General features: G+C 66.8%; 43 protein-coding genes and 2 tRNA genes (2 of these 45 only partly in view). 32 read left to right on the top strand and 13 right to left on the bottom strand.

Annotated features, from left to right (window positions below):
• From HII28_RS13790 to HII28_RS13830, 9 genes are all read left to right on the top strand, one after another.
• Positions 1–1,495: the 3' portion of an intein-containing Rv2578c family radical SAM protein gene (locus HII28_RS13790; RefSeq protein ID WP_205864938.1), read on the top strand. Its footprint begins 653 nt before the window's first position; only the last 1,495 of its 2,148 coding nucleotides appear in the window; its start codon lies beyond the left edge, outside the window; the stop codon is at positions 1,493–1,495.
• A gap of 315 nt (positions 1,496–1,810) precedes the next feature.
• A complete protein-coding gene (locus HII28_RS13795) occupies positions 1,811–3,016 on the top strand; it encodes an ATP-binding protein (RefSeq protein WP_170026195.1) in 1,206 nt (401 codons plus the stop codon).
• The gene (locus tag HII28_RS13800) at positions 3,013–4,173 is read left to right on the top strand and encodes a hypothetical protein (RefSeq protein WP_170026196.1); all 1,161 of its coding nucleotides are present in this window, start codon (positions 3,013–3,015) and stop codon (positions 4,171–4,173) included. Before HII28_RS13795 ends, HII28_RS13800 begins: the two co-directional genes overlap by 4 nt.
• Positions 4,160–4,810: a response regulator gene (locus tag HII28_RS13805; protein WP_170026197.1), complete on the top strand. Its 651-nt coding sequence runs from the start codon at positions 4,160–4,162 to the stop codon at positions 4,808–4,810. Before HII28_RS13800 ends, HII28_RS13805 begins: the two co-directional genes overlap by 14 nt.
• Before the next feature lie 54 nt (positions 4,811–4,864).
• Positions 4,865–5,542, top strand: coding sequence for a thymidine kinase (locus tag HII28_RS13810; RefSeq protein ID WP_170026198.1), 678 nt, complete (start codon positions 4,865–4,867; stop codon positions 5,540–5,542).
• 161 nt (positions 5,543–5,703) lie between these two features.
• Positions 5,704–7,155: a polysaccharide biosynthesis tyrosine autokinase gene (locus HII28_RS13815; RefSeq protein WP_170026199.1), complete on the top strand. Its 1,452-nt coding sequence runs from the start codon at positions 5,704–5,706 to the stop codon at positions 7,153–7,155.
• A complete protein-coding gene (locus HII28_RS13820) occupies positions 7,152–7,763 on the top strand; it encodes a low molecular weight phosphatase family protein (RefSeq protein WP_170026200.1) in 612 nt (203 codons plus the stop codon). Before HII28_RS13815 ends, HII28_RS13820 begins: the two co-directional genes overlap by 4 nt.
• A gap of 94 nt (positions 7,764–7,857) precedes the next feature.
• The gene (locus HII28_RS13825) at positions 7,858–9,348 is read left to right on the top strand and encodes a sugar transferase (RefSeq protein ID WP_346769336.1); all 1,491 of its coding nucleotides are present in this window, start codon (positions 7,858–7,860) and stop codon (positions 9,346–9,348) included.
• The gene (locus HII28_RS13830) at positions 9,348–11,105 is read left to right on the top strand and encodes an ABC transporter ATP-binding protein (RefSeq protein ID WP_170026202.1); all 1,758 of its coding nucleotides are present in this window, start codon (positions 9,348–9,350) and stop codon (positions 11,103–11,105) included. The genes HII28_RS13825 and HII28_RS13830 overlap by 1 nt, the downstream gene beginning before the upstream one ends.
• Positions 11,106–11,121: 16 nt before the next feature.
• Here HII28_RS13830 and HII28_RS13835 read toward each other — a convergent pair whose 3' ends face one another.
• The 5 genes from HII28_RS13835 to galE are packed head-to-tail and all read right to left on the bottom strand — an operon-like array spanning position 11,122 to position 17,624.
• Complete coding sequence (locus HII28_RS13835; RefSeq protein WP_170026203.1) at positions 11,122–13,089, bottom strand: glycosyltransferase family 4 protein; 1,968 nt, start codon at positions 13,087–13,089, stop codon at positions 11,122–11,124.
• Between the two features lie 4 nt (positions 13,090–13,093).
• Positions 13,094–14,158 carry a glycosyltransferase gene (locus HII28_RS13840; protein WP_170026204.1) on the bottom strand — a complete coding sequence of 355 codons (1,065 nt, stop codon included), beginning with the start codon at positions 14,156–14,158 and terminating at the stop codon, positions 13,094–13,096.
• A 9-nt stretch (positions 14,159–14,167) separates the two neighbouring features.
• A complete protein-coding gene (locus tag HII28_RS13845) occupies positions 14,168–15,343 on the bottom strand; it encodes a hypothetical protein (protein ID WP_170026205.1) in 1,176 nt (391 codons plus the stop codon).
• Complete coding sequence (locus HII28_RS13850; protein ID WP_170026206.1) at positions 15,340–16,611, bottom strand: glycosyltransferase; 1,272 nt, start codon at positions 16,609–16,611, stop codon at positions 15,340–15,342. Before HII28_RS13850 ends, HII28_RS13845 begins: the two co-directional genes overlap by 4 nt.
• Positions 16,611–17,624, bottom strand: a complete 1,014-nt coding sequence (gene galE, locus HII28_RS13855; RefSeq protein ID WP_170026207.1) for a UDP-glucose 4-epimerase GalE — start codon at positions 17,622–17,624, stop codon at positions 16,611–16,613. Before galE ends, HII28_RS13850 begins: the two co-directional genes overlap by 1 nt.
• 316 nt (positions 17,625–17,940) lie before the next feature.
• Between galE and HII28_RS13860 the strand changes: the two genes are divergently transcribed.
• From HII28_RS13860 to HII28_RS13875, 4 genes are all read left to right on the top strand, one after another.
• Positions 17,941–18,771 carry a class I SAM-dependent methyltransferase gene (locus HII28_RS13860; RefSeq protein ID WP_205864939.1) on the top strand — a complete coding sequence of 277 codons (831 nt, stop codon included), beginning with the start codon at positions 17,941–17,943 and terminating at the stop codon, positions 18,769–18,771.
• Between the two features lie 73 nt (positions 18,772–18,844).
• Positions 18,845–20,794 carry a DUF4012 domain-containing protein gene (locus HII28_RS13865; RefSeq protein WP_170026208.1) on the top strand — a complete coding sequence of 650 codons (1,950 nt, stop codon included), beginning with the start codon at positions 18,845–18,847 and terminating at the stop codon, positions 20,792–20,794.
• Positions 20,795–20,852: 58 nt separating this feature from the next.
• Complete coding sequence (locus HII28_RS13870; protein WP_170026209.1) at positions 20,853–21,407, top strand: hypothetical protein; 555 nt, start codon at positions 20,853–20,855, stop codon at positions 21,405–21,407.
• Between the two features lie 167 nt (positions 21,408–21,574).
• Positions 21,575–22,579 carry an LLM class flavin-dependent oxidoreductase gene (locus HII28_RS13875; protein WP_170026840.1) on the top strand — a complete coding sequence of 335 codons (1,005 nt, stop codon included), beginning with the start codon at positions 21,575–21,577 and terminating at the stop codon, positions 22,577–22,579.
• A gap of 299 nt (positions 22,580–22,878) precedes the next feature.
• On the opposite strand, the gene HII28_RS13880 is transcribed toward HII28_RS13875, so the two are convergent.
• From HII28_RS13880 to HII28_RS13900, 5 genes are all read right to left on the bottom strand, one after another.
• Positions 22,879–22,952: transfer RNA gene (locus HII28_RS13880), tRNA-Pro, on the bottom strand.
• 153 nt (positions 22,953–23,105) lie between these two features.
• Entirely contained in the window at positions 23,106–25,436 is a 2,331-nt protein-coding gene (locus HII28_RS13885) for a transglycosylase domain-containing protein (RefSeq protein ID WP_170026210.1), read from the bottom strand.
• An 89-nt stretch (positions 25,437–25,525) separates the two neighbouring features.
• Positions 25,526–27,919, bottom strand: coding sequence for a transglycosylase domain-containing protein (locus tag HII28_RS13890; protein WP_170026211.1), 2,394 nt, complete (start codon positions 27,917–27,919; stop codon positions 25,526–25,528).
• Positions 27,920–28,179: 260 nt separating this feature from the next.
• A complete protein-coding gene (locus HII28_RS13895; RefSeq protein WP_170026212.1) occupies positions 28,180–29,172 on the bottom strand; it encodes a metallophosphoesterase in 993 nt (330 codons plus the stop codon).
• Positions 29,172–31,838, bottom strand: coding sequence for a transglycosylase domain-containing protein (locus HII28_RS13900; protein ID WP_170026213.1), 2,667 nt, complete (start codon positions 31,836–31,838; stop codon positions 29,172–29,174). The genes HII28_RS13895 and HII28_RS13900 overlap by 1 nt, the downstream gene beginning before the upstream one ends.
• Before the next feature lie 277 nt (positions 31,839–32,115).
• Between HII28_RS13900 and HII28_RS13905 the strand changes: the two genes are divergently transcribed.
• Positions 32,116–32,274 carry a hypothetical protein gene (locus HII28_RS13905; protein WP_170026214.1) on the top strand — a complete coding sequence of 53 codons (159 nt, stop codon included), beginning with the start codon at positions 32,116–32,118 and terminating at the stop codon, positions 32,272–32,274.
• Positions 32,274–32,744 carry a RidA family protein gene (locus tag HII28_RS13910; protein WP_170026215.1) on the top strand — a complete coding sequence of 157 codons (471 nt, stop codon included), beginning with the start codon at positions 32,274–32,276 and terminating at the stop codon, positions 32,742–32,744. The genes HII28_RS13905 and HII28_RS13910 overlap by 1 nt, the downstream gene beginning before the upstream one ends.
• A 117-nt stretch (positions 32,745–32,861) precedes the next feature.
• On the opposite strand, the gene acs is transcribed toward HII28_RS13910, so the two are convergent.
• The gene (gene acs / locus HII28_RS13915) at positions 32,862–34,838 is read right to left on the bottom strand and encodes an acetate--CoA ligase (protein WP_170026216.1); all 1,977 of its coding nucleotides are present in this window, start codon (positions 34,836–34,838) and stop codon (positions 32,862–32,864) included.
• A gap of 613 nt (positions 34,839–35,451) precedes the next feature.
• Between acs and HII28_RS13920 the strand changes: the two genes are divergently transcribed.
• The 5 genes from HII28_RS13920 to HII28_RS13940 all read left to right on the top strand — a co-directional run bounded on the left by HII28_RS13920 (position 35,452) and on the right by HII28_RS13940 (position 39,356).
• Positions 35,452–36,759 (top strand): TadA family conjugal transfer-associated ATPase, encoded by a 1,308-nt coding sequence (locus HII28_RS13920; RefSeq protein ID WP_170026217.1) that lies wholly within the window; start codon positions 35,452–35,454, stop codon positions 36,757–36,759.
• Complete coding sequence (locus HII28_RS13925; protein WP_240977976.1) at positions 36,756–37,832, top strand: type II secretion system F family protein; 1,077 nt, start codon at positions 36,756–36,758, stop codon at positions 37,830–37,832. The genes HII28_RS13920 and HII28_RS13925 overlap by 4 nt, the downstream gene beginning before the upstream one ends.
• A gap of 402 nt (positions 37,833–38,234) precedes the next feature.
• Complete coding sequence (locus HII28_RS13930) at positions 38,235–38,435, top strand: DUF4244 domain-containing protein (protein WP_170026842.1); 201 nt, start codon at positions 38,235–38,237, stop codon at positions 38,433–38,435.
• A 67-nt stretch (positions 38,436–38,502) separates the two neighbouring features.
• A complete protein-coding gene (locus HII28_RS13935; RefSeq protein ID WP_170026218.1) occupies positions 38,503–38,952 on the top strand; it encodes a TadE family type IV pilus minor pilin in 450 nt (149 codons plus the stop codon).
• Positions 38,949–39,356 carry an Rv3654c family TadE-like protein gene (locus HII28_RS13940; protein ID WP_170026219.1) on the top strand — a complete coding sequence of 136 codons (408 nt, stop codon included), beginning with the start codon at positions 38,949–38,951 and terminating at the stop codon, positions 39,354–39,356. The genes HII28_RS13935 and HII28_RS13940 overlap by 4 nt, the downstream gene beginning before the upstream one ends.
• Positions 39,357–39,603: 247 nt before the next feature.
• Here the strand turns inward: HII28_RS13940 and HII28_RS13945 are convergent, their stop codons facing one another.
• A complete protein-coding gene (locus tag HII28_RS13945; RefSeq protein WP_170026220.1) occupies positions 39,604–39,849 on the bottom strand; it encodes a hypothetical protein in 246 nt (81 codons plus the stop codon).
• A 528-nt stretch (positions 39,850–40,377) separates the two neighbouring features.
• Here HII28_RS13945 and topA point away from each other — a divergent pair.
• The 6 genes from topA (at position 40,378) to HII28_RS13975 (ending at position 47,706) form a co-directional block, all read left to right on the top strand.
• Positions 40,378–43,413 carry a type I DNA topoisomerase gene (gene topA, locus HII28_RS13950; protein WP_170026221.1) on the top strand — a complete coding sequence of 1,012 codons (3,036 nt, stop codon included), beginning with the start codon at positions 40,378–40,380 and terminating at the stop codon, positions 43,411–43,413.
• Positions 43,414–43,487: 74 nt separating this feature from the next.
• On the top strand, positions 43,488–44,147 hold the full coding sequence (gene tmk, locus HII28_RS13955) for a dTMP kinase (RefSeq protein WP_346769363.1): 660 nt from the start codon (positions 43,488–43,490) through the stop codon (positions 44,145–44,147).
• Between the two features lie 24 nt (positions 44,148–44,171).
• Positions 44,172–45,341, top strand: a complete 1,170-nt coding sequence (locus HII28_RS13960) for a DNA polymerase III subunit delta' (protein ID WP_170026843.1) — start codon at positions 44,172–44,174, stop codon at positions 45,339–45,341.
• Complete coding sequence (locus HII28_RS13965; protein WP_170026223.1) at positions 45,338–46,867, top strand: alpha/beta hydrolase; 1,530 nt, start codon at positions 45,338–45,340, stop codon at positions 46,865–46,867. The genes HII28_RS13960 and HII28_RS13965 overlap by 4 nt, the downstream gene beginning before the upstream one ends.
• Positions 46,868–46,895: 28 nt before the next feature.
• Positions 46,896–47,552, top strand: coding sequence for a TetR family transcriptional regulator (locus HII28_RS13970; RefSeq protein ID WP_346769337.1), 657 nt, complete (start codon positions 46,896–46,898; stop codon positions 47,550–47,552).
• Positions 47,553–47,630: 78 nt separating this feature from the next.
• A tRNA-Thr gene (locus HII28_RS13975) sits at positions 47,631–47,706 on the top strand.
• Between the two features lie 157 nt (positions 47,707–47,863).
• Here the strand turns inward: HII28_RS13975 and HII28_RS13980 are convergent.
• Positions 47,864–48,427 (bottom strand): TetR/AcrR family transcriptional regulator, encoded by a 564-nt coding sequence (locus HII28_RS13980; RefSeq protein ID WP_170026224.1) that lies wholly within the window; start codon positions 48,425–48,427, stop codon positions 47,864–47,866.
• Positions 48,428–48,534: 107 nt separating this feature from the next.
• On the opposite strand from HII28_RS13980, the gene HII28_RS13985 reads away from it, so the two are divergent.
• The 6 genes from HII28_RS13985 to HII28_RS14010 form a co-directional block, all read left to right on the top strand.
• Entirely contained in the window at positions 48,535–48,822 is a 288-nt protein-coding gene (locus HII28_RS13985; protein WP_170026225.1) for a hypothetical protein, read from the top strand.
• 97 nt (positions 48,823–48,919) lie between these two features.
• Complete coding sequence (locus HII28_RS13990; protein ID WP_170026226.1) at positions 48,920–50,599, top strand: alkaline phosphatase family protein; 1,680 nt, start codon at positions 48,920–48,922, stop codon at positions 50,597–50,599.
• 63 nt (positions 50,600–50,662) lie between these two features.
• A complete protein-coding gene (locus tag HII28_RS13995) occupies positions 50,663–51,646 on the top strand; it encodes a Gfo/Idh/MocA family oxidoreductase (RefSeq protein ID WP_170026227.1) in 984 nt (327 codons plus the stop codon).
• Positions 51,647–51,728: 82 nt separating this feature from the next.
• The gene (locus HII28_RS20320; RefSeq protein ID WP_240977979.1) at positions 51,729–56,282 is read left to right on the top strand and encodes a D-alanyl-D-alanine carboxypeptidase; all 4,554 of its coding nucleotides are present in this window, start codon (positions 51,729–51,731) and stop codon (positions 56,280–56,282) included.
• A 258-nt stretch (positions 56,283–56,540) separates the two neighbouring features.
• The gene (locus HII28_RS14005; protein WP_170026228.1) at positions 56,541–56,918 is read left to right on the top strand and encodes a YciI family protein; all 378 of its coding nucleotides are present in this window, start codon (positions 56,541–56,543) and stop codon (positions 56,916–56,918) included.
• Positions 56,900–57,671: the 5' portion of a DUF6596 domain-containing protein gene (locus HII28_RS14010; protein ID WP_205864940.1), read on the top strand. It continues 512 nt past the right edge of the window; only the first 772 of its 1,284 coding nucleotides appear in the window; its start codon is at positions 56,900–56,902; the stop codon falls past the right edge of the window. Before HII28_RS14005 ends, HII28_RS14010 begins: the two co-directional genes overlap by 19 nt.

Here is a 57,671-nt window from a genome sequence, read left to right on the forward strand (position 1 = left end):
GAACGGCGGTGCGATCAATCGGGTGTGCTATTTTCGCCTCGCCCTGGCGGATGCCGAGGCCTTGGACCGATCGCGTGAGTACCTCCAGCTTGAAGGCATCGGGACCACAACGAGGCCGTTCGCGGTCGGTGCCGGCCGTCGTCCGATGAACGCGATCCACTGCAACAGGCAAAAGGCATTCAACGACATTCGCCAACTCATCAACTGGCCGGACGCGCCGGGCGATGAATGGCGACGGGGGTTCTTGGCAGGAATATTCGACGCGGAGGGCAGCTGTTCACAAGGCGTTCTGCGCATCAGCAACAAGGCCGAAGACATCTTGGTCCAGATCAGTGAATCACTCGGGTGGTTCGGTATTCCCCACACTCGCGAATCGAGTCGGCCGAACGGGGTGACCGCCGTGCGGGTCACTGGGGGTCTCGCCGTGCGGTCGCGCTTCTTCCATCTCGTTGGACCGGCGATCACACGAAAGCTGGGACTCGCCGGTGCCGCAGTGAAGAGCACAGCCGACCTGCGCGTCAGCACCATCGAAGACCTCGGCGTCGAGCTCGACATGGTGGACATCACCACCGAGACCGGCGACTTCGTGGCGAACGGCGTGATCAGCCATAACTGTTTCGCCCGCCCCACCCACCGCTACCTCGAGCTCAACATGGGCACGGACTTCGACCACGAGATCATCGTCAAGGTGAACGTCGCCGAGGTGCTGCGCAAGGAGGTGGCACGGCCGAGCTGGGGGCGGCATCCGGTGGCGCTGGGCACGAACACCGATCCCTATCAGCGCGCAGAGGGCCGGTACGCGCTGATGCCGGGCATCATCGGGGCACTCGCCGACTCGGGGACGCCGTTCAGCATCCTCACGAAAGGGTCGCTGATGCGCCGTGACCTCGACCTCATCGCGGATGCCGCGACCCGGGTGCCCGTCGACCTCGCGCTGTCCATCGCGGTATACGACGAGGAGCTGCAGAAGTCCGTCGAACCGGGCACCCCGAGCACGAAGGCGCGGCTGGAGACGGTGCGGGCCGTTCGCGAGCACGGCCTCGAGTGCTCGGTGTTCATGATGCCGATCCTTCCTTTCCTGACCGACTCCAGGGAACATCTGGATGCCGCGCTGGCAGCTGCGAAAGCCGCAGGCGCGAGCTCCGTGCTCTACACGGCTCTGCACCTGCGGCCCGGGGTGAAGGAGTGGTTCATGCTGTGGCTGGAGCGGGAGCATCCGGAGCTCGTCGAGAAGTACAGGGCGATGTACGGCACGCAGGCGTATGCGCCCGTCGACTACCGCAAATGGCTCGCTGCACGCATGAAGCCGTTGATCTTCAAGCATGGCCTGCTCCGCGGAGAGGAAGATCCGGTGACGGGCGGCGTGCGGTCAGTGGCGTTGAACGCGATGCGGGACGGCGACGGCAACAGGGTGCGATTCGGTGCGGCGGCGTCGACGGACGCTCCGGGCGCACCCGCCCGTGTCGCTCCCGAGGAGCGGCTCACGCTGTTCTGAGCGGCCGCCCGCGCTGCCCGTGCCGTGCACGGCGCCGCCCTTGCTGTGCACCGAGCTACCCCGCCGCGCCGGCTTCCGCTGTCGCAGTCATGCGGCGTGCAGCGTGCACGGCTTCAGCTCCGCGGCCCGCTGTCGAGGCGGATCGCACCGAGCGTGAGTGCCCGCGATCCATCGAGATTGTCGAAGGTCGGCTGAGTGCGTGACCGCAAGGGCCGGGGCAGAAGGACCATGCTGTCGTGCCGAACTATCCAGCGACGTGTTCGGGGGACAGTGCAGGGGTACAGGTGAGGGCCGGAGCGTGCCATAATCCGAAGCGTGTCCCTGGGGGTCCCGGCACAGGTAGCGCGTGAAGCCGGAAATCGCGCGGTCGCGCTGTCGACGCAGGTCGCCGCGCTCAGCTGTCTGATCGCGGCGGTCGTGGTGGTCCTCGTGCCAGGGCTTTTCGGACCCGGCGAGGTGCGCTGGTGGGCGGCCTGTTGCCTGCTCCCGATGGCCGCATTGCTCGTGGTGCTGATGCGTCGCGCCACGTCGGCGCTGTGCGTGGCCTACGTGGTCGTAGGCAGCGCCGCCACTTTCGTCTACACCATTGCGCTGCTCGAGCAGACGACGGACTACTCCAACACGAATCTGTTCGTCGTTGCGCTTCCGCTCGTCGCGCTGATGCTCGTCGGAGGTTCAGCGCCCGATGCCAGGATCGGGGTGCTCTGGGCAACCCTCGCCTACGCGGTGGGCGACCTGGCCGTGTTCGCGGCGGCGCTGGGGACCGGCAGGGAGTTCCGCTTCGACTCCATCTCACTCGGCGCGTACGTGCTGTTCATGGCCCTGCTGCTGTTCCACGGGATGACGCGGGGCGCGTACAGGGGAGCGCACACGCTCATCATGCGCACCCTCCGCGAGCAGAGGGCCGACGAACTGCGACGGTCGATCGCTGCCGAACTGCGGGCCGAGCTGCACGACACCACGCTTAGCGAGCTCGCGGCGATCGCTGCGGCCAGCCCCGGTCCCGTCTCTCCGGCGTTGCGAGAACGACTCGAGGACGACATCCGCTTCTGGACCACGGATGCCGCCACCTCCCATCGCGCCAAGCCGGCCGAGCAGAACGAGTGGCGCACGAGCGAGCTCGCCGAGGCGATCGCCCACGCCAGGGATTCCGGCCTCGTCGTCGACGTCTCCGGGGACCACTCGCGCTACGCCCGGTTGCCGTCCGGCACGAGACGGGCGCTCGGCCTGGCGGCCAGGCAGTGTCTCATCAACGTGCTCAAGCACTCAGGGCAGTCGAAGGCAGAGGTCATGCTGTCGGCCTCCGATGACGCCGTCTCCCTCGTGGTGGTCGACGGCGGCAGGGGCTTCGACGTCGCCAGCCTCACGGCCGAGGGCAACAACCGTATGGGCCTTCGGCACTCGGTGATCGTTCGGATCGAACGCGTCGGCGGGTCCGTCTCCGTGTTCTCCCGGCCCGGCGAAGGCACGTCCGTGCTCATGATCGTGCCGACGGCCGTCGAGAGCGGGGGGATGCGATGACCACGATCCCGCTCTTCACGAGGCCGATCCGGCTGGATCCCATCGGTGCGACGGCGGCCTGGACGTTCGCCCCGTTCCTCGGCGCCCTCGCCGTCGGATACGCGGTGACGCAGACGTTCATGCACGACAGCGAGATCGTGCACCCCGACCTCGCGATCGTGGCCGTCTGCATCCTCGCGGGGGCGGCGATCGTGCTGTCGGTTGCCGCGCATCCCAACGTGGCGAGGCTCGACGGCCTGCCGGCCGTGTTCGTGGTCGGGGCTGCAGTGCTGGCGGCGGGTCTCGCGGCGTTCGCCAGCTGGGGCCACAACAAGATGATCCAGGACGACTGGGGCCAGATCGGCGTCGGCCTGATGGTGCTGGGGCTGCTGTGGCTGCGTCCGCCGCGGGACATCATCCTGCTCGGAGGGGCCGGCGCCCTCATCGTGGGCGTTCTGGCCTTCGAGGAGGGCCGTTTCCTCCGCATCGCCAACGCACCCTTCGTCTATGCCGTGGTCGCGGCTACGCCGGTCGCCGTGCTGACCGCAGTCGCGGCAGCGAGCGGGCATGTCCTCAATCGCTTCAGCTCGGAGTGGATGCTCGCGGCCCGCAGCGGTCTCAGGGCGCTCGAACCCGAATTGCGCGTGCTGGAGCAGGATGTGCTGCATCGCGCCCAGCTCGACGAACTGAGGCAGGTGACCTTGCCGCTGCTGTCCTCCATCGCGCAGCGCGGCGAGATCACCCGATTCGACATCGAGGCGGCGATCGCCGTCTCAGCCCAGCTGCGCGAACGGGCGCTCGAGCAGGTGCACGTCACCTGGGTGGACGGCCTGGTCAGCGAGACCGGGATGCACCCGGGAGCCGTGTACGACCCCGAGCAGTTGCTCGCACGCGTTCCGCTCCGGGAACGTGCGACGGTCACCGCGTGCCTGGTCGAGTTGGCCCGTCTCGGAGCTCTGGATCCGGCGGGCACCCGGCTCGTGGTGCAGCGTGCGCCCACTGCGGATTCCTCGGAGCGAGTGGGATTCGAAGTGTTCGCTCCGATTGCGGCAGACTGGCGATTTCTGCGTCGTTCGGCGCGGCCGTTCGTCAGCGTGCTGCGGTCGCTGACCGGCGACGCCACCATCACGAGAAACGGCACCACGATGATCCTGAGGTTCGGCTTTGCCGCCGCGTGACGGGCGCACTCCGGTGCGCGTCGGCATCCTGGACGACCACGAGCTGCTGCTCGACTCGCTGTCCAATTGGATCCGCGATCATGAGCCACTCTTCGACCTCGTCGTGGCAGCCCCGACGTGGGTCGAGCTCGTGCACTCGGCGGCGTTCCCCACGGACCTCGTGTTGATGGACCTCAACCTTTCCGAGAAGGTCTCGATCGAGGCGCGGGTGCGCACCTGCCGGGCGGCCGGGGCATCCGTCATCGTGCTTACAGCACTGGACACGCCGGAGGAGCGCGAGCGGTGCCTCGGGGCTGGCGCGCTCGCCTTTCTGAGCAAGGCGCAGCCGGTGCGCGAGGTGATGACGGTCGCCAAATCCGTGATGGGACTGACGGATGCCGGTCCCAGCGCCTCAGGCAGCGCTGCTGCCGGTCGCGCCGCGGCCAAGCCCAAGCTGAGCGACGGCGAGCGGATCGCGTTCCTGCTCTATGTCGACGGCAACTCGACCCTTCAGGTCGCTGACGAGATGCACGTGCAGTTCGAGACGGCGAAGACGTACCTGCGACGCGTGCGCGAGAAGTACGGACGCGCCGGACGTCCGACGAGCACGCGCGCGGACCTCATTCGCCGTGCCGCCGAGGACGGTTACCTCACCTGAAACCGCGTGGCCACTGCGCTGCTTGCGGTACATCGTCCGCTCTACGATTGCGGGGTGGCGAAACTGTATTTCCGGTTCGGGGCGATGAACAGCGGCAAGAGCACGGCGCTCCTGCAGGCTGCCTACAACTACGAGGAGCGCGGGCACCGGGTGCTTCTGGCTAAGCCGGCCATCGACACGAAGGGCGACGCCGACATCGTGTCCCGACTGGGCGTGACTCGGGCGGTGGACTTCACGATCGCGCCGGATGCGGATCTGTACCACAGGTTCCAGATACACCGCGAGCGCACGCTATCGCGCTACGGTCGCGACGTGAGCTGCCTCCTCGTCGACGAGGCGCAGTTCCTCACCGAGGCGCAGGTCGACGACCTGTTGCGAATCGCCATTCTGGAAGATATTCCCGTACTGGCATACGGCATCCGCACCGACTTCCAGACGGTCGCCTTCCCCGGCAGCCGGCGCCTGCTCGAGGTCTCGCACAGCCTCGAGGAGCTGAAGACCATCTGCCGGTGCGGCCGCAAGGCCATCTTCAACGCCCGAACCATCAACGGCGTCTTCGTGTTCGACGGCGACCAGGTCGCCATCGAGGATGACACGGAGGTCGTCTACCAATCCCTGTGCGGCGCCTGCTACCTGCAGGAGAGCGGCGGCGTGCTCAACAACGGACGCCGGCACTGGCCGGTGAACGGAAGCTCGGCCTACGAATCCGAGCCGGATCCGGACTTCACGTAGACGGCGGGCGTGCGTGACGGCTCTCGCGGTCAGGGCCGGCCGGTCTGTGCCGCGTCGAGAAATCGCTGATCCGGCCCGCCGTTCGCCCCTCTTCGACCTGCCAGCCTCTGTCGTCCCGCACACCGCTGTGGCACCATGATTCCGGGGGAAGGGCGGCTTCCATGGAGTTGCGGGACTATCTACGCGTGCTGCGCAAGCAGTGGATTCTCATCGTCGCGCTCGTGCTGGTCGGTATCGTGGCGGCCGCCGGGTACTCGCTGCTGGTGACTCCGCAGTATCAGGCGTCGGCCAAGGTCTTCGTGTCGACGCAGGCGAGCGACAACGTCGCGGATCTCGTGCAGGGCAACTCGTTCACCCAGCAGCGGGTGCAGACCTACGCGGATCTGGTCAATACCCCGGTCGTCCTCGCGCCGGTCGCCGCACGCCTCGGCCTGAAGATGACGCCGGACGAACTCTCGACGCACATCTCGGCGTCCTCGCCCGTCAACACCACGATCATCGAGATCACGGCCACATCCACGAAGGCGAACCAGTCGGCCTGGATCGCGAACCAGACCGCGGCGAGTTTGGCCAAGACCGTGCAGACACTCGAGACCCCGAACAGCAAGGGTGCCGTCTCGCCGGTGAAGCTCACCAGGGTGCAGGTGGCGGACATCCCGGAATCCCCCGCGAGTCCCAAGGTCTGGCTCAACGTGCTGCTCGGCGCGCTCATCGGTCTGGCGGTCGGCGTGGCGATCGCGCTCATGCGCGAGACCCTTGACACCCGGGTGCGCAACGAACGCGACGTGCAGCAGATCACCGAAGCCCCGATCGTTGGCGGCATCGTCTACGACGGCAAGGCGGCATCGCGCCCGCTCATCGTGCAGGTCGACCCGCGCGGCGCCCGCGCCGAATCCTTCCGCACGCTGCGCACGAACCTCCAGTTCTTGGACGTCGGAGCGGATGCGCGCACCTTCGTCATCTCCTCATCCGTCGAGAACGAGGGCAAGACGACGACCGGCCTCAACCTGGCGATCGCGCTGTCCGATGCCGGCAACCGCGTCCTCGTCATCGACGCGGATCTGCGTCAGCCGCGCATCGCCCACTACCTCGGCATCGAGGGAGCGGTGGGCCTGACCGACGTGCTCATCGGCCGCGCAGAGCTCACGGATGTCGTGCAGCCGTGGGGAAAGACATCCCTCTCCGCGCTTCCCGCCGGCTCTGTACCGCCGAACCCCAGCGAGCTGCTCGGCTCGCAGGCGATGGCGAGCCTCATCCAGCGGGTGGAGGGCATGTACGACTACGTTCTGTTCGACTCCCCACCGCTTCTGCCGGTGACGGATGCCGCCGTGCTGGGCAAGACCGTCGGCAACACCCTTCTCGTGGTCGCCGCGAGCCGCACGCGCAAGGCGCAGCTGAAGGGATCCGTCTCCGCGCTGGCGAACGTGGGCGCTCGCCTTGCCGGCATCATCATCACGATGCTGCCCACCAAGGGTCCTGATGCCTACGGCTACGGCCTCTACGGATACAGCGGCTACGGCTACGGCTATTCGACCGAGGCGGCCGAGACTCCGGTCACGCCGGCGGCGAAGCAGCCTGGCGGCGATCGCTACGCCGGACGCCGCGAGCGATGACGGATCCGATCCGGCCGTTCCGCGTGCTCTTCGTGTGCGCGGGCAACACCTGTCGTTCGCCGATGGCGGCGCAACTGCTGCGCGCCCGCCTCGGAGTCGCGGCGGGTTTCGCGGTCGAGAGTGCCGGCATCCTCGCGGAGGTGGGTTCGCCGATGACCTCGGATGCGCGTGCCGCCATCGTCGGACGCGTCGCGGTTGTCGCGCCTCACCGTGCCCGGCAGCTGACCGTTCCGATGGTGGAAGCTGCCGACCTGGTGCTCGCCGCGACCCGGCAGATCCGCGCGGATACCGTCCGCAGCGTGCCGGCCGCCGTGCGGCGCACGTTCACGATCCTGGAGTTCGCACGGTTGGCCCAGCGGATGCCGGCAGATGCCGCTATCGCGCTCGACGAGGTGGTGGCATCCGTCGCCGCAGAGCGCACCGGGGCTGCAGACGCGGACGACGACATCGACGACCCGATGGGGCACGCCGCGAGCGAGTACAAGCGCGTCGCCGGAGTGCTGGATGACGCAGCGACCGTGATCGCAAGGCTGCTGGTGAGCGCCGCCCGACCGCGCTTGGCGGCGGCTCCCGATGTCGTCGCGCCGCCGGTTCCAGCGGGCGACTGATCGGCGAGACCCTAGAGGTCTACTGCCACTCGGGCTACTCTCGAACTCGGGCGTCGGTGCATTCGGGGAGTGCCGCGTCCATGGGGGATTCGTGGTGGATCACGCCGAAAGCGCGGCCGGCTGGCACAACGCACGTCCGCACAGAGAGGCCGGAGCCTGGCGGCCGTGGCCCGTTCGGTATGCGACGCGTCTCGCGGTGATCGACGTGATCGTGCTCGTCTGGGTCGTCTTCGGCGTGCAGATCGTCTGGTTCGGCTTCGCGACGAGCGACGTCGAACTCCGCGACTTCGGCCGCAGCGGACTGGTCATCAGCTACACGGTGATCTCGGTGCTCGTCATCGGCATCTGGATGCTCGCCCTGACCATCTACGGCACTCGCGGCTATCGGGAGATCGGCACGGGAAGCGGGGAGTACCGCCTGGTTGCGGATTCCACGGTGCGCGTCTTCGGATTGGTCGCGATCGTCGCCTTCCTGTTCCGCATCGACATCGCCCGCGGATACGTGCTGCTGGCCTTCCCGCTCGGACTCGTCTTCCTGCTGCTCGGACGCTGGCTGGCGCGGCAGTGGCTGACGGCGAAACGCGTTGCGGGTCACTACATGTCGCGAGTGGTCGTCGCCGGATCGCCGGCGAACGTGACCCACGTCGTGAACGAGCTCAGCCGATCCCCGCAGTCCGGATACCGCGTTGTCGGGGCCTGCATTCCGGGCGGCCTCAAGGATGCGGTCCAAGGCGCACCCGTACTCGGCGGCCTCGACGACGTCTCGCGATCCATGCGTCTCAGCGGTGCTGACACCGTCGTCATCGCCGGAGCCGACGACCTTTCGCCCGAGCAGGTGCGCGAGCTGAGCTGGAGCCTCGAACCGGGCCGCGAGCACCTCATCGTGGCGCCGAGTCTCATCGACGTCGGCGGCCCGCGCATCCACACGCGTCCCGTCGCGGGCCTCCCGCTGATGCACGTCGAGATGCCGCGCTACACGGGCGCCAAGCTCGTCGCCAAGCGCGCATTCGATATCGTCGGGTCGTTTTTGGCGATCTGCGTGCTGTCTCCTGTGATGATCGCGGTGGCGATCGCCGTGGCTTCCACCAGCAAAGGCGGGATCTTCTACGTTCAGCGGCGAGTGGGCTCGGGCGGCCGCGAGTTCCCCATGTTCAAGTTCCGCTCGATGGTCGACGGGGCGGATGCTTCTCTGCCGGCCCTTCTCAACGCGCAGGGCACGAGCGACAAGCCGCTGTTCAAAGTACAGAACGATCCGCGACTGACCCCGATCGGCGACTTCCTTCGCAAGTATTCGTTGGACGAGCTTCCTCAACTCTTCAACGTCTTCCTCGGACACATGAGTCTCGTGGGACCGCGCCCGCAACGCTCGACGGAAATGGCTCTGTATCACGGGCGCGACTACCGACGTCTGTTGCTCAAGCCCGGAATCAGCGGACTCTGGCAGGTGAGCGGACGCTCGGATGTCGCGTGGGAGGAGGCCATCCGAATGGACCTCTACTACGTCGAGAACTGGTCGCTGACCGGGGACGTCGTGATCCTGTGGCGGACGGCCCGCGCGGTCGTCGCGCGGTCTGGGGCGTATTGATGGCGGCCGACGCTGCCCAGGAGCACGGAGTCGTGCGCCGGTCACGGACTTTCGGTTCGCTGTCGTTCATTCAGTTGCTGCGCGGGACCCGGCCCTGGGTGCTCGCCGCGATCTTCGCCCTCAGCGCCGTCGGCGGCGTTTCCGAGGCCATCCTTCTGATCCTCATCGTGCAGGTCGGGACGGCGGCCGTCGGCGGTCAGACCAACGCCGTCCTGCAGAAGTTGAGCATCCTGCCTCCCGGGGTAGGACCGATGATCCTGACCGGGATCGTGATCGGCGTGATCACCATGGCGACGCAGCTGGGAGCTGTAGCGCTCAGCGTGCAAGAGGCCACGCGGCGCTCCATCAGGATGCGGAAGATGCTACTGCACAAGTACCTGCGGTCATCGGTCAGCGGGCAGGAGAGCCTCGAGCCTGGTGAGCTTCAGGAGCTCGCCTCCCAGGGAGTCACGCGGGCGGCGGACGGATTCGTCGTCGCGGCGACGGCGGGAGCGAATGCGACGAACCTGCTCATGCTCATCGTCGCAGCAGTGTTCGTCTCTCCGATCGCAGCGATCGCGCTCGTCGGCGTGGGAGTCATCCTGGCCGGACTGTTCATCCCGCTGTCCAAGGCGAGCGTGAAGCTCAACCGCGGTTGGGTGGGCGCCACAGCCACGTTCGCGAGCCGGGTGTCAGTGATCGCCCGACTCGGCGTCGAATCGAGGGTGTTCGGCGTGGACGACAGCGTCGAGCGATCCGTCGACGGTCAGCTGCACAGCATCACCTCGTCGTGGATCCGCGGAAAGCTCGTCAACAAGGGGTCTCCCGCCGTCTTCCGCATCACGATCCTGCTGGTCGCGTTCGCGGTGCTGGGCATCGTTCTCATCACGGCGCCTGCAGCCGTCGGAGCCGTCGCGGTCATCGCCCTCTTGCTCGTGCGGGCGCTGTCGTACGTGCAGGGACTGCAGCAGGACGCGCAGAGCATGCACGAACTGGCCGCGCATGCGGAACGCGTTCAAGCGCGCATCGCCGCGTTGCCGGATGACGACGTGCGGTGGGGCAGCGGGCACCTGACCGAGATCCGCGACATCGAACTCCAGTCCGTCTCGTTCGGATACGCGGGTCGCGTGCACCTGCACGGCGTCGAGTTCGTCGCCCATCGCGGTGAACTGATCGCCATCTCCGGATCGTCGGGGGGCGGCAAGTCCACCCTCTTGAAGGTGCTACTGCGCCTCGTCCAGCCGGTGCGGGGCAGCTATCACGTGAATGCCGAACAGGCCGAATCGTTGTCAGAGGACGACTGGTTCAGCCGTGTGGCGTACTTGCCTCAGGAGGTCAGGCTCGTTCCCGGAACCATCGCGGACAACGTCAGGTTCTTCAGGGAGGCGAGCGACGCCGAGGTCTCCACGGCGATCGAACGGGCAGCACTCGTCTTGGATCCGCTCGTCTTCGGAAACGGACCGGACAGCTGGGTGTCTGACGACGGACGCAATCTGTCCGGCGGTCAGCGACAGCGGATCGGGCTCGCACGGGCCCTTCTGAAGAGCCCTCAGTTGCTCGTGCTCGACGAGCCGACGAGTGCACTCGACCCGAGCACGGAGCTGTCCGTCGTGGAGACGATCCGATCCTTGAAACGCGACATGATCACCGTGCTGGTGACACACCAGCCATTGGTCGTCGACGCGGCGGACCGGGCGTACGAGATGCGGTCCGGAATCCTCACACTCAGCGAAGGCGCCGTACCCAGCGGCGGCGACGCGGGCAGGCTGGCTTCCTGAACGCTTCATGCACGGGCTAATCGTGCCCCGACGCGTCCCGCGCCGCCGAGTCGGTCAGGATGCGAACCATATCCGGTCCGTATGCTCTGGCAACGGCGTTGTCGTTCTCGCCCCCGAGCACGTTGTCGTTGAGCAGAGCGCCCTCACCGGTTCCGGGGATGCCGTGCAACGGAAGCGGCGTTCCCGTCAGCTGTCGGGCGTACAAGCCCGCCCCGACGAGGGTCGAGTGCAGCCAGATGTCGTCCTGGCGGGGGCAGGTCGTCAGGAACGGCTGAGCCGTGGAGGCCTTCGCCAGCGCGCGGAGGGCGGCCGGCGGGAAAAGGCATCCTGCCCCACCCGTTGGGAAGTTGAGCGGATCGAGGGTCGTGTCGAATCCGGGAGCCCACGAACGATACGGCTGGATCGCGCCGTCCCGCATCGCCACGCGATGAGTTCGGTGAGCGACGATCTCGTCCGTGCTGCGCTTTCGCTCGCGCTCGAGCGAGCTCAGCCAGGTGGACGGATAGAACAGGTCGTCGTCCGCCGTCACGAGGCATGACCATCCATCCCAGCCCTGCGTGTAGGGGAACCATTTCGCGTGCGGCCCGAGCGCCGACGGCACGGATGCCACTTCGAGTCCGCGGCGCATCAGGCGACGGAGCCCGGGTGTGATGCGGAAATCGGAGTCCGCGATCCACAGGATCATGCGTCGTGGTCGCACTTTGCCGGCTGCGATCGACTCCAACGCGAGATGCACGGTCCGGATTCGCGGGCCGTACGTCGCCATGGACACGTCCACACCGGAGTCCGGATCCGTGACAACTCGGCGTGAGAGCCGGTTGCGCATTCCGTAGTACGCGGAGCGACCGAGTGCCGGTACTGCAAGGCGGATCCGTCGAGGAAGGCCGCGCAGACGGCTCGCGGTTCCGGGTGCCGGCTGCGAGAACAACCCACCACGTCGCCTGACCTCGCGTGCCGACCGTCGATCGCGCTCGGCACGGTCGACCTCCTCACGCAGCACCGCGAGATAGCCGTCGCCCATCCCCTCGGCCGACAACGAGCTCACGTGTTCCTCGCGATGCTCGAGCAGTCGGTCGATCTCGTCAGGGTGTCCGACGACGGATTTCATCGCGGTGTGGAGTGCATCGATGCTCGCCTCATCCACCACCCGACCGCAGGGCCCGACGGCCTCAGGCAGTCCTCCACCGTTTGTGGTGATGACCGCACATCCGCTCGCGATCGCCTCCAGCGCCACGTTGCCGAAGGTCTCGTCCCAGCGCGAGGGGACCACCGCGACGGCGTGGGCGTTGAACGCCCCGGCGAGATCGTCCTGCGCCAACGGTCCGACCAAGTCGACGTGCTGGGAGATTCCGAGAGAATCGGCCAGACGCGTGAGCGCCTCGCGTTCCGGACCGCTTCCCACGATGGTGAGCTCCCCGAACCCGGTCTCGGTCCTGAGCCGTGCGAATGCCTCGATGAGCAGGTCGAAGCCCTTGACCCTGACCAGTCGTCCGGCCGCGATGATGCGCCACGGATCACGCTCGGCGGTCGGAATCGACACGCGGAACACGTCGCGTCGCACGCCGTTGTAAACGACCGTTGACGGGTAAGGAAGTCGCCCGGCCGTCGCATGACTGTTCGCGATGAGACTCGCGAATCGATGGGCGAAGTGGCGGATGCGTTCGCGCCGAGACGTCTCGTCCTCGAAGAACAGCCGCACCGCGACCACCCACGGTCGCCTGAAGAACAGCAACGGCCACGCCATCTTGACGCTCATACCGTTGTGGAAGTACACGTCGGCGCCGGCCACCAGCCGGAGGAGCAGTATCGGCGAGGGTCTGCGGATGACGCGGTACGGTCGGCGCACCCCGTCGTCCGGCACAATGGCCGTCACGAGGACGACGGAGTGGCCGCGCTTCACGAAGTGCCGCGCCAGAAGATCGGCCGTGGTCTCGACGCCTCCGACTGACGGGGCGAACGTCCACGACGAGATCAGGATCCGCATGTCTTCACCGCATCCCTGCTGAGCGAAGTGCCGCGAGCAGCGAGTCGGTGCTTGCCGACACGGTGAAGGCGGAGAGCCAGGGCGAGACGTCCGTCGCGCCGAGTGACATCGCGGACTCGACGGCGTCGGCCAGGTCCACGGCATCCGACGATCGGCTGAGGACACCAGTCAGCCCCGGCACGATGGCGTCCGCCACGCCGAATGCCGTCGAGGGTGCGACCGCCCTGAGCCCGGCCGAGGCGGCTTCGATGAGCACGTTGCCGAGTCCCTCGACTTTCGAGGGGAGGAGCACGATGTCGTCGGGGGAGCATCCGTCCCACCACGGTTCCACCCAGCCGGGGAACTCCGCGTGCACTCCAAGACGCCCGGCGGCTGCGCTGGTCTCCGCCATGAGCAGACCCGTCCCGAAGTAGGTGAGTCGCACCCGGTGTCCTCTCCGCATCAACTCCCGCGCGGTCTCGACCCCGCGAACAGGTTGTTTCTGGTCGGCGAGACGCATCGGGAGCACGAGATGGATGGTTCCCGACGTCGTGGGGACGCACGCCGAGCCCGTGCCTCCGGCGTCGTGCAGGACAGGGTTGGCCACGACCCGAATGCGGTCGGGACTGATCCCGTACCTGAGGAGGTCCACCCCGACGGCGTGCGAGACGGCGAGCCCCAAGTCGGCCCTCGGATACAGGGCGCGGGCGGCCAGCCGGCCGAGCGCTCCGGTCAGCGACCCCGCTGAGATGAGGCTCACGACGCTGTGCTCCGTGATCGCGACGACCGGGCGACGATGTGCGCGCACACCAAGGAGCGACGCGAGAAGGAAGACGTTCTGCCTGGTGAGGTGTGAGACGACCACGTCGGGTCGACGCGTCGTCACGAGACTGCGCAGTGCGCGGGCCCGTCGCAGCACGTGGCCGCCGACCATGCGATAGCGCGTGACCCGGCTGTCGAGCTCGCTCTCGCCCGGTGTCGACGTCGTCGTCGCGACGTCGACACGATGTCCGAGTTCCACGAGGCGTGACGCCCAACGACGAACGACCAGCTCGGCGCCGCCTCCGTGGAGGCCCTGTGCGACGAACATGACGTGCATTCAGGCTCCAGCCTGGATTCGCGCAGATGCCGGACCGAATAAAGCCGACGATGCAGGATCCTCGGATGCGCCCTCCCGCAGTTCCCGCCACTTCGGCAAAGTTCGCAGTGCGGTTCCGCAGATCAGGAGCGCCGCCGGCAGGAGAGGCGTCACGTGCCGAACCGCAGAGCCGTAGTCGGGTTCGAAGAGGGCCTGCACGCAGAGGAACGACACGAGGATCGCCGCGGCCCGCGCGACGGAGGTGATCGATCCGTGCGGTGCGCTGCTTTCGTCGACCCTGCGAAGTCGGGCGATCCCCACGTAGGTCGATCCCCAGATGACCGTGAGCACCAGGGTGATGATCCCGTAATAGAGCCCGCCACCGCTCAGCAGCAACGGAATCGGAACGAGCAGGAAGAACGCCGTGAGCACGTTGTTGAGCAGCCCGGACCACGGCTCAGCGAACGTCAGGATCGGCGTGATGATCGATTGGGCGTTGGGGTCGAGCGAGCGCGTGTCGTTGACCGATGATCGGTAGATATCCGGATCGGTGCCGTACACCACATAGATCGCGAGGCCGAGTGCGAGGACCGCCAGCACGATCGCCACCAGGATGAATCCCAGCGATCGCCGTTGGATCCGTACGACGCGGTACGCGACGAAGAGCAGCGCAACCGGCAGCCAGTACGAGCGGAACCATGCGGCGTATCCGAGCATCATCGCGACGATGACGAGATCGGCCCACCAGTGACGGGGCAGAAAGAGCACGGCCGCGACGATCGGAAGCACGCAGATGTCCTTCGTGTAGTACCCGAGGTACACCGCAGCGAAGACGAGTGAGGCGCATGCCACGAAGACGGTGAACACGCTGGGTTCGTTCCGCCGCACCCGCGCCCACACACCGAGCAGGATGACGAGGAACAGGCTGTAGCCGAGCATCCCGGCAAGGAGCGGATGCGCCGCGAGGTCCAGCTGCGCATACAGCCAGGCAACGTTGCCGAACGCCTTGTCACCGAATGCCGATCCCGTCCCCAGCGCGATGGAGTGGATGCGGTCGCCGTCGAACGAGAACTTCGCCGGAAGCAGCGACTGACGCATCGCCACGATCACGTAACCGGCCATCGCCGAGGCGAGAATCAGGAAGTCGCCGACCGTCGTCGCAGCCCGGCCCCGCGACGCGCGCTCCACGGTCGTCATCGCGCCGCTTCTCTCGACGTCGCCGACGACGTCGTGAGTTCCGGGCCGGACAGATCGCCGTAGATGACCCGAAGAGTGTTCGCTTGACGGGAATCGCTGTGCGAGTCGGCGAGGCGGCGGACGAACGCCATTGTGGCCTGTCGTTCGTCGTCGTCTTCGAGCCGGCGCCACAGTCCGACGATGTCCGCGGGCTGCCTGAAGAGAAGCGGGAGACCCTCGTCGCGAAGCGCTCCGATGTCGCGACCGATCATGGGCACGCCGAGAGAGGCCGCCTCGAGCACGGAGAGCGGGAACCCCTCCCAACGCGCCGTGTGCAGGTAGACCGATGCCTCTCGCAACACCTTCCCAGCATCGTCCCGACTCAACCAGCCGGTGATCTCGACGTTCGCGTCGGTGAGGTCCCGCGCGAAGTGCTCTTCACCGTCTCCGATCCAGACTGCTCGAACCTGAATCCCCGCGGCTCGCAGTTCCCGGATCGTCGCCGCGAAGAACGCAGGATCCTTCGCGTTGCACAGCCGCCCCGCGCCCACGATCACTGGTGGACCACTGGCAGGCTCGGCAGCTGAGGATGATGTCCCATGGCTTGCGTGGTCGAGCTCATCCTCGGTGTCGAAGGTGTGAGCCACATTCGGCACGACTCCGATCGGGGGATGACGGAACGGCCATGCGGACAGCCGCGCCTCATGCTGGCCGCACGCGACGACCATGGTCGTGTTGAACGAAAGGCTCCACTCCACGAGGCGGAAAAGCATCCGCGCCGGAGCGGGAAGGTCCTGACGTTGGAACGAGTAGCCGTGCGGTGTGTAGAGGATCGAGAGACGCTGCGACGGGCGCAGCGCCAGCCGAACGTAGAGACCCGCCCAACTCGAGTGCGCGTGCACGATGTTCGGGACGACCTGCGTGACCGCCGCTCGCACTGCCTTCAGCCGATCGACATGCCCGGACGGCAGCCGCTCATGCGACGAGAAGTGCCTGAGATCCACTTCGTCCACCGTCGTGTCGGCGTGCGTCGACCAGAGGAGGTGGTGCTCGAACTCAGGCGTGTTCGCGACGTAGCTGAGGACGGAGTTCTTCACCCCGGAGCCGAACGACTCGACGACGTGAAGGATGCGTCCCGGCGACACGGACCCGCCGCCGGAGGCATCGCACTCGGCCTTCGGGGAGAGTGAGACCGAAGTCGGCCCCGAGCTCGAAGGCTGAGCGGTCGTTGAGACCCTCATCGTGGTCTCCGCTTGGTCAACCATCGCGTCCTCGTCGAGCTTGCTCATCAGGTGGCCGATGCGAAAACGAGGTCGGGCAACGCCGCGCTACGGGCGTCGAACCATCGGAGCGAGTCCGCAATGCCGTCCGTGAGGGAGTACGCGGCGTTCCACCCCAGCAGTTCTCGTGCCTTGTCGCTGCGCGTGTATGCACCCGCGGAGTCTCCCGGCCTCCGCGGAGCATGCTCGACCGCCACCTCGTGGCTCACAACGGATTCGAACGCCCTGATCAGCTCGAGGACGGTGGTACCGCGACCCGTCCCCAGGTTGATCGCCGTCGTCGAATGATCGGCGACCGCGTCGTCGAAACGTTCGAGGGCGGCGACGTGCGCCTGCGCCAGATCCCACACGTGGACGTAGTCGCGGATGCCCGTGCCGTCTCTGGTGGGGTAATCCGTGCCCGTGACGATGAAAGGCAGGCCGTTGTCCGACCGGAGGATGAGTTTTCCCAGCGCGTGCGACGGGTAGGGAAGCTGGAGTCCTGTGCGCAGCCGAGGATCGGCACCGATCGGGTTGAAGTAGCGAAGGGACATCACGCGCAATGCGGATGCTGCCGAGATGTCCTCCAGCATTTCCTCGATAATCGCTTTCGTGCGGGCATAAGGGCTCAGCGGCTCGATCGAGGAGTTCTCGTCGACGGTGAAATCGTCATCCGGTCGATAGATGGATGCCGAGCTGCTGAAGACGAGCCGCGTGCAGCCGCAATCCAGGAGGGATTCGACGAGTCGCAGAGTCGATAGCACGTTCGCTTCGTAATAGAGAACGGGCTCCGCCACCGATTCGGGGACGACGATCAGGGCAGCGCAATGCACGACGGCATCGATGTCGGGATGTTCGGCGAATACGTTCCGAATCAGCGTCGCATCAGCGATATCGCCGTCGTAATGAATGCGACCTTCGACGAATTCGCGCCGCCCGGTCACGAAGCTGTCGAGGATGACGGGCACGTGTCCGGCGTCGAGGAGCGCGGAGGCGATCGTGCTGCCGATGAATCCTGCACCGCCCGTGATGAGCACCTTCACGATGAGGGGATCCCACCGATCGAGCGTGCTGAGACACGCGATCTCTGCGACATCCTCTGGCAGGCTCGCGCATCCCGAACCGCCACGAATCCGCAAGGCGACTGCCGCGATCGCAACACAATATCCACCGCTTACCCCCGACGACTAGCGGTCACTGCCAGGAATCCGGTCCACCTCACCCCGTGGTCGGATTCCTCAGGACGGTCCTGACGCTACCTGAAAGCCCGGGTTCTGTCAGCACCGGACACCCCCGTGACGGCGATCCCGCCGGTCGGGTCTGGACGGCGCTGAATCCCGTGGTGTTTGAATGGAGCACATGTCGGGGGGACGCAGTCGTAACTGGAGAATCGGTTCGGGTATCGCCTGGGTGAGCACGTCACTCGCGATCGTCGTCGTTGGTGTGCTGGTCTTCACGCGGCTGCCCGACAGAGCGAGGAAGTCGATCGACGGAGTCTTACGTTCGCTGGCGCGCCGAATCCCGGGTGCGAGGGCGATCCACCATCGCTACCTCGAATCGCGTAGCCGTCGTGACTTCTCGACCTCGGGTGACTACTGGGAGCGACGGTACGTCACGGGGGGAACATCGGGTGACGGGTCGTATGGGCAGCTCGCTCGGTTCAAGGCAGCGGTCTTGAATGATTTCGTGTCGGAACACCGCATTCGTGATGTTCTCGAATTGGGGGTCGGCGACGGCAACCAACTGGGGCTTGCCGAGTATCCGCAATATCGCGGACTGGACGTCAGCGCAGAAGCCATCCGAATGTGCCGGGCGCGCTTCGAAAACGATCGGACCAAGCAGTTCGGGCTTCTCGCCGATTTCGACGACCAGCCTGCGGAGCTGACACTCTCGCTCGACGTCGTGTACCACTTGGTGGAGGATGACGTATTCGACGCCCATATGCGACTCCTGTTCGGCGCAAGCACGCGTTACGTGGCCGTCTACGCTTCGAATTACGACTCTGTCGAATCGGCGATTCACGTCAGGCACCGAGAATTCACGCGTTGGGTCGGTGAGAACTGCCCGGAATGGGTCCTCGACCACCACCTCGCGAATCCGTACGCCTACGATCCTCGGGACCACAGCGGGTCGCTCGCCGACTTCTACTTCTATCGGCGTGCCGGCACCCAGTCATTGCAAGACAACTGACCACACCACCCACGCACTCGTGTTCCGCTGGGCTCTGGACCTCGCCCACCTCCGCGGTGTTTGAATAGACCACATGCCGGGGGGACGTAGGCATGAGCGCGCCGCGCGCAAGCGCGGCATCGGTGCGCTCATCGGATGGGTGATCGCCGGGTTCGTGGTGGCCGTCGTGTGTGCGGGCGTCTATGTCGGGATGCTCGCGCTCGACGCACGCGATCAGCTGCAGGCATCGGCGGGCGAGCTGGCGCGCGTGCAGTCGTCGTTGACGGCGAGCGATGCGGATCATGCGTTGACGACGGCGAAGGATGCCGCGAGCTCCGTCTCCGCATCAACGCACAGGGCGCAGAGCGACACGCACAACGCGGTGTGGCGCGCCGCGGAGCTCCTTCCGTTGCTTGGCGGCAATCTGGTGGCGATGCGGGAGGCATCGGATGTCGCGGTGGATGCCTCGGATCATGCCGTCGCCCCGCTCGCCACTCTCGCCGGCCATCTCACGCCAGCGGACTTCACGCCAAAGGGCGCACGAGTCGACACACCTGTCATCGGCTCAGCCGCCGGCACTCTCTCACTGGTGTCCGCGGCGCTGGGCAGGGCATCCTCCGACGCCGACGCGATCAAGGCGTCGGGCGCGATCGGCCCTGTCAGGGATGCGGTCGTGACGCTGCGCACTCAGCTGCACACGGCATCCGAGGAGGCGGATGCGGCCCACCGCGCCGCGAAGCTGCTCCCGGACATGCTCGGTGCAAGAGGCCCGCGAGACTACCTGCTGCTGTTCCAGAACAACGCTGAGACGCGATCGACGGGCGGGATTCCGGGCGCCCTCGCCGTCGTGCACGTCGACAACGGGCAGATCACGCTGACCAGGCAGGCGTCGGCCGCGGAGTTCGGAGGAGCGGCGGATGCCACGAGCATCCTTCCGAAGTCCACCGTGGCGCTCTACGGCGACCTTCCCGGCCGGTACATGCAGGACGTCACGCTTCCACCCCAGTTTGCACTCAGCGGCCAGCTGGCGCGCACGCTGTGGCAGCAAGCTACCGGCCAGCAGGTGGATGGGGTGATCTCCGTGGATCCCATCGCGCTGAGCTATCTGCTGAAGGCGACGGGGCCGGTCAGGGTGCCGACGGGCGAGACGCTCACCGCGCAGAATGCCGTGAAGGTGCTGCTCAGCGACAGCTACGCGAAGTATCCGGTCGCGCAGCAGGACGCGTTCTTCGCGGGTGCGGCGACCTCCGTGTTCCGTGCAGTCACGGGAGGATCTGCGAGTCCCAGCACGATGCTTTCGGCATTGGCCCGCGCGGCAGGTGAGGGGCGCATCCTGGTCTGGAGTGCGCATCAGAACGAGCAGTCGTCGATCGCCGAGACGTCCCTTGCAGGCAACCTGCCGACGAGTGATGACGGATCTCCGCGCTTCGGCGTGTACCTCAACGACGCGACCGGCGCGAAGATGGACTACTACCTTCGCGCAACGGTGGCGGTCGGGCGGGCCGTGTGCCGTGCAGACGGCAAGGCGACCCTGGCGGTCGCCGTCACGCTCACCAACACGGCTCCGAAGGATGCCGCCACTTCGCTCCCGGCATACGTCACCGGCGGTGGCGTGTTCGGGGTCGCGCCCGGCAATGTGGCCACGCAGATCGCCGTGTACGCGCCTCAGCGCGCAGCGTGGCTTGGCACGACCGTGGGCGGTGAGAATGTGACGGCCAAGGCAGCCGTTGACGGCGGTCGCGCGGTGTCCCGCTACACGATGCAGCTAGCGCCGGGGGAGAGCAAGACGGTGAGATTCGATTTTCTTGCGGATGCCGTCGGTACCCAGACATCGGCATCCGGAGTGGACAGGTCGTCCGGATCGAGCTCAGCCGCAATGGCCGTCGTTCCCCGTGAACTCGCGGGAAACGGGGTGGACCTCGGGGTCTTCTCGGGACGAAATGATGCGTCATCAGCAAAAGGGATCAGCGCCTTCGTGACGCCGTTGGTCCAAGGAATATCTCAGAAAGGGCTTTCGGTCGACTGCAACGCGGCTATACCCTGACGAGGTAGCAATCGAACGGGGCCGCTTCTGAGCCGGTCCTACTCGGGGGAGATGTTCGATGATTCGTAAAATATTCGCTGTAGCCGCGCTTGCCGTTCTCGGCATCTTCGCGGTTCCGCTCGCCGCCAACGCCGCTGGCTACGTGCCATCCGGTGCGTGCGGAGTGAGCGGCTCGCCCGTGCCGGGAGGCACAGTCACCATCACTTGCGCTGCCGGAACCTGGACCGACGGCGAGACCATCAGCATCACTGTCAGCGGGGACACCTCTGTCACCGCTGCCGCATTCCGCACGGCAGTCACGTCGGGGCCGTTCACGACGGTGGCGAGCGCAACAGGGGCGGACGCCGTGAACCTGGCTCTCCCGTCGAACGCGAGCGGCACCTACACCGTGACCTCGACCGGCACGGAGTCCGGCAACGTCGACGTGGAGACCTTCACCATCGTCGCGCCGGCCGCGGCGGTGTCAGGCACGACGAGCACCTCGGGCGAAGTGGCGGCCACAGGGTCGACCATCCCGATATTGATCATCTGGGTGGCCAGCGGCCTCGTGCTCCTCGGTGCCGCGATCGTGGTCGTGCGCCTGGTCGTGCGTCGCCAGCGGATCAACTCCTGACGGCAAGCGTGCTGAACGGCGGATGGCGACCATCCGCCGTTCGGTTGCGTCGAAGCATCCGCTGTCCCGCCCGGCGGATGATCGGCCGGAGCGGCCTTCTGGAACGCGGCCGTTGCGGCGCCTGGGAACATCCGCCGCGCTCGTCGGTTGAACACTGAGTGACCGATCTGCGCAAGGTTCCCCTGAACGTGCTCGACCTCGCCACGCGCGGGGCGGGCGCAAGCAACGCGGATGCCGTGGCCGGCAGCATCCGACTGGCGCAAGTCGCCGAGTCGCTCGGCTTCCGCCGCTTCTGGGTGGCGGAACACCACGGAATGCCCGCCGTCGCCTCGAGTGCCCCTGCGGTTCTGATCGCGGGGATCGCGGCCAGAACCGAACGCATCCGCGTCGGCAGCGGGGGAGTGATGCTGCCGAACCACGCACCGCTCGTCGTGGCTGAGCAGTTCGGCACGCTCCGCGCGCTGTACGGCGACCGCATCGACCTCGGCATCGGACGCGCACCGGGCACCGACCCTGCGACCGCTGCGGCCCTGCGACGCTCTCAGGATGCCCTGGGCGCCGAAGACTTCCCGCAGCAGCTCCTGGACCTGCTCGGCTTCTTCACCGGGGGCTTCAGCCCGAACGATCCGCTGGCCGGGCTGCGCGCAGTGCCCGGTCTGGGGGATCAGCCAGAGGTGTGGCTGCTCGGATCCAGCGGATACAGCGCCCAGGTCGCTGCGGCGCTCGGCCTCCCGTTCGCCTTCGCACACCACTTCGCAGGAGAGCACACCGAGGATGCGCTGCTTCTCTACCGGGACCGCTTCCAGCCCAGCGAATCCCTCGAGCGGCCGCACGCCATGATCGCCGTCACGGTGCTCGCGAACGAGGATCCGAACGAGGTACGACGGCAGTCGCTGCCCGCTGCGATCTCGTTCCTGCAGATGCGCCGCGGACAGAAGCCGGAGCCGGTGTCGGTGGAGGAGGCATCCGCGTACGAATTCAGTCAGCTCGAGCTGGACTTCATCGCGGAGCGCAACGCACGTCAGGCGTTCGGTACGCCCGACGTCGTGCGCGACAGACTCGCATCCCTGCTCGCTTCGACCGAAGCCGACGAGCTCATGATCGCCTCCGGCGCAGCAGAAGCAGATGCCCGAGCCCACTCCCTGGAGCTCGTCGCGGAACTCTTCGCCTGACCGCCCTCCCGAGGGTGCCCGTTCCTCCGCCCGAGCGTGCCCGTTCCTCATCCCGAGGGTGCCCGTTTCTCCTCCCGAGGGTGCGCGTTTCTCCTCCCGAGGGTGTCCGCGACCGCTGCACATTGCAGAAGACCAGGTCTTTAGACGGGGTCCTTCTGCGAACCACCTCGGGGCGCGCCCCGACGTCCCTCGGCACGCCGTAAAGCGACGTGCCGAGCCTCCGACGGCGGGGACCCCGCCTGACAAGTACGAGATACAGAAGAAGGACCGGTCAATCGACCGGTCCTTCTTCTATAACGTCGGGGTGACAGGATTTGAACCTGCGGCCTCTTCGTCCCGAACGAAGCGCGCTACCAAGCTGCGCCACACCCCGATGGCCCCGAAAGGCCTTCATAAGGATACACGGTGTCAGGGCGCCCTCATGACCACGGGCCCCGACGGATGCCCGAGGCGCGAACGCTCGGAATCAGCTCGAGGAAGCGATACGGGGCCCGCGACTCGATCAGAGGATTCTGGCCGTGACAACTCACCCCTGGCCGCCTCCGCCTCCGCCTCCGGGTCCGCCACCGTTACCGTTCCCGCCTCCGGGGGTCTGCCCAGGTGGATTCGGCCCGTTCCCGGGAGCCGGATTACTCGGGGTAGTGGTCTTCGGCGTCGACGGCGGCTTCGGAGCACCGCCCGCGCCGTAGATGAGCTTGTTGTCGGGTGCCGGGAAGGCGGCTCCACCGTAGACGGAGTCGAGGGCGCTCTGGATCTGTTTCACCACGTTGAACTTGACGTTGTTGCCCTGGACCCCGTTGAAGAAATAGTGGTGGAAATCGAGGGTCAGCGGACTCGTGATGAGTCCGATCCAGGTCGCCTGCGCCACCTTGCTCGTCGAGGTGACCAGCCAGTTCTCGTGCGCGTAGTCCGTCGTTCCGGTCTTGCCCATGATCGGGACGCCGTCATTGGGGTTCGCGCCGGTCGCAGTGCCGGCGGTGAGAACGTGCTGGAGGGCCCAGGTCACGGTCGCGGCGATGTTCTCCGGAATGGCCTGCGTGCACGTCGTCTTCGGTACAGGGAGTTCCTTGCCTGACGAATCCACGACCTTGTCGATCGCGATCGGAGTGCAGGTGCGGCCGCCGTTCGCGATGCCCGCGTACGCGGTCGCCATCGAGAGCGGCGAGATGTAATTGGTGCCGATCACCATGGGCGGGTTGATGACCCACGGATTGCCATCCGGCGACGGGGCCGGGTTGGCCGAGTGTGCTCCGAGGGCATTCGCGGCATTCGAGATGTTGCAGAGGTTGAGCTTGGTGGCCATCATGGCGAACGCCGTGTTCACGGATGCCTCCGTCGCCTGCAGCACAGACATCGTGCCGCCTTCCGACGACTCGTCGTTGGCGACGTTCCAGGTGACTCCGTTGAACCCGTCGCCGCAGGTCGCGAAGGAATTCTCGTTGTACGTGTGCACGTTCGCATTGACGCTCTCGTAGAGCGAATGCCCCGCCTCGAGCCACGCGACGAGGTCGAATGCCTTGAAGGACGACCCGGTCTGGAATCCGTTCGACCCGCCGTAGGCGTAATCGGTCGTGTAGTTGATCGCGGTCGTGCCGGGGTCTGGGCTGCCGCTGTCGTCGAACTGCTTGTTCTCGACCATCGTGACGACTCGCCCTGTACCCACCTCCATCGACACGTTCGCGCCGCCGAGATCGAGGCTGTAGGTGGGTGGGATGTATCCGCTGAGCGCCGCCTGCGCTGTGTTCTGCAGATCGAGGTTGAGCGACGTGTAGACCTGGAGTCCGCCCTGCTGGAAGAGCTGCTGGCGCTGTTCGGACGTCTTGCCGAACACGGGGTCGGACTGCATGATGATCCGCACGTAGTCGCAGAAGAAGCCGGCGTCCGAAGCCACGGCGCTCTGGCATCCGGACGGCTTCGGGGTGATGTGCGGCTCGATCTTGGTGGCGACCGCCTGCGTGTATTCGGCCTTCGTGATCGTGTGGGCGACGAGCATCCGCTTCAGCACGTAGTTGCGCCGCTCCAACGTCGCGGGGAAACCCTTGGCCGAGACGTTGTCCGTAGATGTCGCCTGGTCGTCGATGCGCAGGTTGTTCGGGTTGTTCAAGATGGCGATCAGCGTCGCGGCCTGCGGCAGGTTGAGGTTCTTCGCGTCGATGCCGAAGTAGTACTGCGCGGCGGCCTGCACGCCGTACACGCGACCGCCGAACCCCACGATGTTGAGGTAGCTGAGGAGGATCTGATCCTTGCTGTACCGCTTGTCGAGCCCGATGGCGTAGCGGATCTCCTGCATCTTGCGTTGAATGGTGACGCCGGTGGCGTCGTTGTAGCAGGCCTCGAACTTGGTCTGCTGCTTCTTCTGCACGTCAGCGCTCGCGTCGGGATCGACCGCGTCGTTCTGCTCGCAGCGCTGCACGAGGATGTTCTTCACGTACTGCTGCGTGATGGAGGATCCACCCTGCACGTTGTTGCCTGCGGCTGTGGACAATGCGCCGCGCACCGTGCCGACCAGGTCGATGCCGCCCTCGCTGTAGAACCGCGGGTCTTCCGTTGAGACGGCGGCGTCCTTGACGGACTGGGAGATGGCATCCCACGCGACGTCTTCGCGGTTCTGTGCGTAGAACGTCGCGATGGGGACGGCCTGGCCGCCCTTCTGCGCGTAGAACGTGGTCGTCTGGTCGAGGGGCTGGGGCGCGAGGTAGTCGGGCAGCCCGTCGAACGCGCCAGTCGCATCGCTCACCGCGAGGGAGGCGACGGCGGCCGCAGGTGTGACCGCGCTGACGACCAGAACGCCGGCAACGGCGCTCATGGCGATGAACCCGACGAGTGCCCCCCAGGCCTGCACAGCTGATCTCACCATCCGAGGCTACGCGTGACGCTCGTTCGAGTCACGGCTTGCTGGGGGATGTCGCAGCTCGTGTCCGGATCGTGTCCGTCATTCTTCATCCGTCATCCGCCGGTAGCAGGGGGACTTGCGCCGTTCCCGCTGCCACCGGTTCCGGTACCGGTGCCGGACCCCGTGCCGGATCCGTTGCCTGGTGTGCCACCCGTGCCGGTAGTGCCGGTGCCGGTCCCCGATCCGTCTCCGGATCCCGAGGTCGTGCCGGTCCCGTTGCCATCGCCGGTCCCGTTCCCGCTGCCGTCGCCGTTGCCGGTGCCGTCTGTGCCGTTCTGCGAGGTCTGGCCGTTGTCCGACTGGGTGGTCGACGACTTGGCGGATCCATAGATCAGCGAGGTGGGCGGGGTCGTGAACTCGGATCCGCCGTACACGTCGTCGAGCGCCTTCAAGATCGTGCGGTCGGCGTAGAACTTCGCGTTGTTGAGCGGGGATCCGTTGAAGTAGTAGTCGCGCAGGTCGTGGCTTCCGCTGATCTGACCCACCCACGTGGCGTTCGCCACCTTGGAGCTCGACGTCACGAGCCAGTTCTGCTGGTAGCTGTCGGTCGTACCCGTCTTGGCGAGGATCGGCGTGCCGTCATAGGGGTTCGCGGACGTCGCCGTTCCGGCTGTGATCACATGCTCGAGCGTCCAGGCGAGTGCCGCAGCGACGGTCGACGGGATGGCTTGCGTGCACGTCGACTTCGGCACCGCGACGCTCGCGCCCGTCGTCGTCACGATCTGGTCGATCGCCACGCTGGAGCAGTACATGCCGTTGTTCGCGATCGCTGCATAGGCGGTCGCCATCGTCAGCGGAGCGATGTAGTTCGTGCCGATGACCATGGACGGCACGATCTGGAACGGATTCGCCGACGGTGATGCCGAGTGCACGCCGAGTGCCTTGGCGACGTTCGCGATGTTGCACAGATCGAGCTGGGTGGCCATCTGCATGAACGCGGTGTTGACGGACGACTCCGTCGCGGCCAGCACGCTCATCTGCCCGCCCTCGGATGACGAGTCGTTGCTCACCGGATACGATCCGCCGCTGAGCTTGCCGCCTTCGCACGACGCGGTGAAGTCACTGAACGGGAACGCGTATCCGGAGTAGTGGCCGTCGACGGTTTCGGATGCCGAGTGCCCGGCTTCGAACCACGCGGCGAGATCGAACGCCTTGAACGACGATCCGGTCTGGAAGCCGTTCGACCCGCCGTACGCGTTGTCCGTGTTGTAGTTGATGGCCGTACTGCCCGGGTCACCACCACCGGTGTCGTCGAACGCCTTGTTCTCCACCATCGTGACGATGCGACCGGTGCCCACTTCGACGGAGACATTGGAGCCGCCGATGTCCACCTCGGAATCGGATGACGGCACCCACGTGCTCAGGGCCGACTGCGCTGTGCCCTGCAAGTCGAGGTTGAGCGTCGTGTAGACGTTCAGGCCGCCGCGCTGGAAGCTCAGCTGCCTGGCATCCGCCGTCTTGCCGAACGCCGGATCCTGCAGCATCACGTGCTGCACGTAGTCGCAGAAGAACCCGGCGTCGTACGCGACGGCGGACTGGCATCCGGATTGCAGCTCGGTGATCTTCGGCGTGACCGGCGTGGCGACCGCCTGCTTGTACTGTGCTTGCGTGATCGAGGAGTGCACGAGCATCCGCTGCAGAACGTAGTCGCGACGCTCCTTCGTGAGCTTGTACCCGTTGTCCGCGTTGTTCGCCGGGTTCGTCGTCTTGTCCTCGTCGATGCGCAGGTTGGACGGGTTGTTCACGATCGCGACGAGGGTCGCCGACTGCACGATGTCGAGATCCTTGGCGTCCACGCCGAAGTAGTGCTGGGCGGCGGCCTGGATGCCGTAGACCTGACCGCCGAAGCCGACGATGTTGAGGTACGACTGCAGGATCTGCTGCTTGCTGTAGCGCTGGTCGATGCCCATCGCGTACCGCATCTCCTGAAGCTTGCGCGACACGGTGACGCCGGCGGCGTCCTGGTAGCACTGCTCGAACGCTGCCTGCTGCTTCGCCTGTTCAGCCTTGGATGCCGTGGAATCGACGACGTCCTGCTGGTCGCAGCGCTGCACGAGCACGTTCTTCACGTACTGCTGCGTGATGGACGAGCCGCCCTGCACATCACCGCCCGACGAGGTGGCGATGACGGCGCGGATCGTGCCGAGCACGTCGATGCCGCCCTCCGAGTAGTACCGCGGATCCTCCGTGTCGACAGTGGCGTCCTTCGCCGACTGCGCCATCTGATCCCATGACACGTCCTGGCGATTCTGGGCGTAGAACGTCGCGATCGGGACATTCTGGCCGCCCTTCTGGGCGTAGAACGTCGTCGTCTGGTCGAGCGGTTGCAGCGCGAGATAGTCGGGGAGGCCATTGAAGGCTCCGGTCGCATCGCTCACGGCGAGTGAGGTCACGGCGGCTGCGGGAGTCGCGGCGGCCGCGACCAGCACGGCGGCCACAGCGCTCATGGCGACGAAGGCGCCGAAAGCTGCCAGACGTCGGGACGAGGGTGCGCGAGTCGAACGGAATACCACCCGAGGAGGCTACGTGGGCACTCTGGCCCTGCCGTGGACGACGACTATGTCTGGTCTCAGAAACGGGCCGAGGTCTTCTGGGAAACTCCGATGTACTTCGGGTGGGTGAGCCGACAGGTGGCGGGCGACATCAGGCGACGGGCTCCTCCGAGTCACGGCACCGCGTTCGGGCAGTCGGCCGCCGGCTTGAGGAATCAGTCGACCGCGTCTTGAGGGATGAGCGTGATGAGTGTCGCCTCCGGCCTGCAGGCGAAGCGCACCGGTGCGTAGATGGAGGTGCCCAACCCGGCCGAGACGTTGAGGTAAGCGACGCGCAATGCGTGAGTCCACGTGCTCAGGCCCTTGGCCTGGCTGCGCGGAAGGTCGCAGTTCGTCACGAGCGCGCCGACGCCCGGAACGCAGACCTGGCCGCCGTGGGTGTGCCCGGCGAAGATCATGCTGGCGCCGTTCGTGACGAAGGAGTCCAGGATGCGTCGGTACGGCGCGTGAGCCACCCCGATCGACACGGTCGGCACGTCGGCCTCCAGCGCCGACATCCGATCCGGCCACGTTCCGTCGGTCACCTCGGATGCGCGCAGCTCGTCGAGCTCGCCCGTCACCTTGTCCAGGCGGTCGAAGCTCCGGTGCGGGTCGTCCACGCCGAAGAACTCGATCCGCGTGCCGTTCACGGTCAGCTCGCCGGCGTGGTTGTTCAGATCCAGCCAGCCGAGCTCGTTCGTGAAGAATCCGGTCAGCTCGTTCGTATCCAGGTTGGACGGCTTCAACTGCAGTTTCGACGGACCGCTGAAGTATCGCATCGGGTTCTTCGGGATCGGACCGTAGTAGTCGTTGGATCCGTTGACGAAGACGCCGGGGATGCCGCGGAACGCCTCGAGCGCGTATTCAACGCCGTCGAATCCGCGCTGGTGCCCGAGGTTGTCGCCCGTGTCGACGATGAAGTCCGGCGCGAAGGCCGCGAGCGAACGGATCCACTCCTGCTTGTCCCGCTGCCACGGCGCCATGTGCAGGTCACTGAGGTGCAGAACCCGGATCGGCTTGGCGCCCGCCGGGAGTACCGGGGCGCTGACCTGCCGCAGGGCGTACCAGCGACGCTCGATCAGCGTGCCCCAGACGACGGCGGCAGCGGATGCCACCCCGAGGGCGAGCGCGACCGTCGCGATCGCGCTCCCGCCCCCGCGGCGTGTCATCAGCCGTTCCCTGGATTCGGACTGGCCGTGCTCTTACCGCCTCCACCGCTGTCGACGGTGAGTTTGACCTTCGTGCCAGGTTGTGCGGGCGTGCCTGCCGGGGGATCCGTGGCAGTCACGATCGCGGTGGGATCGTTGTTGCCGGATTGCTGCACGGAGAACCCTGCCGACATCAGGGCCACGGTGGCTTCCGCCACCGTCTTGCCCGTGACATCCGGTATCGCCGCCATGTTGCCCTTCGACGTGTACACCGTGACCGTTCCGCCGATGGCGACGTTCGATCCGGCGCCCGGGTCCGTCTTCGCCACGGTTCCGGCCGGCTGCGCCGAGTCGACCGGGCCGCCGTCCTGGTACTGGAGGCCGAGGCCCTCGAGCGTGGACTGCGCGTCAGCGGGGGACTTGCCGGTCAGATCGGGAACGGCGATCTGCTTGGCCTGCAGCACCGCTCCTGTCGCCTGCGGGAACGGGCCGCCGCCGTAGAGATGGTTCAGCGCGGCGATGACCGGCCTCGCCACGTAGAGCTTGGCGTCACGACCGCCGTGCCCAGCGAAAGAGGTGTTCCCGAAGTTGAAGGAGTTGCCAATCGTCTGGCCGACCCACGACACGGTCGCGGTCTTCGTCGTCGAGGAGACGAACCAGTTCTGAGCCGCATGGTCTGTAGTGCCTGTCTTGCCGAACAGCGGGACCCCGTCGCCGGGATTCGCGGCAGATCCGGTTCCTCCGCCGCGGACGACGCCCTGGAGGGCTTGAATTGCACCCGCCGCCACGTTCGGATCGACACCCTGAGTGCACTTCGTGGCGGTGACGGGAAGCTCCTTGCCGTCCGATCCGACGATCTTGTCGATGCCGACCGGCGTGCATGCCTTGCCGCCGTTCGCAACACCGGCGTACGCGCTGACGAGGGTCAGCGGGGACAAGTTGTTGGTGCCGAGGATCGTGGCCGGACTTCCCTGCAGCGGATTGGGCACCTCCTTGTTGAGGTCGCTGCTCCAGACCGTCGGGCTGGCCGTGTGAATGCCCATATTGATGGCGGTCTGTCGGATGCCGCACAAGTCGAGCTTCGTGCCCATCTCCGCGAAGGCCGTGTTCACTGATGCGGCTGTGTTCGCAGCAACGCTGCGAGTTCCGCCCTCGCCGGGGCCATCGTTGCCCACGCTCGGCCAGGTGACGGCAGGCGCATCGTCCGGGCACGTCGTGTGCCACTTGCTTGCCGGAATAGACACCGGACCGTTCGGCGCCGAGATCAGGTCGTTGATCGAGTGACCCTCTTTCAGCCACTCGAGGAGCGTGAACAACTTATACGTCGATCCCGTTTGGAATCCGATGGACCCGCCCTGGTCGTAGTCCGTGTTGTAGTTGATCCCCGAGTAGTTGGGGTCATCGGTCGCGGTGGCCGTGTAGTTCGTGTTCTGCACCATCGAGATCACGCGACCGGTGCCGACCTCGACCGAGAGATTGCTGGCGCCGAGGCTGATGCCCGGCTTCGACGACGGAATGATCGAACTGAGCGACTGCTGAGCCACCGCTTGGATGTCGAGGTTCAGTGGGGTGTAGATCTTCAGTCCGCCGGCCCGCAGGAGCGTGTCGCGATCGGCAGCGGTCTTGCCGAGTCCGGTGTCCTCGGTGACGAGGTGCTGCACCCAGTCGCAGTAGTACGCAGCGTTGTACTGTGCAGCCGTCTCGCAGCCGTTCGGCTGCGGCGTGATCTTCGGCTCGATCTTCGTCTTGACGGCCTCGTCGTACTGCTTCTGGGTGATCTTGTGGTTCTTCAGCATGCTGCGGAACACGTAGTTGCGTCGGTCGAGCGTCAGCTTGAAGCCGTTGTCGGCGTTGTTGCTCGGATTCGTCGCCTTGTCCTGGTCGATGCGCAGGTTGGCGGGGTTGTTCAGGATCGCGACCAGCGTTGCAGCCTGCGGGAGAGTCAGCGTCTTCGCGGTCGCTCCGAAGTAGTAGCGCGCGGCTGATTCGACGCCGTAGACGGAGCCGCCGAAACCTGCGATGTTGAGATACCCGTTGAGGATCTCGTTCTTCGAGTATTTCTTCTCGAGTCCGATCGCCTGCTTCATCTCTTCGACCTTGCGGCCGACATTCGGGGCCGTGGCGTCGTTGTAGCAGGTCATGTACTTGTCGTCCTGGGCCTGCTGGCGCTTCTTGAGCGTCTTCTCGTCACCGCCCGTGATTTTGATGTTCTGCTTTTCGCACTGCTGAACCTTCACGTTCTTCACGTACTGCTGCGTGATCGAGGAACCACCGGACGTCGACTTGTGCAGCAAACCCGTCTCGACGATCGCTCGGAACGTTCCCTGCACGTCGATGCCGCCGTGCTCGTAGAAGCGCGGGTCCTCGGTGGAGATCGCCGCGTCCTTCATCACCTGGGCGATGTCGTTGGAACCCACCTCGACACGGTTCTGCGAGTAGAACGTGGCGATGGGCACCTGCTGCCCGCCCTGAGTGGCGTAGATGGTCGACACCTGCGGCAGGGTGCCGATGTCGAGGAACTCGGGGAGGCCGTCGAATGCACCGATGCCGTTGTTCGCGGCCATGCCGGTGACGGCGATAGCCGGAGTCACCGCTGCTGTCACAAGAAGGCCGGCGACAACGCTCATTCCGATGAACGCGCCGAGGGCGCTGAGCGCACCTCTAGCCGTGGGTTTTTGGGCAGACATGTCGCTCAGGCTAGCGGCAGAACCTGGCAAACCGCGTACCGAGGGTGGCCCTGTGGACGCTGTGGGACAGTCCAGTGCTGGGGAGGACGGGTGGTGCGCCCGGTCTGCCGTACTCTCAGGGGTTGCGCCGTTTCCCATCCGGCTCTCAGGGAACGCACACCTGAGTCAGGGAACCGTCTGGCCCGCGGAACGGTTGCGCCGAGCATCCGTGATGGGATTGCCTTCAGATGCGCCATCGCGCGGGGAACGCCCGCGCCGCAGACGAAGAGAGAGACCGATGCGTCGCTGGGAGTATGTGACAACACCGCTGATCGTGCACAACACGGCAGCCATCCTGAACAACTGGGGATCAGAGGGCTGGGAGCTCGTACAGGTCGTCACCGGACCCGAGGGCGGTCTCGTCGCGTACTTCAAGCGTCCGGTGGAAGAGGACTGATGGGAGCCTTCGAAGCACGTCTCGGCGAGCTCGGGATCGACCTCCCGGATGTCGTGCCGCCCGTTGCCGCATACGTTCCCGCTCTGATCGATGGATCCTTGGTGTACACCGCCGGCCAGCTCCCGATGGTGTCCGGCGAGCTCCCCGCGACGGGCAAGGTCGGCGACGGCCACGGGCTCGTCCCCGCGGACGACGCGCAGGCTCTCGCGCGGACCGCGACTCTCAACGCGCTCGCGGCCGTCAGGTCCGTGATCGGGTCGTTGGACAGGATCACGCGGATCGTGAAGGTGACCGGATTCGTGGCATCCGATCCTGCGTTCACCGGACAGCCGGGTGTCGTGAACGGCGCCTCGCTCCTGCTCGGCGAGATCTTCGGCGATGCGGGCAAGCATGCACGGTCGGCCGTCGGCGTCGCGGTGCTGCCGCTCGATGCTCCGGTCGAGATCGAGCTGATCGTCGCGTTCGAGTAGCGGCTGCCTGCCGAGGCTCGGATACGAACGGGTGGCCGGAGGAAGTCGTCACTTCCTCCGGCCGCCCGTTTCTCTCTCAGGGCATTCGCCGCGCCGACCGCGCGGACGACTGCCTGCTCAGTCCTCAGACGGCGCCGCGCCACCCGTGAGCTTGTCGGTGATGATCGCCATCACGGTCGTGTCCGCGAGAGTCGTCGTGTCACCGACCGGACGACCTTCGGCGACATCGCGGAGAAGGCGACGCATGATCTTGCCGCTGCGCGTCTTCGGCAACTCCTCGACGATGTAGATGTCGCGCGGACGGGCGATCGCACCGATCTGCTGTGCAACGTGCGCTCGGAGCTCGGCATTGACGTCCAACTGCGCAGCAGCCTCGCGCTGGTTCTCCTTGACGATCACGAAGGCGACGACCGCCTGACCGGTCGTCTCGTCGGATGCGCCGACGACGGCGGCCTCAGCGGTCAGCGAGTGGGCGACGAGGGCGGATTCGATCTCCGCCGTCGACAGGCGGTGACCCGAGACGTTCATCACGTCGTCGACGCGACCCAGCAGCCAGATCTCGCCGTCCTTGTCGCGGCGAGCGCCGTCGCCGGCGAAGTACTTGTCGCCGAACTTCGCCCAATACGTCTCCTTGTATCGCTCGGGATCGCCCCAGATACCGCGCAGCATGCCCGGCCACGGCTCGGTGACCACGAGCAAGCCGCCCTGATCGGCGCCGACGGACTCTCCGGACTCCGTCACGACATCGATGGAGATTCCCGGCAACGGAACCTGGGCGCTTCCAGGCTTCGTCACCGTGATGCCGGGGAGAGCGGAGATCATGATGCCGCCGGTCTCGGTCTGCCACCACGTGTCGACGATTGGAGTGCGGTCGCCGCCGATGACGTCGCGGTACCAGATCCAGGCCTCCGGGTTGATCGGTTCACCGACGGATCCGAGCACACGCAAGGACGAAAGGTCGTACTGCTGCGGAATCTGGCGGCCCTGCTTCATGAACGAGCGGATGGCCGTGGGCGCCGTATAGAAGATGCTCACCTTGTACTTCTCGATGAGCTGCCACCAGCGTCCGGGCTCGGGGTACTCCGGCGTGCCTTCGTACAGCACCTGCGTGGCGCCGTTGGCGAGCGGACCGTACACGACGTACGTGTGCCCGGTGATCCAGCCGACGTCGGCGGAGCACCAGTAGACGTCGGTCTCCGGGTGGAGGTCGAAAACATACTTGTGCGTGTACGCGGCGTGGGTGAGGTAGCCGCCGGAGGTGTGCACGATGCCCTTCGGCTTACCTGTCGTGCCACTCGTGTAGAGGATGAACAGCGGATGCTCGGCGGTGAATGCCTTCGCCTCGTGGTCCGCGTCGACGAGCGGCATCTCCTCGTGCCACCACAGGTCGCGACCTTCGACCCACTGGACGTCGTTGCCGCCACGGCGGACCACGAGCACCTTCTGCACGTTGGTGCCGCCATCCGCCAGCGCGGCGTCGACCGCCTCCTTGAGCGGGAAGACCTTGCCCTTGCGGTAACCGCCGTCGGCAGTGATCACGAGCTTCGCGTTCGCGTCGTCGATACGCGAGCGCAGGCTGTCGGCGCTGAAGCCGCCGAACACCACGGAGTGGACGGCTCCGATGCGCGCCACGGCCAGCATCGCCACGACGGCTTCGGGGATCATCGGCATGTAGATCGCGACCCGGTCGCCTTCGCGCACGCCGAGGCTCGTCAGGAGGTTCGCGGCGCGCTTGACGTCGGCCGTCAGCTCCCCGTAGGTGATCGACCGGGAATCGCCGGGCTCGCCCTCCCAGTGGAGTGCGACGCGGTCGCCGTTGCCTGCGAGGACGTGACGATCGAGGCAGTTGTACGCGACGTTCAGTTCTCCGTCGTCGAACCACTTGGCGAACGGAGGGTTCGACCAGTCGAGCGTGCGCGTGAAGGGGGTATGCCAGTGGACAAGTTCGCGCGCCTGATCGGCCCAGAAGCCGAGGCGGTCGGCGGCGGCCTCCTCGTACAGTGCAGGCTTCGCGACGGCGTCTGCCGCGAACTCGGGACTCGGCGCGAATCGCCGCGACTCGTGCAACAGGTTGTCGATCGTGTCTGAAGACATGGAATTTCGCTCCTTCGCGAGGTGTGTCAAGGGGCGGCTGGCACAACGCAAAAGACGATACCGGTTGACCGCCGCCCCTGCGAGCACGGGTGGCAATGGTGCACGCGGGGCGGCCTGTGGAGGACGAGTGAGCCCGTCGTCGCAGGTACTCGACGCGTGAGCTGAGGCGGATCGATGAGTGTGATTTGTGCGCGCTCTCATCCGTGTCGGCACGCGCGATCGGCCCTCTTCGACGGCGGCTTCATCGGGGTCGACGACGAGTGTGAGAAAAACGTCTTGCGCAAAGCTCGGTATGGCGTACACTATCGATCGGCCGAATGATAATTCTGGCGTGCGGCGAGCGAGATTCCCCCCAATCCCTCGTCGCTGAGGCGGCACCTGTTCCCCCCAATAGGTGCCGCCCCTTGCTTTTAACGCGAAGGATCGGGAACGGTCCCGCGAGTCGAGTCGGGGGCCCCGCGATCGTTCTGGAGGCCCTCGACCCGGCCGCATCCAGCTGGCCGTCGCAGCGAGAATCCTGCTCTTCTCGTCCCCAGGGATCTGCGACCGCGCGATGCCCACGGATCTGCTCCTGTGCCGTTCTATGAGGCGCCGCTCGACCTAGCGTCGCCGCATGTCCGTTCCGACCCGAGCCCGATCTGTCGTCCCCTTCGTGCCGCGACCTTCGGCAGTCGCCTCAAGCGTCGTGACGACTCTGCCGGGCCCTGAGCCGAGAGCGACCGGGGACCCGCTGGGGCCCGGAGAGCAGCTCCGCGCCAGAGCGGACGCGCTGCGGATCTCCGAACGTCTTCGAGCCCACGACTCCAGCGGCGAATGGGCCACCGAGGGTCCGCCGAAGCGTGTGGGTCCCGGAGGCGAGACGCGTGACGGGCGGATCGCATCCGCGGCACCGTCCGAGGACTCAACGACGGACCGGCGAAGCGTGTCGACTTCCATCAACCCATCCGGGACCACGGGTCAACCCCCGCTTGAGCGGACCGACGTGGCAGCGACTTCAGATTGGTCCGCGTTCGGTCCTCTCGCGCCCTATGTCGCCACTGAAGGGGTTACCGACGTGCTCGTGAACGGAGCGGGCGGCCTTTGGATCGACGATGGCCACGGCTGCGTGCGGGATCCGTTGTGGAGCTGCGACGAACGGACGCTGCGCTCACTCGCCGTGCGGCTTGTCGCGCTCGGGGGACGCCACGTCGACGAAGCGAACCCGTTGGTGGATGTGCGGCTCGGGAACGGCATCCGCGTGCATGTGGTGCTTCCTCCGATCTCGGAGACCGGCACCGTGATCTCGATCCGTGTCCCGAGGCAGGATCGCTTCTCGCTCGACGATCTCGAGGCTGCCGGAATGCTCGGCGGCTATCGCCGTCTGCTCTCCACCGCCATCACGGCCCGAGCCAACCTCTTGGTCACGGGGGCGGCCGGCAGCGGTAAGACCACCCTGCTCTCGGCACTGCTCGCCGAGGCCGGTGCCTCGGAACGCATCGTGTGCATCGAGGACGTGGCCGAGCTGCGGGTGAGTCATCCGCATGTGATCGCGCTCGAGTCGCGGCAGGCCAATCTCGAAGGCGCTGGTTCGATCGGTCTCGAGCGGCTCGTGCGCGAAGCACTGCGAATGCGACCCGATCGCCTCGTGGTGGGCGAATGCCGCGGAGCCGAGGTGCGAGAACTCATGTCCGCGCTCAACACCGGCCACGATGGCGGGGCCGGCACCCTTCATGCGAATTCGATCGATGACGTGCCGGCAAGGCTCGAGGCGCTGGGAGCGCTCGCCGGACTGGACCCGCCGGCCCTCGCGCGACAGGCGGTCAGCGCTTTCGACATCGTGGTCCATCTGCAACGGATCGAAGGTCGTCGCGCCGTCGAGCGCTGCGGGATCTTCGATATCGACCCGTCAGGACGGCTCTGCGTGAAGGAGACGATGGCATGAAAGAGATCCGAGAAACGGATGCCGATCGGCCCGATCGAGTGTCCGGCCGCGTCGTCGCGCACGGCGAAGCGCAGCGCAGCCAGCGCTCCGCTCCACGGATGCGGAGGCCTCCGGTCGAAGACGTGGCCGACGTCTCGCAGCGGCTGGCGGTCCTCCTTGCGGCCGGTGTGCCGACCGCCTTCGCGTGGGGATATCTCGCCGAGACACTCGAGCAGAGTGGGGATGCCCGTGCTCAGGCGAGCGTCGCCGTCGCCGTGGTGTTGAGTGCGGCTCGCGCCGCTCGTCGCGGGGGAGACGTTCCGTATGCGATCGCAGCTGCCTCCTCCGGGCGCCGCAGCATCCGTTCACGCAGGGTCGATCAGACCGCGGTCCGGGAGGCATGGTGCGGATTCGCCGCAGCCGTCAGCGTCGCGACCGATGCCGGCGCTCCGCTCGCCGACGCGCTGCGCGACCTGGCGCAGTCCTTGAGGGATCTGGGCCAGGCGCAACGCGATCGGGCGACGGCGCTTGCCGGGCCGAAGGCAACGGCACGAACCGTCCTCGCGCTTCCCGCCGTCGGGATTCTGTTCGGAGCGGGTCTCGGATTCGACACTCTCCGCGTGCTCTTCGCGACGCCGATGGGCCTCGGATGCCTCGTGATCGGGGCCGTCCTGATGCTCGTGGCCGCCGCGTGGAACCGTGCCCTCCTGCGGCGCGCGACACCGAAGGACGCCCTGCCTGGACTCATCCCGGATCTGCTGGCGATCGCGATGTCCGGTGGTGGCTCTGTGCCGTCCGCGACCGCCCGGGTTGGAAGCGCGTGCGAACGTTTCGGATTGCCGCCCACGAGCGACGCCGCGGTGGAATCCGTGTTGAACCTCGCGGAGCGCGCGGGGGTGGGGACGGTGGAACTCCTGCGCGCCGAAGCCGAGCAGCTGCGACGGGATGCGCGAGGCTCGGCCCAAGCGGCGTCGGCCGCACTCGCGGTCAGGCTGATGATCCCGTTGGCCGTTTGTGTACTGCCGGCCTTCATGGTGTTGTCCGTCGCGCCGTTGGTGATGTCCATCCTGTCGTCCACAGTCGGGCAGATATGACCGACGTTCACGGATCACGTCGTTCGCCTGACGCACTCGACACCGCACGACGATGCTCGTTGCACAGCGGTCGAGAGGGCCGCAACCGGTGCACTCGGATACCCGACGTCCGTTCCCTTCGCGGGCCTTCCGACGACGCACCCCCCCCCGATTCATGCGACCGAACCGATCGACGGTTCTCCGATCCGCCGACTGCTTTCGTCGGGAGCAGCGGTAGAGACCCGATTCAGAGAACCTGGGCCCGACTGCGTCACCAACCTTCTGATCCGTACACCGAGAACCAAGGAGAGAACGATGCCGGAGTATTCAGTTCAGCCTGCGACCTCACGCGAACCCATAAGCGCGAACAACCTGTCGAGTGCGCCGCCCACCGCGAAGGCCGTACGCCCCGCGGACGATGGCATGCGACTCGGCCGCCTCGATCGACTGCGATCGGTGCGACGAGCACTGGCCGATGAGAGCGGATCCGCGACCGCCGAATACGCGGTCGCGACGATGGCCGCCGTTGGATTCGCCGGGCTGCTCGTGCTGATCCTGCGAGGCGACGAGGTAAGAGGAATCCTCACCGACCTCGTGCGTCGCGCGCTCACCGTGACCGACTGACATGAACGGGATCCCGGGTCTCGGCGACGGGTGGTCGTATACAGCCCTTCGGCGCGATCGAGGCAGCGTGACCGCGGAGTTCGCGGCCGTCGTGCCGGCTGTTCTGCTCGTGCTCGCGTTCGGGATGGGGGCCGTCCAGGTGGTCGTGCAGCAGGCGCGACTGACGGATGCGGCGGCCGACGGCGCTCGGTCACTCGCCCGAGGCGATGCCGAGGGAACTGCGGATGGCCATATCCGCTACCTTGTCGGTTCCGCGGCGGTGTCAGTCGACCGACGTGATGACCTGGTCTGCGTGACGGTGCGTCAAGGTGCTGTGGGCCCCATTGCATTCAGCGGCGTCAGCATCAGCGGGTCGGGATGCTCGCTGGGCGACTCGGGCGCGGGCGACGCGCAAGGCACAGCCGCCGAGCAGACCGCTGCTGACGCGCAGGGCGCGGCCGACGCTCGGGCTTCAGCTCACGCGCAGAGTGCAACCAACGCGCAGAGTGCGGCCGACACGGAGGGTGCATCACGATGAGGTACGCCGGCTCCTTCGTCTCGATCGGCTGTCCCGGGAGTTGCGTCCCCGACGCCGGAACACCGACACGTTCAGAACGAGGCTCGGCGACGATCCTGACGGTTGGGCTGCTCGCGGCCTTGGTGCTGACCACGATCGGTGCGCTCGGGGCGTGCTCGCTGCTTGCCGAAAAGCGGCGGGTAGAAGCTGCCGCCGATGCTGCCGCGCTCGCCGCGGCCGATGCTGCAAGCGGTCGGGTGGCAGGGATCCCGTGCGAACGTGCTGCCTACGCCGCTGGACTGAACAGTGCAGCCATCGACGACTGCGACGTTGACGGCCCTAACGTCGAAGTCATCGCCGTGGGTACCTGGGGAGGCGTGCCGATCACAGTTCGTGCTCGAGCTGGTCCGCCTGAATCAAGATGACCCGCTGAACGTCCCGGTGAGGCGTGAGTCAGACGAAGGTCCCAGTGAGGCTCGAGTCCCGCGCCGGAGTTCCCGGTGAGGCTCGAGTCCCGCGCCGGACTTCCCGGTGAGGCGCTAGTCACACGACGGACGTGCCGGTGGGACTGGCCCGCGCTACGGACATCCCGATGAGGCCACGCGACGGATCTCTGGACGGAGCCGGTCACGCATCACGTGACGTCAAGTGTGTCGGGCCGGGCGGACCGCCTCAGTTGAAGACCGCCTCGATGTAGCGATAGTCGACAGCAGACGGGCGATCCGAATCACCCGAGTCGGACGCGAACTCCACCCCACCGGATCGAGAGTAGACGTAACGCTTCTCGCCGCCGACTGCGGAGATCTCCAGCCGTGGTTGCGGTTCGCCGGAGTCCAGGAAATCCGTGGTGATGGTCCGCCCTTCAAGCGGCCCGTCGGTCAGTTTCGCGGTGTAGGCACCGTTCGGTGAAGTACCCATACGGTTATTGTCCCGCGGAGGCACGAAGGAGCAACCCCTCGAAACGCACAAAGAAGAGGACTCATCGCGTCGATGATCCGGCCCGGTCGTGGCTCTTCGTTTCGACATCCAGCTGGTGCGGATCCCGTTCCTGGGTGCGAATGGGCGAGGGATCCACGCTGGTTTCGAAGATGCTTCCTGGCTCGTCAGCGTCGAGCGATGGAGCCGTGGACTCCTCTCGATGATTAGGTGCTCCGCCGGAGAACGTGTGTATGGTGTGCCTGATGAGCGGCGCTGCTCCACAGCACGACGGACCGGCGGAGCCATCGGGGGAAAGAAAGCGGGGGCTGCCGGCGGACTCGCGTCTGGTGCGCGGGTTCGTGGATCCGGCTCGTCGGTGTCGCATCCTGACGCGTCAGATACATCGGTCGCTGCTGTCGCAGACGGCGAGCGAATCGGTCATGGCGACGAGTCGCAGCGCGCATCCCTAGAACTTCCGGGTGTCGAAGCCCGGCACGAAGCAACCAAGCAGTCGAAATAAGGAGACAGGTGCCAGGGAACAAGCTGGTCATCGTCGAGTCGCCGACCAAGGTCAAGTCGATCGAGAAGTACCTGGGCGATGGGTACACGGTCGAGGCGTCGGTCGGCCACATCCGCGATCTGATCGAACCCAAGGACATCCCAGCCGACCGCAAGCGCGGCGCATTCGGCCAGTTCGGGGTGGATGTCGACAACGACTTCGAGCCGTACTACGTGGTGTCCGACCGGGCCCGCAGCGTGGTCACCAAGTTGAAGAAGCTGCTCAAGGGTGCGGACGAACTCCTGCTCGCAACCGATGAGGACCGCGAGGGCGAAGCCATCGCGTGGCACCTTCTCGAGGAACTCAAGCCCAAAGTGCCGGTCAAGCGCATGGTGTTCCACGAGATCACCAAGGACGCCATCGAGAAGGCCAAGGACAACACCCGCGACCTCGACATGGCGCTCGTCGACGCGCAGGAGACACGACGGATCCTCGATCGTCTCTACGGATACGAGGTCTCGCCCGTCCTGTGGCGCAAGGTCCGTCAGGGACTGTCCGCCGGCCGCGTTCAGTCTCCGGCGACGCGGCTCGTGGTCGACCGTGAGCGCGAGCGCATGGCATTCGTGTCGGCTTCGTATTGGGATCTGTCGGCGCAACTCGCCCCCGCCACCGACGACGCATCGTTCCCGGCACGGCTGAGCAGGGTCGATGGCGAGCGTGTTGCATCCGGCCGTGACTTCGACGACCGCGGAGCGCTCAAGGGGCAGGCGCATGTGTTCGATGAGGCGTCGGCATCCGCGCTCGCGGACGCCCTCAAGCAGCCGTCGACGACGGTGACTGTGCGCAAGCTCGAGACGAAGCCGTTCACGCGTCGTCCGACCGCTCCGTTCACCACCTCGACGCTGCAGCAGGAAGCGGCGCGCAAGCTCCGCTTCACCGCGCGGCAGACCATGAGCGTCGCCCAGTCTCTTTATGAGAACGGGCACATCACCTATATGCGAACCGACTCGACCGCGCTGTCGGCGCAGGCCATCAGTGCGGCGCGCGCTCAGGCGACGGCGCTCTACGGGGCGGATTCCATTCCTGCGTCGCCTCGCAGCTACGCCAACAAGAGCAAGAACGCGCAGGAGGCGCACGAGGCCATCCGCCCCGCCGGGGACACCTGGCGCACGCCTTCTCAGATGACCTCCGTGCTGCACGGAAATGATCTGCGTCTGTTCGAGCTCATCTGGAGGCGCACTGTTGCGTCGCAGATGGCCGACGCGAAGGGACAGACCGCCTCGGTCACGATGGAGGCTGCGGTTACCGAAGGGGCGCTCGACGGGACCATCGCCGAGCTGGTCGCAAGCGGTACGGTGATCACCTTCCGCGGCTTCCTGCAGGCGTACGAGGAGAGCAGAGACGAGGAACGCAACTCGGATGCTGCGCCATCCGAAGCCAAGCTTCCTCCGCTCACTGAGGGCCAGAGTCTGGTCGTGGCAGAAGTCGAGGCCAAAGGCCACGAGACGTCACCGCCTCCGCGCTACACGGAGGCGAGTCTGGTGAAGCGCATGGAGGAACTCGGAGTCGGCCGCCCGTCGACCTACGCTGCGATCATCTCGACCATCGTGGATCGCGGCTACGTCGCGATGCAGGGTCAGGCGCTCGTGCCGAACTGGATCGCGTTCGCGGTCGTCCGACTGCTCGAGGACCACTTCGGCGACCTCGTCGCCTACGACTTCACCGCCGACCTCGAGAACGACCTCGACCGGATCGCCGACGGCGACGCCACCCGCGCCGACTGGCTCAAGGGCTTCTACTTCGGCGGCGCAGACCACAAGGGTCTGCGCCAGGTGGTCGACAACCTCGGTGAGATCGACGCACGCGAGATCAACTCCGTGCGCATCGCCGACGACATCACGTTGCGCATCGGGCGCTACGGACCGTATCTCGAGGTCATCGATCCCGACGCGGCCCCGGATGCCACGCCGCGGCGCGTCAACATCCCTCAGGAACTCGCCCCGGACGAACTCACCACAACCAAGGCGCGCGAACTCATCGAGGCGCCGGTGCAGTCCGACCGCGAGCTGGGCGTCAATCCGGCGAACGGCAAGCTCGTCGTCGTCAAGGACGGGCGATTCGGTCCGTATGTGACGGAGGTCGAACCCGAGATCGAGCCGGTGCCCGACGCGGTGGATATCACCGACGCCGTCGACGAGGTCGTCGACCTCGAGACCGGAGAGGTGCGAGCACCGAAGAAGAAGGCCGCCAAGACGACGAAGGCCGCCAAGGCGGTGGACAAGCCGCGCACGGCATCCCTCTTCAAATCGATGGATCCTGCGACGGTCGACTTCGAGACCGCGCTGCGGCTTCTGGATCTGCCTAGGGCCGTCGGCGACGACCCTGAATCCGGAGAGCCGATCCTCGCCCAGAACGGCCGATACGGCGCCTACCTCAAGAAGGGTGCCGACACGCGCTCACTCCCGGGCGAGGACGAAATCTTCACGATCGATCTCGCCAGTGCATTGGAGCTGTTCGCCCAGCCCAAGTACGGAGCGCGGCGTTCGTCCAGCGCGCTGAAGGAGTTCGACGCGGATCCGGTCAGTGGCAAACCGGTGCGAGTCAAGGACGGTCGATTCGGCCCCTACGTGACCGACGGCGAGACGAACGCCACGATTCCGCGCGGCGAATCCGTCGACGACGTCGACTTCGAACGAGCGAAACAACTGCTCGCCGACAAGCGCGCGAAGGGTCCGGTGAAGAGGACGACGACCTCGCGTCGCACCACGTCGAAGTCGTCGGCCGCGGGCGCCAAGACGACCACGAAGTCGACGACTGCGAAGGCTACGACCGCGAAGTCAACGGCGGCGAAGCCAACGGCGGCGAAGTCGACTGCCGCGAAGGCAACGGCGGCGAAGTCGACGAGGGCGAAGTCATCATCCGCGACGTCCGCGGCCACACGGACGACCAAGGCGTCGACGGGAACGGCCACGACGAAGACCACGGCCGCGAAGGCGGCGCCCTCGACGGCGAGAGCCAGGTCGGCGAAGTCGACTGCCGCGAAGTCGGCCGGCGAAGAGTCGTGACGGACCACGAGCAGGAGGCGGCACCGTCCTCGGCAGGAAAGGACGGAGCATCCGCTCGGCCGCGCGGCCTCTTCATCACGTTCGAGGGCGGGGACGGGTCGGGCAAATCGACGCAGTCCAGGTTGCTCGCCGAGCATCTCCGGGACGCGGGCCACACGGTGCTGCACACTCGTGAGCCCGGCGGCACCGAGGTGGGACACGAGATCCGCGAGCTCGTGCTGCACCACCGCGGTGACATCGTTCCGCGTGCCGAGGCGCTCCTCTACGCTGCGGACCGCGCGCATCACGTGGCGACGGTGGTCCGTCCGGCCCTCGCCTCGGGCGTCACAGTCGTACAGGATCGCTACCTCGACTCATCCGTGGCCTATCAAGGGGTCGGCCGCGAGCTGGATGCCGCGGAGATCCGCGAGCTCTCCCTGTGGGCGACCGAGGGCCTTCTGCCGGATCTGACCGTGCTCCTCGACCTGGACGAAGCGGATGCCCGGGGTCGCCTCGACGCGGCCAACAAGCGTTTCGACCGGCTGGAGGCGCAAGGCACGGAGTTCCACGCCCGCGTGCGAACCGCGTTCCTCGCGTTGGCCGAGGTCGAGCGCGGTCGATTCCTGGTCGTCGACGGGTCGGAGTCCTCATCCGACCTCGCGGTGAAGATCGCGGCCCGCATCGACGAGCTTCTCGCCGAGCGCGGCATCGAATCGGCGACGTCGGCGTCCGGCAGTGACGTCCGTACCGGGTAGCGTCGAAGCATGCCGGTAGCCCAGATGTCCGTGTGGGACGGCCTCGCCGGGCAGCCGGAGGCCATCGCGACGTTGTGCGCAGCGGCCGCGGCGACGACATCCGCAGCGATGACGCACGCCTGGCTCATCACGGGACCCCCCGGGTCCGGTCGGTCGAACCTCGCCTACTCTTTCGCAGCAGCGCTGCTGAGCTCGGACGGCGCAGACGGCGATCCCGTGACGACGCGGGAGGTCCAGGCGAGGACGCATCCGGATCTCAGCGTGCTCAGTACGGAAAGAGTCATCATCTCGATCGACGAGGTGCGCTCGCTGGTTTCGAGTTCGCAGTTCTCGCCATCCGTCAGCCGGTATCGCGTGATGGTCATCGAGGACGCCGACCGCATGTCGGAGCGCACGTCCAACGTGTTGCTCAAAGCGCTCGAAGAGCCGCCGGAGCGCACGGTCTGGATTCTGTGCGCTCCCAGCGACGCTGATCTCCTGCCGACGATCAGGTCGCGTGTGCGCACCGTCCGTCTTCGGGTCCCATCCGTCGCGGACGTCGCCGAGCTCATCGAGCACCGCGACGGTGTGAGCGCCGAGGTGGCGGAACGTGCAGCGCGCCATGCGCAGAGCCACATCGGTATGGCGCACCGACTGGCGACGAACATCGAAGCGCGGGAGCGACGCGAGGAGACGCTGGAACTCGCGCTCGGCATCCGCACCGTGGCGGACGTGATCGCAGGGGCCGCCAGGCTGCTCGAGATCGCGGGGGCCGACGCGAAGGCGATCACCGAGGAGCGCGACGCCGAGGAGCGCGCGCACGCGCTGCAGTCGCTCGGCGTGCAGGAGGGCGGAACGATTCCGCCGCAGCTGCGCAGCCAGTTGCGACAACTGGAGGAAGATCAGAAGCGACGGGCGACGCGCAGCCTGCGCGACGGAATCGACCGCATCCTCACAGACCTGTTGTCGCTGTACCGCGACATCCTGACGCTGCAGATCAACGCGGGAGCCGACCTGGTGAACGCGGAACTCCACGAGCGGCTGGCAGCGTCGGCGCGCACGTCGACGGCAGCACAGACATTGGGAACCATGGATGCCGTGCAGACCGCCCGCGAGCGGATCGAGGGCAATGTCGCGCCGGCGCTCGCCCTGGAGGCGATGCTGGTGTCGGCGAGACGCCCGAGGAACCCCGAAGGGGGAAGGGAGACCCGATGACGAGCTCGAGGCACTGGTGGCGCACCGGGGTGGTGGTGGCGATCGCTGCCGTCGTCTCCCTGACCCTGAGCGGATGCTTCCCCGCGGCACGACCGCCGGTCACCTCGACGCCGCGCGCGGAGAAGGTGGCGTCCGCACTGCAGCCCTTCTACGGGCAGCGGCTGGACTGGAGCACGTGCGGAAACTTCCAGTGTGCGGATGCGAAGGTTCCGCTCGACTGGTCCGATCCGTCGTCGGGGAGCGTGAAACTTGCCTTGATCAGGCATTACGCAACGGGTAAGCGTCTTGGATCCCTGCTGGTGAACCCGGGCGGTCCCGGCGGATCCGGTGTCGACTTCATCAAGAATTCGCTCGACTACGCGGTCGACAAGAACCTTCAGGAGCACTACGACATCGTCGGATTCGATCCGCGCGGTGTCGGATCGTCCACGGCGGTGAAGTGCTACGACCCGAAGCAGATGGACGACTACCTCTTCGGGATCACGCCTGGACAGCGCGGATCCGACCAGTGGATCGCCGAGTCGACCCAGGAGGCCACCAGCTTCGCTGCGGCGTGCAAGCAGAACACGGGATCGCTGCTGGGCGAGGTCGGGACGTCGAGCGCGGCTCGCGACCTCGACGTGCTCCGGGCCGTGCTGGGTGATGCCAAGCTCAATTACCTCGGCTACTCGTACGGCACGCTCCTCGGCGCGACGTACGCCGGGCTGTATCCGAAGAACGTCGGTCGCATGGTGCTCGACGGGGCGCTCGATCCGGCCTCCTCGAACTTCGACGTGAATCTCGGTCAGTCCAAGGGCTTCGAGTCCGAGCTCACGTCCTATCTCACGGACTGCCTGAAGCGAAAGGGATGTCCGTTCTCCGGATCCGTCGACAACGCACTCTCCACCGTCTCGAATCTGCTCGCGTCCCTGGATGCGAGCCCGATCCGCAACTCGGACGGCCGCGAGCTCGGCGCGGACACCATGGTCACGGCGATCATCTACCCGCTCTACGACTCGAGCGCGTGGAGCGCTCTCGACAAGCTCTTCGAGGACGTCATGCAGGGCAGCGCGCGCGTGGCTTTCATCCTCGCGGACGCGTACTACGACCGGAACTCGGACGGCTCGTATTCGGACAACTCGACAGAGGCCTTCGTCTCGATCAACTGCCTGGACTACTCAGTGAACGCGAACCCCGCGAGCATGCGTGCGCAGGCCGCCGCACTGACGAAGGCGGCACCCGTGATCGGCCCGTACATGTCCTACGGCGACATCGGCTGCGCGGTCTGGCCCTACAAGCCGACCCGCACAGAGGGTCCGATCCACGCCGCGGGCGCAGCCCCCATCATCGTCGTCGGCACGACGGGAGATCCGGCGACTCCGTACCAGTGGGCGGTCAACCTGTCGAAGCAGCTCGACAGCGGCCACCTGATCACGTATCACGGACACGGTCACACGGCATACAACAAGTCCAATTCGTGCGTGAACGACGCCGTCGACTCCTTCTTCGTTCAGGGAACGGTTCCGAAGACAGATCCCGAGTGCTGATAGTTGCACTCACTGCAATAATGGTGTGGTGGATCTCGTCGGCGACATAGCGGCATCACAGGGTGGCGTGCGCGAGCGCAAGCGGCTTGCGACGCGCAACGCCATTCAGCACGCCGTTCTGACGCTGTCGTTGGAACGCGGATTCGACGGCGTCACCGTCGAGGAGATCAGTCACGCCGCAGGTGTCTCTCCGCGCACGTTCTTCAATTACTTCCCGACGAAGGAAGCGGCCGTCCTCGGCGATGTGCCCGAGATGCCGCACGGCGAGCCGGTCGAACGGTTCCTCGAAGCGGGCCCGGAGCAGCCGATCCTCGACGGCATCCGCGATCTCCTGATCACGACGGTCGACGATGAGGCGAATCTCGGCCAGGCGGACACCGAAGCGCTTCGTCGTAGGCTGTTGCGGGAGCATCCGTATCTCTTCACGCTGCGCATGGCGAGCATGAAGCAAATGGAGCTCGAGCTCGGATCGGTGATCGAGCAGCGCCTGGTGCGTGATCACCCGGAGACCTCCGACGACGTGGCGCGATTGCACAGCAGGGCGCGCCTCGTGACGTATGTGGCGTTCGCGGCGATCCGGCACGCGTGGTCGTGCTGGGCAGAGGGTGGCGGAAGGGGCGCCCTCAGTGACAGGCTCGTGGCCTCGTTCGAGGAGCTGCAGTCGTTGGTGCGCGATCAGGTGTGAGCCGGCGCCCGGGTGGTGGTCGGAGGGCCCTCGGGAATCCGGTAAGCTTGTCTGCTGTGCGCGCGGATGTCGCGTCACGCCGCCTTAGCTCAGTCGGCAGAGCGATTCACTCGTAATGAATAGGTCAAGGGTTCGATTCCCTTAGGCGGCTCCAAGGAAGAACGGCCCCGAAAGGGGCCGTTCTTCATTTCGAATCGTGATGGGGTATTGAACCCTTGGGCGGGGCGATTCCCCTAGGCGGCTCCACACGAAGAACGGTCCCGGAAGAGGCCATTCGTCATGCCGGCCGGTGCAGAGTCCCCGGCCGTGCGTCAGCCGGCGCGTGCTCCGTGCAGGAACATCGAGGACACGGCGGCTGCTGCGTCCTCGATGCCTCCGCGACCACTCGTCGTCGTGTCGAGGGCTGCCTTGATCAGACCGGAGAACAGGTCCAGCTGAACGTCGGCGGGGAGATCCGCTCTGAGTGAACCGTCTGCGAATCCTCGGCGGAAGAGCGCGCGCATCGGCTCTGTCACCTTGGCGTCGAAGTCCGGATACGTCTTGCTGTAGGCGGCGCTGTCGGCGCTCAGCGCCGCGAATTTGCCGCCCGTGGCGAGGATGGCGCGGGCCAGTCGCGCGACTGCCTCGTCGAAGGGGACGGAGTCCAGGTTCGCTTCCGCGATCCGCGCCGCCAGCTCCGCGACGCTTGCCGCGGCCATCGCGCCGAGCAGGTCTTCACGGCTCGGGAAGTAACGGTAGAGCGTCGCGCGGCCGATTCCGGCGGATGCCGCGATCTCATCCATGCTGGCTGCTTCTCCGCGTGCGGCGAGGACTTTCGCCGCACCGTCGATGATGGCCGCCTGTGTTCGTTGCCGCGATGCTTCGCCCTTGGTCATCCCCGTGTCCTCGTTGTCGATGTGCTGCGAGTGTATGCACTCTAGACGACTGAGGCTGTTAATGAGACACTGATGTCTCTACATGGTACGACTACGTTTGGAGAATCATGTTCGCACGAGTGCAAACCGTTCATCAACCGGCCGAAAAGCTCGACGCCTTGGCGAAGCTCGCACACGAGCAGCTCGCGGCAGCGCCCGAACTGCACGGATTCCGTGACTTCTACTACCTCGTCGACCGCGACAACGGAAAGGCGCTGGTGATCTCGTTCTGGGATACCGAGGAAGACGTGCGACGGCTCGAAGCCGACAACGCATCGGTACGGGAGCAGGTGAAGGCGGAAGCCAGGCTCGAGTCGCCGGTCTCAGAGGTGTTCGAGGTCGCCGTCGGCCCCTGACCGCGGATCGATCCGGTGCGGCGGTCGGCGCGTTGTCACTCGGGCCCGACCTGGGCTTCTGGGAGGAAACTCGGAACGGTCCTGTGAAGCTCGCAGCGTGACGGACAGCGAGCCGGCCGTGACACCGACACCCGGAGCGGGCGTCGGCCGGAATGTCATGTCCCGGGAGGTCACGCGCCGCTCGCTCCTCGCCGGTATCGGGCTGGGCGTCGGAGGTCTCGCCCTTCTCGGTGATTTCTCGACGATCTCGGCTCAGGGGGACGTGCACGCCAGGGCGGAGGGCCGGGGTCCGGCTGTGCCGGCCGACGTCAGGGCGTTCGACCACGTCGTCGTCCTGATGCTGGAGAACAGGTCATTCGATCACGTCCTCGGATGGCTGTACCGCGACGACCAGCTTCGTCCGGGGCAGCGTGTCGATGGTCTGTACCAGCATCCGTCGTCCAATGTCGGACCCGGTGGGGTGGTCATTCCGGCCTACCGTTACACCGGGTCGCGGGATGCCGTGCTCGTGCAGCCGACGACCGACACCGGTGAGGACCTCGGCCACGTGAACCACCAGCTCTTCGGAACGTCTTCGGCGGTCGGCCGTCCAGCGATGAGCGGATTCGTCGCGGACTACGTGGAGAACTTCCGCAGCCTGCGCGGCCACGCCCCGACCAAGGACGAGTACCGGCAGGTCATGGGCGGATTCGCGCCGGACGCCTTGCCTGTGCTGACGACGCTGGCGCGCAGCTTCGGGATCTTCGACCACTGGTTCGCCGCCGTCCCGTCCGACACGTTCTGCAACCGTTCGTTCTTTCACTCCGGTACCTCGCACGGCTACGTCACCAACGCCGGCAGCGGCGGATACGAGAAGTGGTGGAACGTTCCGGCCGTCCCGACCATCTTCAACAGACTCAACGACGCCCGGGTCCCCTGGCGTGTGTACTACGACGAGACGCAGGCCGTCTCGCTGACGGGGATCCTCGCAGCGCCCTCCATCGAGGCGTACTGGAAGACGAATTTCAGGAGCATGGATCAATTCCACGCGGACGCGCGTTCCGGGCGCCTGCCCGCGTACTCCTTCATCGAGCCGCGGATGATCTTCAATCGCAACAGCATGCATCCTGCGGCGGTCGCATCGGGTGACATCGTCGATCGTCTCTCCGTGTACAACAAGGGCGTCGCCGACATGATCGCGGCCGAAGCGCTCGTCGCTGAGGTGTACGAAGGCATCCGAACCTCTCCTCAGGCGGACAGCACGACGTTGATCATCACGTTCGACGAGAGCGGTGGCCTCTTCGACCATGTGCCTCCGCCTGCCGCGCCACCGCCGGATGACGCGGCGACACCCGGCGAGTCCGGCTTCACCTTCGATCGCCTCGGACCTCGCGTTCCGGCCATCGTCGTCTCATCGTGGATCGACCCGGGAACCGTGGTCAACGACGTCGTGGGGCACACATCGGTGATCGCAACGCTTTGCGCCCAGCACGCGCTGGCGCCGCTGACCGACAGGGATGCCGCGGCTCGAACCCTCTTGTCTGCTGTGACGCGATCGAGCGCCAGGCCGGCCTCCACGTGGCCGAAGATCGCCATCCCGCGGGTACCGGCTGCTCCGGCGTCGCTGCTCCGGGCAGAGGACCGGGCGGACACGTCGACCGGCCTCGGGATCGTGGGTCTGGTCTTGGCGCGGTTCGCGCCGAACGCGCCCCGGCCGGAGGACGTGGCGACGGCGTTCGACACGCTCGCCGACCACCATGCGGGCTTGTTCGGCACGAGCGACGCTGCCAGGGTGTGACCGCGGCCGCACTACGCTGTCCGCAGGTGCAAGACGCGGTGGTCGAGCGAAAACGGGGGAGCGATGAGCGACATCCGGTGGGGCATTCTGGGCACAGGCGGCATCGCGCACACGTTCGCCAAAGACCTCATCGACGACGGGCACGAGCTCGTCGCGGTCGGGTCGAGGGTGCAGGAGACGGCGGATGCCTTCGCGGACGAGTTCGGCATCCCGACGGCGCATCCGAGCTACGAGGAGTTGGTCTCCGACGACGATGTGGACGTCGTGTACGTGGCGAGCATTCATCCGGAGCACGCAGCGCATGCCGAGCTGGCACTCTCCGCGGGCAAGCACGTGCTGGTCGAGAAGCCGTTCACGTTGAACGCGGCGCAGGCGAGACGCATCGTCGAACTGGCTGCGGACCGCAACCTGCTGATCATGGAGGCGATGTGGACCCGCTTCCTGCCGCACGTGGAGCGCATCCGCCAGATCATCGCGGGCGGCCGGCTCGGGGTGCTCCGCGAGTTCGCCGCCGACCACCTGCAGCTGCTGCCGGCGGATCCGAGGCATCGCATCAACGCGATCGAGCTCGGCGGTGGCGCGCTGCTCGACCTCGGCATCTATCCGCTCTCCTTCGCATCGATGCTCTTCGGTGCGCCCGAGTCGGTGCACGCATCCGCCCGATTCACTGCAACGGGAGCGGATGCCGCCACCGACGTCGTGCTCGGCTATGGGGACCGCGCGCTCGCGGTCGCGCGTTGCGCCAGTGACGTGCGCGGCACGAACACGGCAACGATCATCGGGACGGACGCGCGCATCGAGATCGACTCCGTCTGGTACGCACCGACGAACTTCCGCGTCGTCACCCCGCAGGGCGAGGTCATCGAGGAGTACAAGACGCGCATCATCGGCCAGGGGATGCAGTTCCAGGCACGTGAGGTGGAGCGGCTCATCGAGTCCGGTCTCACCGCCAGCAACGTGATGCCGCCGGCCGAGTCGATCGCGATCATGCGCACGCTGGACGACGTGCGAGAGCGGATCGGACTGGTCTACCCGCAGGAGCGCTGAACTCCACCCGCAGGAGCGCTGATCGGAATCGGATGACGAACAGTGGCGCACTCTCACAGGGTGCGTTACTACACTCGACCGAATGCACGACGACTCCCCCCAGTCGCGCCGTGGCGGTCGTCCCGACGACTCCACCGACTCGCCCTTCGACGCGCTCGGCCTGAGCGCGCTGTTCGGCGACCCCACGAGGGAGAACCCCGTGGTGGATGGCCCCGCCGCGCAACACACGTATCCGGCAGTACCCGAGCCGACACCGCCTTCGGTGCCCGCGCCGTCGGCGGCAGCCTTCTCGTGGTTCGACGAGGAACCGCAGGCGCCGGGGGCGAGCCCGTTCGGCTCGACTCCGTCGTACGTGCCGGCAGCGCCGGCCGAGCAGACACCCGTCCCGCCTGCTGCAGCGGCTCCGCCGGTGCCGCCCAGGGAGGGTGGAACGGCGTTCGCGGACACGATCTCCTCGCATCCGCCCGCGCATCTGTTCCCATGGCGCCCAGCGCCTCAGCCGCAGCCGGCACCCCAGGCGGCGCCCGTTCAGCAGCAGCCGTTCGTCGAGCGGCAGTCCGCAGCCGCGCCGACCGAGAGCCAGCAGCTTCCCGCGCAGCAGCAGCTCGCGGTCGCGGACCTCATGAACTCGCCGCAGTGGACGCCGCCGGTTCCGCCTGTTGTGCAGTCCTCGACTCAGCCCGCCGCCCAGGAGTGGGCGCAGTCGACCCCGCAGGACTGGACCGAGCCGGCGGCTCAGGACTGGGCGCGACCCTCGTCGTCGCCGACCTCTGTTGAGCCCACGGCGCAGAACTGGACCGAGTCCGCCGACCAGGGCTGGGCGCAACCTGCCGCACAGGACTGGGCCCAACCTGCCGCGCCGGTATGGACGCCGCCTGCCGCATCCGTGCCGGTGGAAACGTCCTGGGTACCGCCGGTGCTCGGCAGGTTCCCGGCCGCGCCAGCCGAGGCGCAGGCGCCGGCCCAGTCGTCGCCCGGTCAGGCGTGGTCCGGATCGGACTCGTCCGCGCAGACCTCACCCGGGTATCCGTCGTGGTCGCAGCCCGTCGCTGACCCTCGTGTCGCGTTCACCCGGCCGTCTGCGTCCGCGCTTCCTTCGGAACCTGCACCGGCGACACCGATCGACGCTTCGGGGGATGCCTGGCGCCCACCAACGGACTTCGCGTCGGCCCAGCCGACGGAGAACCCGGCGCAGAATGTGTTCGACCGCACCGCTCTCCTCGGCATCGTGCCGCCCGCGAACGAGCCTGCGACGTCTGTGTTCCCGCGTGCCGAACGGGCTTCGACGCAGGATCCCGGCGGCGATCCGAACACGACACCGTCCGTATGGTCGACGCAACCGTTCGGTGGCGACGCCACGGGATTCTCGGACGGCCCGGATCCGCTGACCGGCGGGCTCGGCGCACTGTTCGGCGGGTTGTCGCAGGATCAAGACGACGCGAGGCGTCCGTCCGACGAATTCGAACCGGATGCGGAGCAGCCGCAGGAGCTGTGGATGCGTCCGCGCTGGGATCAGCCGCGCACCGTGGAGGAGCCCGACGCATTCGAGGTGCCGACGGATTTCGATCCGACCGAGGTGACGGCATCGGGTTCGCTTGTCGGGCTGGCTCATCCCTCATGGCTCGGCGAGGAGCCGCAGACGGTCGACCCGCTCGGCGCCAAGCCGGTCCACGGCGAGCCTGAGTGGCAGGACGCGGACGATCGAGCGGATCGGCCGGCCGGCGCACCCTCGGAGCTTCCGTGGCTGTCGAGCGACACGGCCGCTGTGGCCATCGCCTCGTCGGCACGGCCTTCCTCGTTCTCATGGTTCGACGCGGATGCGGCCGACCAAGGGACCGCCCGGCCGCACGCGTCCACCGAAGACGGGGTCGGCGTTGATGCCCGTGACTCGGCTGCCGTCGAGCCCGATGCCTGGGGCGCCGCTGCAGTGGACGACGCCGGCCAGGACGCCGGCACCCTGTCCGGCGGCTTCACGCCGTTCGTTTCCGAGCCTGCACCGTTCGTCCTTCCGCCGGCCGCGCCGTCGCCCGGCGCCCCGCAGTTCGATGCTCAGCCATACGGCGCCGTGCCCCTCTCCACTCAGCCGTTCGGAGCGCCACCGGTCGCGGATCCGGCCGTTCCTGGGGACGTGCGTGAGCCGGACTGGCCGTTCGCGCCGGAGGCGAATCCGGGCATCGCGCCCGAGACCAACGTCGACGCTGCGCCGGTCCCGACGGCGGACGCCGACGGATCGTCGGGGGATGCCTGGCTCAAGTCGGCGACGGCACTTCTGTTCGGCGCAGACGCGGCCGGGCTCTCACCCACGCCCGCACAAGCTGCAGCAACGGAACCTGCAGTCGAGTCGGTGACCGGTGTTCCCTTCGACGGATACGCGGATCGTGCCGACGAGGCATCCACGTTTGCGCGGGGCACCGCAGACCCCGTGCCTGCGTGGCCGTTCGCTGCGTTCGACGACGAATCGGCGCCCAGCACGGCCTTCGCCGCCGAGGCGGACGTCCCGACCAGGGCGTTCGATCCGGCAGCCGAGGCGCAGACGACGGCGTTCCCCTCCTGGGACGACGGCGCGACGGCGGCCTTCCAGCCGGCCGACGATGTCGCAACGACCGCCGTCGACCGGCCATGGGATCCCTTCGACACTGCGGACGAGGACGATTTCGAGGCCCGCGAGGACACTGCCGCGTTCGGCGCGGCGGACGCCCAGACAACAGCATTCGGTGCCGGCGGTTTCGGCACGGCTGCATACGGTGTCGGCGGTTTCGGCACGGCTGCATACGGTGCCGGCTCGACCGGAGCGTCCGCTGCAGGTGCCCCTTACGGCGCGACGGCTGCCGGAGCCGGTGCATCAGCGCAGGGTGCCGCGTGGGCGACGGCCGCGGCAGGTGTGTTCGGAGCGAACGCGGCATCCGCATCGTCGCAGCCCCTTCGTGCCCGCGACCTTGCGGCGCAGGAGGCGTCAGGAGCGGATGACGGGTTCGGCGGTTCTGCAGCGTTCGGCGCCTCTGGCGGCGGTTCCGGCCAGGGCAACGCGAGCGGTGGCGGAAACGGTGGATCCGGCGGGTCCGGTGGATCCGGCGGCGCGGGCCGATCCGGCGGCAACGGCTCTGGAGGCAACGGTTCTGGAGGCAACGGTTCCGGCCGCGGCGGTCCGGGGCGTGGTGGTTCCGGCCGTGGCGGCTCGGGCGGCGGACCCGGTCAGTTCTTCAACGGCGTCCTGACCTGGATAAGGCGCAACCCTCGCACGTCGCTGATCGCCGGCATCGTCATCGGGGTCGTCATTCTCGGTGCACTGTCGTTCGGCATCGGTGCTGCGACCTCGCCGGCGAGTGCGCTCGGTGCCGGTCCGTCCGCAAGCCCGAGCGCGACGCCGACGGCCACGGCGACGACTCGGCCGGCACCGACGGCATCCGCTGCGGCGAGCAAGATCCGCACGTGCTCCGTCGACTCGTACGCGTCGGCATCCGGGTTCGGAACGCTCGAGGCCCAGGTGGTGAACGCCACGACGGGCGAGGTGCTGTACGACCGAAACGGCTCGAACCCGGCGCCGACCGCGAGCGTGCTGAAGATGCTCACCGCCGCAGCGGCCTTCAGCATCCTGGGACCGGACTACCGCGTGCCGACCACCGTCGTCAAGGGCTCGCAGCCCGGCCAGGTCGTCGTGATCGGCGGAGGGGACGTGACGCTGTCGCGTCTCCCGACCGGACAGAACTCGTTCTACACGAACGCGCCCCACCTCGACGACCTGGCGAATCAGGTGAAGCAGGCGTGGGCATCCGATCCATCGAACGCGGGCCAGCAGATCACCTCGCTCGTCGTGGACACGTCCCTGTACTCCGGCCCCGTGTGGGAGAGCAGTTGGGACGAGCACGAGGAGCGCGTGGTCGAGGGCTCGACGCCGTACATGACCTCGTTCATGGTGGACGGCGACCGCAACGACCCGACGGCGGTGGAGTCGCCGCGCAGCACTGATCCGGTGGGACGCGCCGCGAATGCGCTCGCCGACGATTTGGGCGGCAACATCTCCATCAGCCAGGGGACAGCGCCGGCCGGCGCCAAGCAGCTCGGACAGGTGCTCTCGCAGCCGGTGTCGGCGCTCGCCGAGCAGGCGCTCACCTATTCCGACAACACGATCATGGAGGAGCTCGCCCGTCTGGTCGCCATCAAGGCAGGAACGGGCAACAGCTTCTCGGCGATCAACGCCGGAACGCTCAAGGGTCTGCAGAGCTACGGGATCGACGAGACCGGCCTGTACTTCGCCGACGGTTCCGGCCTGAGTGCGAACAACAAGGTTCCGGCCTCCTATCTCACCCGCTTCCTCGTGAAGGTGCTGAACCGGGAGGGATCGCTCGGGTCGATCTACGACGGAATGCCCGTCGCGGGCAAGACGGGCACGCTCGGTCCGGGTTACGGCCGTTTCGACGGGTCCTTCTCGTCGGCCGCTGTCGGCAGCGTCAACGCCAAGACGGGATGGATCGACACGGCACGTACTCTCGCGGGCGTGATCCACGCGAAGGACGGTACGAACCTCACGTTCGCCATCTACGCACTGAACTATCCGGGCGACGATGCGGCGCTCTCGGCGATCGACAATTTGACGACCGCGTTCTACGAGTGCGGCAACAACCTGTCGAACAACTGATCGAGGCGAGAGCCGATCCACGTCGTCGGAGCGGCGCGCCGCGAACACGCCCGAGGCAGGCGCGACCGCGATTGAACGCGGCATGCCGAGCGGATGCCGTGGCTGCGGCGGCCCCGCGTCTCGCGTGCAGAAATCCGCACTCTCGCGGGGAGGAACGGGCACTTTCGGGGGATGTCTGGCTCGTGTCGATCAGGGGCCCTGTCGGTCGTCATCACTATGAGACGGTCGTGGGTTGCGACCCGGTGAGAGGATGACGAAATGCGGTACGCACTGCTCTTGAACAATCTGGAAGCGCAAGACGCCGACATCAGCGAAGAGGACATGGAGCCGTTCAAGGTCGCGTTCGACGAGTACGGTCGCGCCCTCGAGGCGGCCGGCGTGCTGATAGCAGCGGAGATCCTGCAGCCCGTCGCCGACACCACGCAGGTCACTCTCCGCAACGGCGGGCTCACTATTCAGGACGGACCGTTCATCGATACCAAGGAGCGGTTGGCCGGCGCGTTCGTAATCGATGTGCCCGACCTCGACGCGGCACTCGCCTGGGCGGAGAAGTGCCCTGGCGCGCAGTACGGCGTGATCGAGGTGCGTCCGTCGGCGATCTCCTTCACGGGTGGCCGATGGGTGATGGCGGGCTGACCACCGAAGAGTCGGTGCGGGACGCGCTGGAACGAGTCGTCCGTGAGTCGTACGGACGGATGCTCGCGGTGCTGGCATCCGGATCCCGCGACATCGCCGCTGCCGAAGACGCGTTGCACGATGCGCTCGAGCGGGCGATGGTGACGTGGCCGCGCGACGGGATCCCTGCAAACCCGGCCGGATGGATCGTCGTGACGGCGCGGCACCGGATGCTCGACCGCCTGCGCTCCCCGAGCTCGAAGGCGCTCTCCATCGACGACGAGTCCAGGCGGGAGCCGGCGGCGCCGGTGGACGATCGCGTGGAGCCGGATGAGATCCCCGACCGGCGCCTCGCGCTGCTCTTCGTGTGCGCGCATCCGGCGATCGATCCCTCCGCGCGCACTCCGCTCATGCTGCAGACCGTGCTCGGACTGGACGCTGAGCGCATCGCCGCCGCGTTCGCGCTTCCGACGCCGACCATGGCGCAGCGCCTCGTGCGCGCGAAACGGCGCATCAAGGAGACCGGGGTGCCGTTCGTGGTCCCCGACGCGCGCGTCATGCCGGAGCGGCTTCCGCCGGTGCTGGAGGCGATCTACGGTGCGTATGCGATCGACTGGCCCGTTGTCGCCGGTCGTATCGAGGTCGAATCGCTGAGCGCTGAAGCGCTCGCGCTCGCCGAGGTCGCCGCCGGCCTCATGCCGAACGAGCCGGAGGTGCTGGGTCTGGCCGCGCTGATCTGCTTGTCGCTGGCGCGCGCATCCGCTCGCCTCGACG

The organism is Planctomonas sp. JC2975, assembly GCF_012985205.1.
In the GTDB taxonomy this organism is placed as follows: Bacteria; Actinomycetota; Actinomycetes; order Actinomycetales; family Microbacteriaceae; genus Humibacter.

What these genes read in the sequence shown, in the direction of transcription:
- HII28_RS13850 (WP_170026206.1), bottom strand. Translation starts at nt 16,611, where the DNA reads ATGAGCAAGCTCGACGAGGACGCGATGGTTGACCAAGCGGAGACCACG.
- HII28_RS20320 (WP_240977979.1), top strand. Translation starts at nt 51,729, where the DNA reads ATGCACGACGACTCCCCCCAGTCGCGCCGTGGCGGTCGTCCCGACGAC.
- HII28_RS13900 (WP_170026213.1), bottom strand. Translation starts at nt 31,838, where the DNA reads ATGTCTGCCCAAAAACCCACGGCTAGAGGTGCGCTCAGCGCCCTCGGC.
- HII28_RS13800 (WP_170026196.1), top strand. Translation starts at nt 3,013, where the DNA reads ATGACCACGATCCCGCTCTTCACGAGGCCGATCCGGCTGGATCCCATC.
- HII28_RS13840 (WP_170026204.1), bottom strand. Translation starts at nt 14,158, where the DNA reads ATGTTCGTCGCACAGGGCCTCCACGGAGGCGGCGCCGAGCTGGTCGTT.
- HII28_RS13920 (WP_170026217.1), top strand. Translation starts at nt 35,452, where the DNA reads ATGTCCGTTCCGACCCGAGCCCGATCTGTCGTCCCCTTCGTGCCGCGA.
- HII28_RS13980 (WP_170026224.1), bottom strand. Translation starts at nt 48,427, where the DNA reads ATGACCAAGGGCGAAGCATCGCGGCAACGAACACAGGCGGCCATCATC.
- HII28_RS13985 (WP_170026225.1), top strand. Translation starts at nt 48,535, where the DNA reads ATGTTCGCACGAGTGCAAACCGTTCATCAACCGGCCGAAAAGCTCGAC.
- HII28_RS13930 (WP_170026842.1), top strand. Translation starts at nt 38,235, where the DNA reads ATGCGACTCGGCCGCCTCGATCGACTGCGATCGGTGCGACGAGCACTG.
- HII28_RS13940 (WP_170026219.1), top strand. Translation starts at nt 38,949, where the DNA reads ATGAGGTACGCCGGCTCCTTCGTCTCGATCGGCTGTCCCGGGAGTTGC.
- HII28_RS13905 (WP_170026214.1), top strand. Translation starts at nt 32,116, where the DNA reads ATGCGTCGCTGGGAGTATGTGACAACACCGCTGATCGTGCACAACACG.
- HII28_RS13860 (WP_205864939.1), top strand. Translation starts at nt 17,941, where the DNA reads ATGTCGGGGGGACGCAGTCGTAACTGGAGAATCGGTTCGGGTATCGCC.
- HII28_RS13960 (WP_170026843.1), top strand. Translation starts at nt 44,172, where the DNA reads ATGTCCGTGTGGGACGGCCTCGCCGGGCAGCCGGAGGCCATCGCGACG.
- HII28_RS13895 (WP_170026212.1), bottom strand. Translation starts at nt 29,172, where the DNA reads ATGACACGCCGCGGGGGCGGGAGCGCGATCGCGACGGTCGCGCTCGCC.
- HII28_RS13910 (WP_170026215.1), top strand. Translation starts at nt 32,274, where the DNA reads ATGGGAGCCTTCGAAGCACGTCTCGGCGAGCTCGGGATCGACCTCCCG.
- HII28_RS13865 (WP_170026208.1), top strand. Translation starts at nt 18,845, where the DNA reads ATGCCGGGGGGACGTAGGCATGAGCGCGCCGCGCGCAAGCGCGGCATC.
- HII28_RS13890 (WP_170026211.1), bottom strand. Translation starts at nt 27,919, where the DNA reads ATGAGCGCTGTGGCCGCCGTGCTGGTCGCGGCCGCCGCGACTCCCGCA.
- HII28_RS13870 (WP_170026209.1), top strand. Translation starts at nt 20,853, where the DNA reads ATGATTCGTAAAATATTCGCTGTAGCCGCGCTTGCCGTTCTCGGCATC.
- HII28_RS13830 (WP_170026202.1), top strand. Translation starts at nt 9,348, where the DNA reads ATGGCGGCCGACGCTGCCCAGGAGCACGGAGTCGTGCGCCGGTCACGG.
- HII28_RS13965 (WP_170026223.1), top strand. Translation starts at nt 45,338, where the DNA reads ATGACGAGCTCGAGGCACTGGTGGCGCACCGGGGTGGTGGTGGCGATC.
- HII28_RS13885 (WP_170026210.1), bottom strand. Translation starts at nt 25,436, where the DNA reads ATGGTGAGATCAGCTGTGCAGGCCTGGGGGGCACTCGTCGGGTTCATC.
- HII28_RS13820 (WP_170026200.1), top strand. Translation starts at nt 7,152, where the DNA reads ATGACGGATCCGATCCGGCCGTTCCGCGTGCTCTTCGTGTGCGCGGGC.
- HII28_RS13815 (WP_170026199.1), top strand. Translation starts at nt 5,704, where the DNA reads ATGGAGTTGCGGGACTATCTACGCGTGCTGCGCAAGCAGTGGATTCTC.
- acs (WP_170026216.1), bottom strand. Translation starts at nt 34,838, where the DNA reads ATGTCTTCAGACACGATCGACAACCTGTTGCACGAGTCGCGGCGATTC.
- HII28_RS13845 (WP_170026205.1), bottom strand. Translation starts at nt 15,343, where the DNA reads ATGACGACCGTGGAGCGCGCGTCGCGGGGCCGGGCTGCGACGACGGTC.
- HII28_RS14005 (WP_170026228.1), top strand. Translation starts at nt 56,541, where the DNA reads ATGCGGTACGCACTGCTCTTGAACAATCTGGAAGCGCAAGACGCCGAC.
- HII28_RS13835 (WP_170026203.1), bottom strand. Translation starts at nt 13,089, where the DNA reads ATGCGGATCCTGATCTCGTCGTGGACGTTCGCCCCGTCAGTCGGAGGC.
- HII28_RS13925 (WP_240977976.1), top strand. Translation starts at nt 36,756, where the DNA reads ATGAAAGAGATCCGAGAAACGGATGCCGATCGGCCCGATCGAGTGTCC.
- HII28_RS13945 (WP_170026220.1), bottom strand. Translation starts at nt 39,849, where the DNA reads ATGGGTACTTCACCGAACGGTGCCTACACCGCGAAACTGACCGACGGG.
- HII28_RS13995 (WP_170026227.1), top strand. Translation starts at nt 50,663, where the DNA reads ATGAGCGACATCCGGTGGGGCATTCTGGGCACAGGCGGCATCGCGCAC.